The sequence below is a fragment of the Rhodococcus sp. SORGH_AS_0301 genome (assembly GCF_030818285.1).
GTDB lineage: Bacteria > Actinomycetota > Actinomycetes > Mycobacteriales > Mycobacteriaceae > Rhodococcoides.
This window is the reverse complement of sequence record NZ_JAUTAC010000002.1, coordinates 4,177,357-4,234,523: the sequence shown is the minus strand read 5'-3', so window position 1 is coordinate 4,234,523 and position 57,167 is coordinate 4,177,357. Positions and strand designations below refer to the sequence as shown.

Here is a 57,167-nt window from a genome sequence, read left to right as displayed (position 1 = left end):
ATTCCCAGCTGCGTCCGCAGCCAGGACGGAGTAGCCGTTCGACCGTCACGAGCAGCATCGAGAAGAACGATCAATGCCCGCACGTCGGTGCTGTGCATGCGGTGCTTCTCGGCGAATCCCGCACCCAGCAGATCGAGCTCGACGACGAGCGCACGCAGGCCGTGCACCAGGTCCATGACGTCCGTGTCCACCGAAGGGGTTGCATCGACTTCGTCCACGGCATCAGTATGTCACCTATCGTATTACTCGACCATCGAGACAACGGGGTGCCGCATGACAGACGCGATGCAGACGTTCCATCGATCGCCCGAGGGGCGGGAGTTCGCTGCGGCCTACGACCGCGTACTCGGGACGTGGCCGGCGGAAACGACCACGACGATGGTGCCGACACGATTCGGCGACACCCATGTCACCTCGGCCGGTCCCACCGACGGTCGCCCTGTCGTACTGCTCCCCGGATCCGGGGCTACCTCGATGGCCTGGACCGGCCAGGCGACCGAACTGAGTCGTCGCCACCGAGTGGTCGCGGTGGACATTCTCGGTGACGTGGGGCGATCGGTTCCGGCGGGTGAACCCGCGAGGAACGTCGACGACCTCATGCTGTGGTTGGACGATGTGTTCGCCGGGTCGGCACTGCGGCGACCGTCGATTCTCGCTCACTCGTACGGCGCGATGATCGCTCTGGCGTTCGCTCTCCGTCGGCCGGCCGACGTCGACCGCCTCGTCCTGCTCGATCCGAATTCGTGCTTCGCCGGCATGCGCGCCGCCTACCTGGCTCATGCGTTACCGCTCCTGCTGCGACCGTCGGAAGAGCGACAGAGACGATTCACGGCGTGGGAGACGGGCGACGCAGTTCTCGACGCCGACCTGTCCCGACTGTCCGAACTCGGAACAGCCCATCACCCTCGTCGTCGGCCCATCGTTCCGAGGCGGCCGAGTTCTTCGGCGCTGCACTCGCTCCAGGCGACCACGACGGTCGTTCTCGCCGGGTCCAGCCGGATTCACGACAGTGCTGCGGTGCGAGATCGCGTCCAGAAGAACTGGCCGTCGATCAGTACCCGAATCCTCGACGGCGCCACCCATCACACGTTCCCGGACTCACCGAGAGCAGAACTCGGCGTCGCGATTCACGACGCTCTGACGAGGTAGCGACAGCCGTCTGCACACGTCCGTCAGGACAGGAATCGCGCGATCGCGTCGTCCCACTCCCGGTCCCGACGACGGTCGTAGACGCGGGCGAAGACGCTGCGCACGATCACGAGCACGATCGCCACGAGCGCGAGAAGTGCTGCGGCGCCGAAGATGCTGACCACCACGACGTCGACCCCGGTGGGCGGGGGTGCGATGCGACGACCGTCCGCGTCGACGGTGATGGTCACCTCGGTACCCGACGGACTCTGCGCCGCAACAGGAACCGACCCGACGTGCTTCACGCCGTCGGAGGACCAGGTCGCGGGAGCCAACACGGTGGGAGTGACCGCCGCGAATTCGTCCGACGCCACCGGCGCCACGGCGTCCGCGGTGGTCGTGGCGAGCACCGACGAGGACGACGTCACGGCGTCGGCCGCCATGGTCTGCTGATCATGGTAGAGGCTGACGCCCATCACGGCGACGAACGGGACGGCGAGCAGGAACAGCGTCACGAGAAGACGGTGCAGTCGAGCCTCCGCGCGGTCGACGCCTCGAACGAGCGGGTTGCGCGGTGTGCGCGCCACGGGCCGCCGAGTGTCGTCGGTCCCGCGCTCCGCCCTCTTGGAATTGTCCGCCATCGTCTCGTGTCCTGCCTGCGTCACGGACCCCGTGCGCCGTGACGGCGGCGGGTGTCCTGCGTGTCCGACCTTCTGTCCAGCGTCCGCGCAGCGTGTGACCTCGGCAAGGTCGTTCGCGTCACGTCACATGTGTTCTCGCTTACCCGAGGTGCTTTACTGTTACCAGTTGTCATACTAAGATTTGTGTGAACGAAGCCACACCGGAAGGACCCGACATGACCGCCGATGCCGACAATCTCGTGCTGCAGGCGCGCGACGTGCACTTCGACTGGGACGACCTGCCGATGCACTGGATCCCGGGTGAGCCGTTCTCCACACACGCGCTCAACGTGCTGCACCTGCTCCTCCCCGCCGGGGAGGAATGGTTCGTCGAGACGTTCCGCCAGGCGCTCCCGTTCATCGAGGACGAGAAGCTCCGCGAGGACGTCATCGGGTTCATCGGCCAGGAGGCCATGCACTCGTCGGCGCACTCCGGTGTCCTCGAGCACCTGCAGCGCAGCGGACTCGATCCGACGCCGTTCACCGACCAGATGAACTGGGTCTTCGGCAAGGTCATCGGCCCTCGACCCATCACCAGCAGCCGCGAGAAGAACTACCTCGTCGAGCGCCTGGCGATCATCGCGGCCATCGAGCACATCACCGCGTTTCTCGGCGACTGGGTTCTGAACGCCGAGGGGCTCGACCGCGCCAACATCCACCCGACCATGCTCGACCTGCTGCGATGGCACGGGTCCGAGGAGGTCGAGCACCGCTCTGTCGCCTACGAGACGATGCGCTACTTCGATCGCCGCGAGGTCCGACGCCTTCGCACCCAGGCACTCGCGGCACCGCTGCTGGTCTACCTGTGGATCCGCGGAACCCGCTTCCTCATGCAGAACGATCCGCTTCTCGCCGACGGACCGGCGTCCCGGCGCCGTCCCACGCCACTCGCCTGGCGCCGCGCGGCGAAGAAGGGCACCGTGCCGGGGCCTGTCGATCTCGGCCTGCGGCTCTCGCGCTACTTCCGTCGCAGCTACCACCCCAGTCAGGAGGGCTCGACGGCGCAGGCCGTCGCCTATCTGGCCTCCTCGCCCGCGGCGCGGGCAGCGTCGCGATGATCGACGCACCACGCGACCTCCGCGGACGACCTCGGGGCGATCGGGCCCTCGGCCTGATCGGCCTGGTCGTCGGCAACTACCTCGGTGCGATGTCGCGTGTCCCCTACGACCCTCGGGTGGCCCTGCGTCCCCCGGACACCGCGGCCACACTGACGGTCGCGAGTGTCACGCCGGTGACCAGCGACGGCGATGTCGCGCAGATCGATCTCGTCGATGCGGGCGGATCGTCACTGCCGGCCTGGCAGCCGGGCTGCCACATCGACGTGCACCTGGAGGGCGACGCGACGTCGGGACCGCTCCGGCGGCAGTACTCGCTGTGCGGCGACCCCGCCGACACGACGCGGTACCGCATCGCCGTCCGACGCATCGGCACCGTCTCGGAGCGGATGCACGCCCTGCGCCCCGGCGACACGGTGACGGTGCGCGGTCCCCGCAACGCCTTCCTGTTCGCGCAGGAACGCTCGGTGCACTTCGTCGCCGGCGGCATCGGCATCACCCCGATCCTGCCGATGGTCCGCGCCGCTCGCGATCTCGGCCTGGACTGGACCTTCGTCTACTGCGGACGCTCCCGCGAGAGCATGCCCTTTCTCGACGAGATCGAGAGCTGGAATTCGCCGCGTGTCGCCGTCCGCACCGACGTCGAGGACGGACTGCCCACTGTCACGGACCTTCTGGGTCCGGCCGCCCGTGGCGGCGCGGTGTACTGCTGTGGACCGACGCCGATGCTGAACACCGTGCGCACGTCGTTCGCGGGCTGCGGCGCGTCTGCTCTGCACTTCGAACGTTTCGGGGCCCCACCCGTGGTGGGCGGTCGGCCGTTCACGGTCACTTTCGCGAGAAGCGGTCGCACGCTGACAGTTCCCGCCGACAGGTCTGCACTGTCCGTCATCGTGGACGAGGACCCGACAGTCGCGTACTCGTGTCGCCAAGGCTTCTGCGGCACCTGCAAGGTGCGTGTTCTCGCGGGGACGCCCGAGCACCGCGAGACTCGACTGAGTCCCACCGAGCAGCAGGAACACATGCTGCCGTGCGTGTCTCGGGCAGACTCCGACCACCTCACGCTCGACGTCTGATGTCCCCCGCACACCCCACGTCCACCGATTCCGGAGCGTCCATGACCGTCACCCGCCCGTTCGAGTCCGAGCGCTCCACCGTGCGGAACGGTGACGTCGAGCTCGCCGTGTACACCGCCGGCGTGTCCGACGGCCCCACTCTCGTGCTGGTGCACGGCTGGCCGGACAATCACACTCTCTGGAACCACGTCGTCGGACTGCTCGCCGACCGCTACCGCGTCGTCACCTACGACTCACGCGGCGCCGGTGACTCCACGGTCCCCGCACGGACCCGCGGGTACCGACTCGACGCGATGGCCTCCGATCTGCGAGCGGTGATCGACGCGGTCAGTCCCGACGCCCCGGTCCACGTGCTCGGTCACGACTGGGGCGCGGTGGAGGCCTGGGAGCTCGTCGCCGAAGCCGATGCGCCGCTCCGCATCTCGTCCTACACGTCCGTGTCGGGACCCAACCTCGACCACCTCGCACTGTGGGCCCGCTCGCGGCTCCGTAGGCCCACACCGCGCAACCTGGCACAGGTGTTCGCCCAGACGCGAGCGTCCTGGTACACGGTCACCTTCCACGTCCCGCCGTTGGCTCGGGTGCGGATGTACCGCATGAAGCGCAAGGGCTGGACCCAGTTCATCGGCGAGTTCTCCGACGTCCCCGCCGCGATGGTGGAGGAGTCACCGACACTTCTCGACGACGCGTGGAACGGCCTGCGCATCTATCGAGCAAATCTTCTGCCGCGCTTCACCTCTCCGCGGCGTCGCTACGTCACCGTGCCCGTGCATCTGATCGTCAACACCCGTGACGCGGCGGTGCGTCCGTTCCACTACGAGGACACGCCGCGCTGGGTGGCCGACCTGTCGCGAACCGATCTCGATGCAGGACACTGGTCGCCTCTGTCGCATCCGTGGGACATCGCGCGCGTCACGTCCGAGTTCGTCGACGGCATCGAGTCGCGGCGTCAGACCGCGTCGACGTAGACCCAGGCTCCATCGACGCGGGAGAACGTGCTGTTCTCCCGCTGCGAACCCGGTCGCCGGGCACCCGCGTCACGGAAGTGAGCCACGAACTCGACCGTGCCCGTGGTGTTCAGCATGCCGCCTCCGGTGGTGCCCAGGATCTCGAGCCCGGTCCACCGGCGGCGGTCGTCGAGGTCGAGCGCCGACGGTCGAGTATCGGGATGCCATGTGCGCAGCAGATACTCGGCGTCGAGCACCGTGAAGGCGGTGTACCGCGAGCGCATGAGCCGCTCGGCGGTCGGCGCACCGATCCGTCCCTCGAGCAAGGGTCCACAGCACTCGGACATCGGTAGGGGGCGGCCGCAGGGGCAGTCGTCGTGCACCGATGCAGGTTATCCAATGCCGAGACGCTCGCCGGTTCCGCTGGAGCGCCGCCGTGCGTGTATTCGCACCCGACCACGCCGAATTCTGCCGGACGGCAGAATTCACCAAAATAATGTGGCGAGAGCTGCATCGCCTGCCTCGATCTACGGCGGGCCGCCGTTCGACGTCAGATCCTGCAGTGATCTACCGCCATCGCTGGATACGTGTATGTCTACCTGTGCACGCAGCGTCGCCGACTCCGCGCGAGGTCGAGTGGGAGCGGGTGGTCGCGGCGCGAACGCCGTGTGACACGCCGCTACGGGCGGTGCAAGGAGCGCGAATACTTCACGCACGGGTGACCGTTCCGCTCGACGTGTGCGTCCAGCCGCAGCCCGATCTTGTCCATCACGCGGCGCGAGGCAGCATTGTCGAGCCGCGTGTACGCGACGACCCGCTCCGCGGGGACCCGGTGCACCACGGCAGACCGCACGAGGTGGGACGCGACGGCAGTCGCCAGACCGCGACCCCACTGCGTTGGGACCAGGGTGTACGCCAGTTCGATGTCATCACCGTCGCGCTTGATCCCCGCACGCCCGGCGAGTCGGTCTCCATCGAACAGCAGGTACATGCCGACACCGTGGTCGGCCCAGTGCTCGACCGCGATTCGGAGGTAGTCGATGCTCTCGTCGAGGTCTCGCACTCCACCGATCGGCGCCATCGTCGCCGAGTCGGTGTGCATCGAGTGGACGAACGACAGATCGTCGGCGGTGATGCGTCGCGCGGTCAGACCCGCCCGGACCCACCTGTCGGGCATCGCCATGGCTGTCGAACCCTGGCGTCAGTTCGGCAGCATCCCGAGTCTCGTGACAGCCTCGCGCTCGGCCTGCAGTTCCGCGACGGAGGCGTCGATACGGCGCCGGGAGAACTCGCCGATCTCGAGGCCCTCCACGATCTGCCAGGCGCCGCCGGAGGACCGCACGGGGAACGAGGACACCAGTCCCTCGGGCACGCCGTACGCGCCCGTCGACGGGAGTGCGACGGACGTCCAGTCGGCGGCGGGAGTGCCCAGGACCCAGTCGCGCACATGATCGATGGTGGCGTTCGCCGCGGAGGCAGCGGACGACGCACCGCGCGCCTCGATGATCGCGGTACCGCGGCGCGCCACCGTCGGCACGAAGACGTCCTCGAGCCAGGTGGTGTCCGCGGCGAACTCGGCGCCCGACCGGTCACCGACTCGCGCGTGGAAGATGTCCGGGTACTGCGTGGCGGAATGGTTGCCCCAGATGCTGACCCGCGAGATCTCACCCACCGGGACGTCCGCACGAGCGGACAGTTGCGCGACGGCGCGGTTGTGATCGAGCCGGGTCAGCGCGGTGAACCGATCGGCGGGGATGCTGGGTGCGTGCGCCGCGGCGATGGCCGCGTTGGTGTTGGCGGGATTGCCCACGACGACCACCCGGATGTCGGACGCGGCGCCCGCCTCGAGAGCGGCGCCCTGCGGCCCGAAGATCGACCCGTTGGCCTCGAGCAGGTCGGCGCGCTCCATCCCCGCGGTACGAGGGCGAGCGCCGATCAGCAGCGCGACGTTCGCGCCGTCGAAGGCGTCGACCGGATCGTCGTGGATCTCCACCGACCGCAGCAGGGGGAACGCACTGTCGTGCAGTTCCATGGCCGTGCCCTCGGCTGCGCGCAGTGCCGGCGGGATCTCGAGAAGCCGCAATGTGACGGACGTGTCCGGACCGAGCATCGCACCCGATGCGATGCGGAACAGTGCCGCGTAGCCGATGCTGCCGGCCGCGCCTGTGACGGTGACGATGCTGTGCGCCATGTGAACTCCTTCGTTCCCCTCGACCGTAGATCCGGCAGTCGACCGAGTGCACGGATGTGTGTCGGACTGCACCCGATCACCGTTCCATCGGGCTCTCTCTCGCTCTCTAGCGCTGAGACTAGAACCGCGAATATCGTCCTGTGCACGTCCGATTTGCCTGACCACCATTCCTCGTTCACAGTGACGCCATGACCCTGTCGGACAGTTGGGCCAGCAAACAGGCCACAGTGACGCGCGTGGGGGCGGCCGAGGCCGTCCTGCGCGAGCTGCGTTCGGCGATCGAGAGCGGCGAACTCGAGGTCGGCACCAAGCTCCCGTCCGAGGCCGCTCTCGCGACGCGCTTCGGCGTGAGCCGGTCGGTGGTTCGCGAGGCACTGCGTTCGACCACGGCTCTCGGACTGACGGAGACGCACACCGGCAAGGGAACGTTCGTCCTGGCGAAGACCGTCGAGACCGACAGAGTCTTCGGCAACCATTCCGTCGAGTCCCTGCGCGAGGCCCGCCCGCACATCGAGATTCCCGCCGCCGCACTCGCTGCCGAACGGCGGACGCCGGAGCAGATGGACGCGATCCGCAGCCTGTTGAATCGGATGATCGCCGAGAACGATCCCAAGGAGTGGGTCCGTCTCGACGCGGAGTTCCATCTGCTCATCGCGACCGCGAGCGGCAACGACGTCTTCGCCGCCGTCATCACCGAGATCCGCGAGGCCCTGTCGCAGCAGTCCGAGATGGTGAACCTGCTGCCCGACCGTCGGCACCGGTCCAACGTCGAGCACGAGAGCATCGTCGACGCCATCGACTCGGGGTCCGGCGAGGCCGCGTCCGAGGCGATGAGCCGACACCTGACGCACGTGCAGGACGCACTCGGCCAGCTTCGCGGCCGATGACTCCCGTGGTCCGGACCCACCCTCGGCATCACTTAGAATGAGCAGGTCACAGCGCCGTACAGGCTCGCCCACCAGCACGTCGGGAAGGTCCACCATCACACAGCCGCCAGCCCTGCAGAACGTCGAGACGCCCGATGTCTACCTCGTCCCGCCCGACAGCGGCGAGATCGAACGGGCGCGCGTCGCGTCCGCGGCGTCCCGACATCGGTTGACCGAGCGCTCCGACATCGTGTGGGTCAAGGACAAGTTCGCACTGTCCATCACCACCACGACGCCCCACGAGGCGATGGTGGAGGACCTCCTGTTCGTCCGCGATGTGCTGGACGCGACCGCGATCGAGTACCTGCTCGTCCGCGGCAACGACGAGCGGCCCGTCATCGCCATCGACAGGCACGACAGGCCGACGTTGCGCGACGCCCTGGTCGCGGCCTGCGCGGACGAGCCGTTCTACTCCAAGCCGATGGACGTCAAGGGATCCCCGGCCCTGCTCATCGCGGACGGACTCCTGGCGTCGGCCACGCAGGCGCGGATCTTCCGGTTGTTCCGCCCTCGTGCGCACCGCCCGAGCGGGCTCTTCTACGGATCCGGCAAGGGCATCCAGATCGAACTGTGGGAGTTCTCGGACGACACGATCGTTCTCCCCGTCGAGAACTCGCTGACCCGACGCACCATCCGTCAGGACGAGGCGGTGCGTGGCACGGTCGAGCGCTTCGGCCGACACTGGCCGACCATCGAGAACATGTTCGCCGACCACGCGTCGGACATCGACTTCGACATCGACCTGATCTTCTCCTGGGTCGACGGCACCGACGTGGAGTGGCAGGCGGAACGCGCGGCGATGCTGCGTGAGGTCGTCGTGGGCGAGGGCGACGATCACGAGGCCCGCTTCCGCCAGATCGACGAACTCAAGTACGCCCTGCGCTCGGTACACCTGTACGCGCCGTGGATCCGGCGCATCTTCGTCGTCACCGACTCACCGAAGCCGGGGTGGCTCGACGATCATCCCGACGTCACGTTCGTGCGCAGCGAGGAGTTCTTCACCGACACCTCCGTGCTGCCCACCTACAACTCGCAGGCCGTGGAATGCCAGCTCCACCACATCGACGGTCTCGCCGAGCACTTCCTGTACTCGAACGACGACATGTTCTTCGGCCGCCCGGTCGGTCCTCAGATGTTCTTCTCACCCGGCGGCATCAGCATGTTCGTCGAGGCGGGAACCCGGATCGGACTGGGCGCCAACGACGAGCAGCGCAGCGGATTCGAGAACGCCGCGCGGGTCAACCGTCGCCTGCTCCACGACCGATTCGGTCGCATCACCACGCGCCACCTCGAGCACGCTCCCGTGCCGCTCCGGCGCAGTGTGATGTTCGAGCTCGAGAAGGAGTTCCCCGACGAGTTCGCGGCCACGGCCGCCAGTCGGTTCCGCGCGAGCTCCAACATCTCGGTGACCAACTCGCTGTACCACTACTACGCCCTGCTCACCGGCCGCGCCGTGGTGCAGACGCAGGCCTCGGTCAAGTACGTCGACACGACGATGCGCAGTGGACTGCGGGACATGGACCGCCTGCTCGCGAAGCGGTCGATGGACTTCTTCTGCCTCAACGACGGCAGCTTCCCCGAGATCGACGCCGACGAGCGCGCAGCGGCGGTGACGACGTTCCTGAGCACCTACTTCCCGGTGCCGGCGCCCTGGGAACACGCCGTCACACCGGTCGGCTGATCGCCACAGCTACGACTGCCGGCTGATCGCCACAGCTACGACTGCCGGCTGATCGCCTTCTGGGGAGCGTCGGCGATGACGACGCCGGCATCGTGCAGGCGCTGGGCGGCCTCGTCGGCCGACACGTAGGTGCCGACGGTGTCGCCCGTCCCGATGGGCACCACCGAGTGGACCACCGTGTCCTGGTACAGATGCACCAGGTTGTAGGCCTGCGCCCCGTCGCGCCCGCGTTGCGCACCCACCGGAACGTTGAGGTCCTGCGTGTAGCAGGTGGCCGACGCCACCGACACCGGGATTCCGGCGAAGGTCGCGGACGTGGAGTAGTGCAGGTGGCCCGCGAGGATCGCCCGCACGTCGCTGCCCGCGAGCACCTCCGCGAGCGAGTCCTGGTCGCGGAGTTCCACCAACACCGCGAGATCTTGCACGCAGGGAACCGGCGGATGGTGCAGCGCGAGCACTGTGCCGTCCGGCGCCGGCATCGCCAGTTCTGCTGCGAGCCACCGCAACTGTTCCGCGGAGATCTGGCCGTAGTGGTGGCCGGGGACGGTCGAGTCCAACGTGATGACTCGCAGCCCACCGATGTCGTAGACCCTGTCCACGGGCTCGGTCGATCCGCGCTCGTCGAGCAGGCCGCGACGGAACGCCGCTCGGTCGTCGTGGTTGCCCATCGCCCAGATCACCTCGGACCCCAGTGCTGCGGCGACCGGATCGACCAGCGCGCGCAACGAGTCGTACGCGTCGGGCTCGCCCTTGTCCGCCAGATCACCCGTGAACACCAGAGCCTCCGGCCGGGCACCCGTCGCCTCGAGCTCCGCGAAGATCTGGCGAAGCCGCGCCTCGCTGTCGACCGCGTCGTACAACTCGCCGGCGCCGACCAGGTGCGTGTCACTGATGTGCAGGAGGAAATGGTCCGGCCGTGGATGCTCGGCGGTGCGCCAGGTCTGCTCGACTGGCTCCATGAGTTCTCACTTCCCAGTGCTCCCGGATCGGAGCTCGGTCACCCTGTGTGTACCGGGCTCGTCCACCCTAACCACAGGAGGTGTCGAGCCGCCGAACGCCGGGCGACACGGGGTTGACGGCATACCGTAGGGGGGTATGGTAGTTCTCATGACCACGAAGACTGTCACCGTCGTCGGAATGACCTGCCAGCACTGCGTCGCAGCGGTGACGGAGGAGGTGAGCGCCCTGAAGGGAGTCACCTCGGTCCACGTCGACCTCGAGTCCGGACGCGTCGATGTCGAGTCCGACACACCCGTCGACGACGCTGCCCTCGCAGCCGCGGTGGACGAGGCCGGGTACGAGCTGGCTCAGCCGTGACCACCGGGGAGAAGGCCGCGAACATCCAGCTCGACATCGGCGGCATGACCTGCGCGTCGTGCGCCAACCGCATCGAGAAGAAGCTCAACCGCCTCGACGGTGTGACCGCGACGGTCAACTACGCCACCGAGAAGGCGAGCATCGCCACGGACGCGACCGTCGAGACCGGGGACCTCATCGGCACCGTCGAGAAGGCCGGCTACACCGCGACCGTGCACGAACCCCACCGACCGGCCGGCCCTCCCGCAGCCGAGTCCGATGTCGCCGCAGCCGAGTCCGATCCCCTGCGCACGCGTCTGCTCGTGTCGACGCTGCTGTCCGTTCCCGTCATCGCGATGGCGATGATTCCGCCGCTGCAGTTCGACAACTGGCAGTGGCTCTCGCTCACCCTCGCCGCGCCCGTCGTCGTGTGGGGCGGACTGCCGTTCCACCGCGCCGCCTTCACCACTGCGCGGCACGGCGCGACCACCATGGACACGCTCGTGTCGGTGGGCACGCTGGCCGCCTTCGGCTGGTCGCTGTACGCACTCTTCTTCGGCCACGCGGGCATGCCCGGCATGCGCCACGCCTTCGAGTTCACCGTCTCGCGTGGCGACGGCAGCGCGAACATCTATCTCGAGGCGGCGGCCGGCGTCACGACGTTCCTGCTCGCCGGTCGGTATCTGGAAGCGCGGTCCAAGCGCAGCGCCGGCGCCGCTCTGCGTGCGTTGCTCGAGGTCGGCTCCAGGAACGCGACCGTGCTGCGCAACGGCAGTGAGGTCAGCGTGCCCGCCGACGAGCTCGTGGTCGGAGACCGCATCGTCGTCCGACCGGGCGAGAAGATCGCCGCCGACGGCACCGTCGAGAGCGGCACGTCCGCCGTCGACGCCTCGATGATCTCCGGTGAGTCCATCCCCGTGGAGGTCGGTCCGGGCGCCACGGTCACGGGCGGGACCGTCAACGTGGGTGGCGCGCTCACCGTCGTCGCCGACCGCGTGGGCGCGGACACGCAGCTCGCGCGCATGGCCCGCATCGTGGAGGACGCGCAGAACGGCAAGGCCGAGGCGCAGCGCCTGGCCGACCGCATCTCGGGCGTCTTCGTCCCCGTCGTGATCGGTCTCGCCCTGGCCACCCTGCTGGGCTGGGTCCTCGTCAGCGGCAGCTGGTCCGCCGCGTTCACCGCATCCGTCGCGGTCCTCATCATCGCGTGCCCGTGCGCGCTGGGCCTGGCCACTCCGACAGCCCTGATGGTGGGCACCGGACGCGGCGCCCAACTCGGCGTCCTCATCAAGGGACCCGAGGTGCTCGAGCGCACCCGCCGCGTGAACACCATCGTGCTGGACAAGACGGGCACCATCACCAGCGGTGTCATGAGCGTGCAGTCCGTCGTGGGAGACGCTCGCGACGACGCGCTGCGGTTCGCCGCGGCGGCGGAGTCCGGTTCCGAGCACCCGGTCGCCCGCGCGATCGTCGACGCGTACCGGACCGCGCACGGAGAGCCCGTCGCGGCCACCGACTTCACCACCACGGCGGGACGCGGTGTCACCGCGACGGTCGACGGCCACCGCGTGGTCGTCGGACGCCCCGGCCTGGTGGGCGGCGCACTGCCCAGCGCCCTGCAGACGGCCTTCGAGGACGCCGAGGCCACCGGGGCCACCGCGGTGGTCGTCGGGTGGGACGACGAGGCCCGCGCCGTCATCGCGGTCTCCGACACCGTGAAGGAGACGTCCGCGCAGGCGGTCTCGGAGCTCCGCGCACTGGGTCTCGACCCGATCATGCTCACCGGTGACAACGAGTCCGCAGCCCGCACGGTGGCCGCCTCGGTCGGTATCGACACCGTCATCGCCGGTGTGCTGCCGGAGCAGAAGGTGGACGCGATCCGCGAGCTGCAGGCGTCGGGCAAGGTCGTCGCCATGGTCGGTGACGGCGTCAACGATGCTGCGGCACTGGCTACGTCGGACCTCGGACTCTCGATGGGCACGGGCACCGACGTCGCGATCGAGGCCGCGCGACCTCACGCTGGTGCGGGGAGATCTGCGCGTCGCGGTCGACGCGGTGCGCCTCTCGCGCGCAACCCTCCGCACCATCAAGGTCAATCTCTTCTGGGCCTTCGCCTACAACGTCGCGGCGATCCCGCTCGCGGCCGCCGGACTGCTCAACCCCATGCTGGCCGGTGCCGCGATGGCGCTGTCGTCGGTCTTCGTCGTCACCAACAGCCTGCGGCTCCGATCCTTCCGGTCCTCGGTGGTGTGACTCAGCCTGCGAGCAAGGCTCGGACCCGGCCGTCACGCAGCCAGAGTCCGAGCCACGCGGCGATGCCGACGTAGATCGCGAAGAACACCGTGCTGACGAGTGGCTGGTCGGTGCGCCAGTTCGTGATCACCGCTCCACCGAGGTAGCCGGTCAACAGGACGGCACCCAGCGGCGCGGTCCGCGGAATCACGTACAGGGTCACGATCACGAGGCAGACGACGCCGATCTTCGGGGCCATGTCGACGGGGAGTCCGAGTTCGGCGGACGCGTCCTTCACGACGTCCAGGTTCAGCAGATGGATCACGGCGTCGAACAGCATGAAGACGACCACCAGCGCGCTGACGATCCATCCTGCTCGAACGGCTCCGCGGGACGGTGCGGTGGTGGTGGCGCGGGTGAGGTGTGTGGTCATGTGACTGTCGACCGCGTACGCCACGGAAACTCATCACGAAGCCCCGAAATTTTCCTCGGCGAGTCGTCCATGCGAGGACTATCCTCCTCGCATGACTGCGACGCAGGAGCTCGGCAACGACTTCATGACTCTCGCGGAACCGTACCGCCGCGAGCTCCTCGCGCACTGTTACCGCATGACCGGATCCATCCACGACGCGGAGGATCTGGTGCAGGACACCCTGGTCCGAGGGTGGAAGGGGTACGCGAACTTCAAGGGCGACTCGTCGCTGCGCACGTGGCTCTACCGCATCGCCACGAACACCTGCCTCACCTCGCTCGAGGGCCGCAAGCGCCGACCGATGCCGTCGGGGCTGGGTACGCCGTCGTCCGATCCGTCGGACGAGCTGGTCGAGCGCCACGAGATCGCGTGGCTCGAGCCGGCGCCGCCGTTCGGCGATCCGGTGGACGACGACCCGGCATCGCTGATCGGCTCGCGTGAATCGGTGCGGCTCGCGTTCGTGGCCGCGTTGCAGCATCTGTCCGCGCGGCAGCGAGCCGTCCTCGTACTCCGAGAGGTGTTGCAGTGGAGAGCATCCGAGGTGGCCGAACTGCTCGGCACCTCCACTGCTGCAGTCAACAGCCTGCTGCAACGTGCGCGCGGCCAGATCGAGGCGATCATGCCCGACGAGAACTCCGTGTCCGAGCCGGAGTCGCCGGAGACGCGAGAGTTGCTGCGACGCTACGTCGAGGGATTCGAGACGTACGACATCGACGGCATCGTGAAACTTTTCGCCGCAGAGGCTGTCTGGGAGATGCCGCCGTTCACCGGGTGGTACCGCGGCCCGGCCGACATCGGCGCCCTCATCTCGACGAAGTGTCCCGCGACCGGCCCCGAGTCGATGCGGATGATGGCGACCACCGCCAACGGGCAGCCGGCCTTCGGCCTCTACATGCTCGGAGAGGACGGGGTGCACCGCCCGTTCCAGCTGCACGTCCTCGAGATCATCGACGCCCGCGTCGCGCATGTGGCGTGCTTCTTCGATCTCACGCTGTTCGATCGGTTCGGACTGCCACCGGTGTACCCGGGCTGAGCCCGGGTCACCTGCCGCGGCTCACATGCCGGGAGGCGTGGCCTCGCCCGAGGCGACGGCCGGGTCCATCCAGGTCACTTCCCACACGTGACCGTCGAGGTCGCGGAACGACCGCCCGTACATGAAGCCGTGGTCCTGCGGATCCATCCAGTCACTGCCGCCCGCGGCGAGCGCCGCGTCGGCCATGGCGTCGACGGCCTCCTTGCTGTCGGCCGACACGGCCAACAGCATCTCGCGCGAGGTGGAGAGGTCCGCGACGTCGTCGCGGATGAAATCCTTGAAGCGCGGGACGTTCAGCAGCATCACGACGGCCTGCTCGTTGACGATCAGGCACGCGGTGTTCTCGTCGCTGAAGGTGTCGTTGAAAGAGAATCCCAGCGACGTGAAGAACGCGCGGCTCGCGGCGACGTCCTGGACGAAGGTGTTGACGAAGATCATGCCGGACATGGTGTCTCCTGGTGTGGTGTCGTCGGCCCCGGCGTCAGGGCCACTCACCACTACCGACACCGCCCGGGCGGAAAAGTCATCGCGCGGGCGGCGTCGGTCGTGCGGCGTCAGGCCGCGGTGGCGTGCAGGTGCTGCTCGGCGAGCAGGCGGTAGGAGAGCAGTCGCTCGTCGGTGTCGTCGATACCGCTGGCGACGATGACCTCGTCGGCCCGGGCGTGCGCGGCGAAACGATCGATGTAGTCCGACGCCTCCGCCGGCGTTCCGACGGCCGAGTACTTCACCATTCCCTGAATCTGTCGGCCAGCGGGCGAGTCCATGATCATGTCGACCTCCTCCTCGGAGAAGGAACGGCCGCGTCCCACCATCTGCACCACCCGGCGCCGCAGACCGGCCGTGAACAGCTCGTGCGCGCGAGCGGACGTCGGTGCGACCGTCGCGTTGACGGCGGCGATGACGTAGGGCTCGGCGAGCTGTGCGGACGGCTGGAACGTGTCCCGATAGACGGCCACGGCCTCCTCGAGCGAGTCGGGAGAGAAGTGCGACGCGTTGGCATACGGAAGGCCGAGATGTGCTGCGAGCTGAGCACCGAAGAGCGAGGATCCCAGAATGTAGAGCGGCACATCGGTTCCCGCGCCCGGCACTGCCTGCACTCCCGGAACCCGACTCGAACCCGACAGGTAGCCCTGGAGTTCGAGAACGTCCTGCGGGAAGGAATCGGCCGACGACGGGTCACGGCGCAGAGCACGCATGGTGGTCTGATCGGAACCCGGCGCTCTGCCGAGACCGAGATCGATACGGTCCGGATGGAGTGTGGCCAGCGTTCCGAATTGCTCGGCAATGGTCAGCGGAGAATGGTTAGGCAACATCACTCCACCCGATCCGAGGCGAATGGACGAGGTGTGCGCGGCCACGTGTGCGATGAGGACCGACGTCGCCGAGGACGCGATGGAGGGCATGTTGTGGTGCTCCGCGTACCAGACTCGCCGATATCCGCTCTCCTCCGCGAGGCGGGCCAACGCGACACTGGCATCGAAACTGCTTCGAGGAGTTTCACCCTCGCCGACCTGTGCGAGATCGAGTACGGACAGTGGTACGGCCACGTGCGTTCACCCTTTCGAGAAAAAGAAGACTTCTCAGGTGCGAACGCCCGCCCGGCGGAGAATATTTCCCGAGCCGCGTGACCTCGAACGACCGAACCGTGCGGTATCGAAGGACCGGCACGAGTACACGACATCGAACCGGAATTGGCGGTGACTCGCTAATCGGGCTTCGAGATGGATAAACTCTGGCGGAAGAACCGCGATGGTGGTCGGACCCACGAGTCGACGACGGCTCGATGAATCCATGTCCGGTTCGGTCGGGGAACTCATCATCGAAAGGAACCACAGCGTCATGGCGAAACAGGTCTTCGTGGAATTGGTCGACGATATCGACGGCGCACCCATCAAATCGGGTAAAGGGGAGACCATCGGTTTCTCGGTCGACGGTGTGGAGTACGAGATCGACCTCGGTGTGAAGAATGCCAAGGAGTTCCGCAAGCAACTCGATTACTGGGCCGAGCACGCCACGAAGGTGTCGTCACGTGGCAAGAAGGCCACGGCGAAGAAGGCGACCGGAACGGCGACGCAGGTCGGCTCGTCTCCGCGAGATCCTCTGCAGACCAAAGCCATTCGCGAGTGGGCGAATCAGAACGGGTACACGGTCTCGAGCCGCGGACGTATTCCGGCCGAGGTCGAAGAGGCGTACAACTCTGCCCAGTGACGTCAGGGCAGTAGTGATGTCATGACCGCAGTGCGCGCCGGCGCTGCAGCATCCACCGTCCGGCCGACCCTGCCGACAGAACCCCGATTCCGACCACCACCGCCGCCGCGGGCAGTGTGACCGCCAGCAGGACGCAGCCGCAGAGCCCGAGCATCTGCAGTGCCCGCGGCCACCGGCGATCGGAACCGGTCTGCGTGAATGCCGCGGCATTGGCCACGGCGTAATAGACGAGAACTCCGAACGACGAGAATCCGATCGCGTTCCGCACGTCGAGCGTGAGAACCACGACCACCACCACGGCGGCCACGGTGATCTCCGCGGCGCGCGGAACCGAACGGCGCTCGTCGACGTGCGCGAGGTATCGCGGCATGTCCCCTTCCCGCGCCATCGCCATCGTGGTGCGGCCGATTCCCGCGATCAGTCCCAGCAGGGCTCCGAGAGCCGCGGCCGATGCCCCGACGCGCACCACCGGGCCCGCCCAGTGTGCCCCGACCGCGTCCATTGCCGCGGCCACCGGAGCCGTCGAGCGCGCGAGTGCGTCCGCCCCGAGAACGTGCAGCAGCATCACTGCGACGGCCGCGTAGATCACGATCGCGCACGCGAGGGCGCCGACCACGGCGCGCGGGATGGTGCGCGCCGGGTCCCGCACCTCCGCTCCGAGCGTCGCGATGCGCGCGTACCCGGCGAAGGCGAAGAACAGGATGCCCGCGGACTGCAGAACGCCCACCGGACCCGAGGTCGCCGAGAACCCGGCGCCCGTCACGGTGGACGAGCCGGTCGCACCGACGATCAGTGCCGCGACGAGCACGACGAGCACCACCGCCACGAGCACGCGCGTGACCGACGCGGTGCGGGTGATGCCCAGGCAGTTGACCGCCGCCAGCGCCACCACCGCGATCACGGCGAGCGCCCGTGCGTGCTCGGGCCACGCGTACGCGCCGAACGTCAGGGCCATGGCGGCACAACTCGCGGTCTTGCCGACCACGAAGCTCCAGCCCGCCAGGAAGCCCCACCGGTCACCGAGTCGCGCTCGCCCGTAGGCGTAGGCGCCGCCGGACGTGGGGTGCACCGCGGCGAGCTGGGCAGTCGACGTCGCGTTGCAGAACGCCACGACGGCGGCGACGGCGAGCCCGACCAGCAGCCCGCCACCCGCGGCCGCCGCGGCCGGGCCGAAGGCGGAGAACACCCCGGCGCCGACCATCGACCCCACGCCGATGACGACGGCGTCGCGCGTGCTCAGTCGTCGTTGCAGCGGCATCGACGAAGCATAGGGACCCCCGGTGAACGCCGAACGAAACCACCGCCACTTCGATGAATCATGATTAACCGAAATCGGGGAAACCGCAGACGGGCGGCCGTCCCATGGATTAGCGTCGCGGAAGTACCCGAGCCTCGAGGAGCGACTTTGTCACCGCAGACTTCCTACTCGTCCGGCCCGACCGACACGCCGCTGCTCGACGAGACGATCGGACGGAACTTCGATCGCACCGCCGCGCGGGTGGGCTCGTCGGACGCTCTCGTGGACGTCGCGTCCGGTCGCCGGTGGACGTACGACGAGTTGCGATCCGACGTCGACGATCTCGCCCGCGGCCTGCTCGCGCGCGGAATCCGTCGCGGGGATCGCGTGGGGATCTGGGCACCGAACTGCCCGGAGTGGACCATCGTCCAGTACGCCACCGCGAAGATCGGCGCGGTGCTGGTGACCATCAACCCTGCCTACCGTGCGCACGAGCTGCAGTACGTGCTCGACCAGTCCGGCGCCACCATGCTGGTGGCGGTCCGGGCGCACGGCACCTCGGACTACGCCTCGATGATCGACGCCGTGCGCGGCGAGTGCACCGATCTGGCCCACGTCGTGTACATCGGCACCGACGACTGGAGCGACCTCGTCACCGACGGTGAGTCCGTCGATGTGGACGAACTCGACCGGCGCACTGCCGAACTCGGTCCCGACGACGCCATCAACATCCAGTACACCTCCGGCACCACGGGATTCCCCAAGGGCGCGACGCTGAGCCACCGCAACATCCTGAACAACGGCTACTTCGTCGGCGAGCTCTGCCATTACACCGAGGCGGACAGTGTCTGCATTCCCGTGCCGTTCTATCACTGCTTCGGGATGGTGATGGGAAACCTCGCCTGCACCTCGCACGGTTCGACCATGGTGATCCCGGGACCGTCGTTCGATCCGGCAGCGACACTGGCCGCGGTCTCCGCCGAGCGGTGCACCTCGCTCTACGGAGTTCCCACCATGTTCATCGCGGAACTGGCCGTTCCCGACCTGGCGGAGCACGATCTTCGGTCGCTGCGCACGGGCATCATGGCCGGATCACCCTGTCCCACCGAGGTGATGAAGCAGGTCATCGACGTCATGGGAATGGCGGAGGTCTCCATCTGTTACGGGATGACCGAGACGTCCCCGGTGTCACTGCAGACCCGCTCCGACGACACGATCGAGCAGCGCGTGTCCACGGTCGGACGAGTCGGACCGCATCTCGAGGTGAAGATCGTCGACCCCGTCACCGGGGAGACGGTTCCCCGCGGAGAGCCCGGTGAACTGTGCACACGGGGGTACTCCGTGATGCTCGGTTACTGGGACGACCCCGAGAAGACCGCCGAGGCACTCGATTCCGAGCACTGGATGCACACGGGCGACATCGGCACCATGGACGACGACGGCTACGTCGCCATCACCGGGCGCATCAAGGACATGGTGATCCGCGGCGGCGAGAACATCTACCCCCGTGAGATCGAGGAGTTCCTGTACTCCCACCCCGACATCCTGGACGCCCAGGTCATCGGTGTGCCCGACGACAAGTACGGCGAGGAACTGATGGCCTGCGTCCGTCTGCGTGAGGGCGCGGCGGCCATGACCGTCGACGATCTCCGGGCCTACTGCGACGGCCGCATCGCGCGATACAAGATCCCGCGCTACCTGCGCGTGATGGATGCCTTCCCCATGACCGTGACCGGCAAGATCCGCAAGATCGAACTACGCGAGGAAGCCACGCGCCTGCTGGATTGACGGAACGGCTGGGTCGATCGAACGGCTGGGGTGATCAGGCTGCGTGGAACAGCATGGTCTCGGCGGTGAGTCCGGGGCCGAACGCCATCGCGCATCCCGACCCGGTGTCACCCCGCTCGAGCATGTCCGCGAGCACGAACAGCACGGTGGCCGACGACATGTTGCCGTAGTTCTCGAGCACGCGGCGCGACGACGTCAGAGCGTCTGCGTCGAGGTGCAGCGCGCCCTCCACCGCGTCGAGGATCGAGCGACCACCGGGATGCACGGCCCACAGGTCGATCGACGACGTCTCCGCCCCCGAGAGCACCGTCTTCATCGTGGTCTCGTCCAACGCGCGTGACAACGAGCCCGGCACCTTGCCGGAGAGCACCATGTCGAACCCCATGCCGCCGATGCGCCAGGTGATGAGGTCGTGGGAGTCCTCGATCATGAGGGCCTGGAAGGAGTCCATGGCCAGACCGGTGGACTCGGCAGTGACCAGCACGGCCGCGGCGCCGTCGCCGAACACCAGGAACGACAGCATCGTCTCGAGATCGTCGGTCTGCTGCATGTGCAGCGAGCACAGTTCGACGCTGACCACGAGCACCTTCGCGGCGGGCTCGGAGCGCACGATGTGGTGGGCGAGCTTGAGACCGTTGATGCCGGCGAAGCAGCCCATGAAACCGACCTGGGTGCGCTCTGCCGTGGTGGGCACGCCGCACTGCTTCATGATCTCGAAATCGATTCCCGGAGTGTAGAACCCGGTACATGTCAGGACGATGAGATGGGTGATGTCCCCTGCCGCGTCGCCGAGGCCGAGCCCGTCGACGGCACGAACGGCGAGTCCGGGAGCGGTGCGCTCGAACTCCTGCATCCGCGCCTGCGTGTCGACGGCGTTGGGATCGTCGCCGTAGAAACTGGCGATGGACGGGAACGCGGACCACCGGTGCGAGATCTGCGCGCGATCCGCCATGCGGCGGAACAGCAATTGCTTACGTCGCAGCGTGAACGTGCTGTCGGCGTAGGCGACGAAGTCGTCGTGGACGTCGTGCTCGGGAACGGCGGTCGAGATGGCATTGATGTATGCGGTCGTCACAGGTGCCTCTCGTGAAGGTGGGGGCTAGACAGGTCGAGTTCCCCCTGACCACCGCAGTCAACCACCGAGCGGGGCCGCGCGTCGGACAGAATGACCGTCATGAGAATCGAGGACCGTTCCTGGGTGGAGAACGCGCTGCGCATCGTCGAGGCCGACGCGAACCGCAGCGCGGACACTCATCTGCATCCCTTCCCACTGCCGGCCGAGTGGGGCATTGATCTCTACCTCAAGGACGAGTCGGTCCACCCCACCGGATCGCTCAAGCATCGGCTCGCGCGGTCGCTCTTCCTCTTCGGCCTGGCCAACGGGGACATCGGGCCCCGCACCACGCTCGTCGAGGCGTCGTCCGGGTCGACCGCCGTGTCGGAGGCGTACTTCGCCCGGCTCATCGGCCTCGAGTTCGTCGCGGTCATGCCGGCCACCACCAGCCCGACGAAGATCGCGCTGATCGAGCGCTACGGCGGCATCTGTCGCCTCGTCGAGCACTCGGGTGCCGTGTACGACGTCGCGGAGGAACTGGGTGCGCAGAAGGACTGGCTGTATCTCGACCAGTTCACCAATGCGTCGGTGGTCACCGACTGGCGCGGCAACAACAGCATCGCCGCCTCCATCTTCGATCAGATGGCCCTCGAACGGTTCCCCGTCCCCACCTGGGTGGTGGTCGGCGCCGGCACCGGTGGCACCAGCGCGACCATCGGCCGGTACTGCCGCTACCGGCGCGTGCCCACCCGGGTGTGCGTCGTCGACCCCGAGGGATCCGCGTTCTTCGAGGCGTGGCGCGACGACACCCGCGACGCCGTCGGCACCGGATCGCGCATCGAGGGAATCGGTCGGCCCCGCGTCGAGCCGTCGTTCGTCCCCGCCGTCATCGAGCACATGGTGCAGATCCCCGACGCCGCCTCGGTGGCGGCCGTCCGCATGCTCGACCAGGTGACGGGCCTGCACGCCGGTGGATCGACCGGGACCAACCTCGTCGGCGCGTTCCGGTTGGCAGCGGACATGAAGGCTCGCGGAGAGCAGGGGAGCATCGTCACGCTGCTGTGCGACGGGGGAGAGCGCTACGAGGGCACCTACTACGACGACGCCTGGGTGTCGAGCCACGGCATGAACCTCGACGCACACCGCGCCTGCATCGACCACTTCCTCGCGACAGGCGTCTGGTCGGAATCCGTGTGATGACCCTCTACTCGGAGCTGCCCGCCCGCCGGACCCGCCAGGTGGTCGCCGACGTGGTGGTCGCGGTGTGGACCGTGGTCTGGATCCGGGTGGGCCTGGCGCTGCACGACGCGGTGATGGCGTTGGCGGCGCCCGGACGCGAGATCGCCGACGCCGGAAGCGGACTGGAGAACAACCTCCGGTCCGCGGGCGAACGGGTGTCCTCCGTCCCACTCATCGGTGACGACGTCCGCACACCGTTCGACCGGGCCGGGGACGCCGGCGCCGCACTGCGCGGCGCAGGTGAGGCGCAGGTCGCGGCGGTCGAGGCGCTGGCGTCGTTCCTCGGTGTCACCGTCGCCCTGCTCCCCATCGTCGCGCTGCTGCTCCTGTGGCTCCCGCGGCGGATCCGCTTCGCCCGGCAGGCCACCGCCGCGGCGGCGCTTCTCCGGTCCGGCGCCGACCTCGACCTCTTCGCGCTGCGTGCTCTCGCACGGCGACCGCTGACGGAACTGACGCACATCCATCCCGATCCTGCCGGCGCCTGGCGCGCGGGCGACCCCGACGTGGTCCGCTCGCTCGCGGCGCTCGAACTGGCGGCGGTGGGGATGCGCGCACCCGGTCCCGACCTTTCGAGGTCCGACGGCGCCACGGCCGTTTACGCTGAGTCCATGGTCGAGAAGACGACGACGAACGACTCCACCGACGAGCCCAAGGGCGGCCGACCCGGGCCCGCCGATCAGGGCGGCGCCGGCGGTATGGCGACGCGGGAGAACGCACCCGACGTCGCGGAGTCGGAAGCATCGAACGACGCCGACTAGGACTGCGCGCATGTCGACACGCCGACTCGTCGTCGCAGTGGCGGCTGCCGCCGCCGCGATCACTCTGTCCGCCGCTCCCGCGGCCGCCGCGCCGGCACCCGGTGCGTATGTCGCACTGGGTGATTCGTTCTCCGCCGGCAGCGGAATCGCACCGCAGACACCGTCCGGGATCTGCGGCCGGTCCGCGGTGAACTACCCCACGCTCGTCGCTCGCGAACTCGGCATCGACACGGTGCGCGACGTGACGTGCGGCGCCGCGGAGAGCGAGAACCTCGCGGGACCGCAGACCGGGCTCGGCGGCGGAGTCGCCGCACCGCAGTTCGACGCGCTCGGTCCGGACACCACGCTCGTCACCCTGGGAATCGGCGGCAACGACATCCAGTTGGTTCAGCTCGCGGCGGGCTGTATCAGCGTGCTCCCGGCTCCTCTGACGCCATCGTGCTCCGATCGTCCGGACACCTACAGCGACCGTATCGACGCGTTCGCCGCGACGTACGACACGATCCTCGACGAGATCGCCCGCCGGGCGCCGGCCGCGCAGGTGGTGATGGTCGGGTATCCCACCGGCATCCGGCCCGGCGGCTGCCTCGACTCGCAGCCCGTGCGGCCCGCGGACGCGACCTACCTACAGGCCCGCATCGATCAGCTCAACTCGGTGATGAGTCGCGCCGCCGTCGCGCACGACGCCACGTTCGTCGACCTCGCGCCGACCACCCGTGACCACGACGTGTGCGCCGCCGACAGCTGGATGGTCGGCGCGGTGCCGACGTCTCCGGACGCGGTGGTGCCGCTGCACCCCACGGCGGCGAGTCACCAGAACACCGCGCGCGAGATCGTGGCCGCACTGCGCTGACGCACGGTGCACGACCGACTGCCTCGCTCGACCGCCGCCGTTGGTCATCGTGCTCACTCGGTCGACCGTCTCTTGCGCACTGTGCGGCGTGGTGATTGTGTGATCTGACACACAGCGTTCACGAGTGCACTCACGAGGAGCATCCGCCATGTCCACGGTCAAGACATTCCTGCTGCCGGACCTCGGCGAGGGGCTCGCCGACGCCGAGTTGCTCACCTGGTCGGTCGACGTCGGCGACACCATCACGCTCAACCAGACCATCGCCGAGGTCGAGACCGCGAAGGCGTCCGTCGAACTGCCGTCTCCCTATGCCGGCGTGGTCGTGGCGCGGCACGCCGAGGAGGGCACCACCATCGACGTGGGCGCACCGTTCCTCGACATCGAGGTGGCGGGTCCGGCGACGACCGGTCCGGCCTCGCCCGACACCGCCGACGAGGCGGCAGCCGACGCGCGTCCCGAGCCGTCGGTCGAGAAGGCGGAGTCCGAGACGGTCGGGGCCGCGCCGACGCGGACGCCAGTCCTCGTCGGCTACGGCGTCGCGGAGGAGACATCGAGTCGTCGGCCCCTGGCCGCGCCGCCGGTACGCAAGGAAGCGCGTGAGCGCGGTATCGACCTCGCGACCGTGGCCCCGACGGGACCGCACGGCAACGTGACCCGCGACGACCTGGCCGTCTCCTCCGCGCCGCACGCGGACGAGGAGCGCACGCCGATCAAGGGCGTCCGCAAGCACACCGCCGAGGCCATGGTGCGCAGCGCGTTCACCGCGCCGCACGTCACCGAGTTCGTCACCGTCGACGTCACACCGATGATGGAGTTGCTCGACGAGCTGAAGGCGAGCCCACTGCTGGCCGGCGTCCGCGTGACGCCGCTCGCTCTCGTCGCGAAGGCCCTGCTCATCGCCGTCCGGGAGCACCCGAGCCTCAACTCGTCGTGGGACGAGGCGGCGAACGAGATCGTCACCAAGAAGTACGTGAACCTCGGTATCGCCGCGGCGACACCGCGCGGGCTGATGGTTCCCAACATCAAGAACGCGCAGACCCTCGGATTCCGCGACCTGTGCTCGTCACTGTCCGCGCTCACCGCCGTCGCCAAGGAGGGGAAGACCGGTCCGGCGGAGCTCGCCGACGGGACCATCACGATCACCAACATCGGCGTGTTCGGCATCGATTCGGGCACCCCGATCCTCACGCCCGGCGAGGCCGCCATCCTGTGCTTCGGGGCCGTCCGGCGTCAGCCGTGGGAGTACCGCGGGGAGATCGCGCTGCGACACGTCACGACCCTCAGTCTGTCGTTCGACCACCGGCTCGTCGACGGCGAACAGGGCTCCAAGTTCCTGTCCACCGTCGCGACCCTGCTCTCGGATCCGGTGGGATTCGCGGCCCTGGGATAGTGGTGCGGTGACCAGCATCCATCACGCCACCGTTCGAGACGTCGATCCCGTTGCGCTGTACCGCGTCCTGCAGTTGCGCACCGAGGTGTTCATTCACGAGCAGGGCATCGTCGGCGAGCAGGAGATCGACGGGCGCGATCTCGAACCCACGACCACCTTGTTCTGGTCGGAGGAGCCGAACGGCGACGTGCTCGCGACACTGCGGGTGTTGCAGGACGAGGTGCCGGCCCACATCGGCCGCGTCGCCACGGCGTCGGCGGCACGCGGACGCGGGCTGGCCGCCGACCTGGTGCGGGCGGCGATCGAGTTCGCGGGCACCGACGTCGCGATCTCCGCCCAGGCCTACCTGGAGGAGTGGTACGTGCGCCTCGGCTTCGTGCGCACCGGGCCGAACTATCTGGAGGCAGGAATAGACCACCTGCCGATGCTGCTGACCCGTACCTGACACCAGGAGGACACATGCAGATCGATCTGAGCGGCCGGACAGCCCTCGTCACGGGTTCCACGCAGGGCATCGGCTACGCCATCGCCGTCGGCCTCGCCCGAGCGGGAGCGACCGTGCTGATCAACGGCCGGTCCGACGCGTCCGTCGGTGCGGCACTCGACCGTCTCACCGCGGAGGTACCCGACGCGACGGTCGTCGCGGCCCCGGCGGACGTCAGCACGGAGGACGGCACACGCGCCCTGGTGCAGGCACACCCCGATGTCGACGTCCTGGTGAACAATCTCGGAATCTTCGGCGCCACACCGGCTCTGGAGATCGACGACGACGAGTGGCGCCGCTATTTCGAGGTCAACGTCCTCGCCGCCGTGCGTCTGATCCGCGCCTACCTTCCGGGTATGAAGGACCGGGGCTGGGGACGGGTCCTGTCGATCGCCAGCGACTCGGCCGTCGTGATTCCGGCCGAGATGATCCACTACGGCATGTCCAAGACCGCGCTGCTCGCGGTGTCGCGCGGCTTCGCGAAGGAGGCGGCCGGCTCGGGCGTGACCGTCAACTCCGTCATCGCCGGACCGACACACACGGGAGGTGTCGAGACCTTCGTCCGCGATCTGGTGGGCGACGAGTTGCCGTGGGACGAGGCGCAGCACGAGTTCATGGTGAAGTACCGCCCGCAGAGCCTGATCCAGCGACTCATCGAGCCCGAGGAGATCGCCAACATGGTGGTCTACCTCAGTTCACCTCTCGCGTCGGCCACCACGGGCGGCGCACTGCGCGTCGACGGCGGCTACGTGGACTCGATCCTGCCCTGACCGTCGGGCCACTCCGCGAGGTCCGCGGCGATGCGTGCAGTGCTCTCGAGGAACTCCCGCAGCAGGGCGTCGCCGTCCTCGGCCTCACGCACCGCCGAGTAGGGGAGCACGAACTCGCCGAGATCGCGATCGAAGTACGCCTGCGCCGGCTCGACGACCGCGGTGTCGAAGCCGTCGGGTTGCGGGTAGGCGTACGAGTAGAAGATGCCCTCCGACGCCCCGCCGGGCCAGTACCCGGCGCTGGACACCTCCTCGTTGTAGGCCTCGTGCATCACCCAGTCGGGGCAGTTGGGCACCCCGCCCGGATGCTGCGCCGCGGGGCGACCCGAGAACCGGGTCACCGCCAGGTCGAAGGCCCCCCAGAAGAAGTGGGACGGACTGGACTTCCCGCGGAACCCGCCGCGGAACGCAGAGAACACCCGATGCGCCGACACCAGCGAGCGCCAGTATCGCGTCATCGCTTCGGCGTCGTAGCTGGCATGCACGGTGTCCTCGGCGAACGGAATCGACGGGTCGACCTCGACGGGGGAGCCCATGATCGAGACGTGGACCCCGAGCGCCTCGAGGTGGGCGAAGAACTCGTCGTGGAAGTCCGCGACCGTGCGCGGCCGCAACTCCATCTCGCGTGCGTCGCCCCACGTGGTCTCGATGGTCAGCCGGTGTCGGAGGAAGTCGAAGCGGATCTCGACTCCGCCGCCGCGGTACGGCATGAGCGAGGTGGTGAGTCCGGACGCATCGACGTAGGACGTCACGCCCCACCAGTGGTTGAGCGGTGGCGCCAGAGCCATGCGCACCTTGCCGACGATCTGCGTCCACATGTGCACGGTGTCGCGGGTGTCCTGCCACGAGTCCACGACGAGTTCCGGCCAGGCATCGTTCGTATCGGTCACTGCATCCCTTTCACGGAGATATCGGCGCACACGTAGGACGATGGTCCCATGACGACACTCGCTCCTCTCGGTCTTCACCACGTCACCGCCATCGCGTCGGACCCCGGCCGGAACGTGGAGTTCTACACGCGCGTGCTCGGCCTGCGGTTGGTGAAGCAGACCGTCAACTTCGACGACCCCGGCACCTACCACCTGTATTACGGGGACTTCCGCGGTAGCCCGTCGTCGCTCATCACCTTCTTCCCGTGGAAGGACGTCGAGCGCGGACGACAGGGAACCGGACTCGCGACCTCGACAGCGTTCAGCGTTCCGGGCTCGTCGCTGTCCTTCTGGCACGACCGGCTCCGGGAGCTGAACGTGCGCGTCGAGGCGCCGGTGACCCGCGGCGACGACGAGGTCCTGCGCCTGTACGACCACGACGGCATGGTCCTCGACCTGATCGCCTCCGACGGGGACACCCGCTCCGGCTGGGACGGCGTGGCATCGGTGCCCACCGAACACGCGGTGCGCGGACTGCACTCGGTCACCCTCACCGAGACGACACTCGACGCGACAGCCGAGCTGCTCACCGACCGGATGAGCATGACCGTCGCCGCGGACGGTGCCGCGAGCGCGCGGTTCGCCATGGCCGCGGGCGGCGCGGGCGCGCTGGTCGACGTCGTCACCGACCGCAGCGACCGTGGTCTGCAGGCAGGCGGCACCGTTCACCACGTCGCCTTCCGTGCGCCCGACCACGAGACGCTCACCGCCTGGCGCACCGAGCTGGTCGACAGCGGCGCGCACGTCACCGAGATCCTGGACCGGCAGTACTTCCAGTCGATCTACTTCCGGGAGCCGGGCGGCGTGCTGTTCGAGATCGCGACCGAGGCGCCGGGATTCGACGTCGACGAGCCACTGCTCGAACTCGGGCGCTCGTTGAAGCTGCCGCCGTGGCTCGAGCCGACGCGGGAGCAGATCGAGCAGAATCTCCCGGCACTCCCGGTGGGTGACGCGTCGTGACGTGGACACAGGTGACCGACGGCGAGACGCTGACGGCGATGTTCGGCACGCCGAGCTTCCGCGCCGCCCACAAGGATCGCCCCCGGCTGCATCCGCTCGACCGCGACTTCCTCGCGGCCTCGCCGTTCTGCCTGGTGGCCACCGCCGACGAGACCGGACGGTGCGACGTCTCGCCGAAGGGAGACCCGCCCGGCTCGCTGGTGCACGTCCTCGACGACGCCACCATCGCGCTGGCGGAACGGCCCGGCAACAAGCGGATGGACGGGTACCGCAACGTGCTGAGCAACCCGTTCGTGGGTCTCGACTTCCTGGTTCCCGGACGCGGGGACACGCTGCGCATCAACGGCCGCGCGCGGTTGATCTCCGACGCGCCGTTCTTCGACGACCTCGTGGTCAAGGGACACCGCCCGATCCTCGCGCTCGTCGTCGACATCGAGCAGGTCTTCCATCACTGCGCCAAGGCGTTCCTGCGGTCACGGCTGTGGGAGCCGGGCACCTGGAATCCGTCGGTGCTGCCGACGGTCGCAGAGATCTCCAAGACGCTGATCCCCGACTCGCCGGAATCGCTCGAGGAACTGCGGGCGTACTACGGGCCGGCATACGAGGAGTCGCTGTACCGGTCGTAGATGCGCTCCGCGCCTGTGCGCCTCTTGCGCATCCAGGCATACGCAAAAGGCGCACGGGCGCGAAGCGCACTGGGTAACGTCCCACCCGTGGCGGACGCAACATTGTCGGTGCTGATCTACAGCAGCCACGCGTCCACGCGGGCGCTCGTCCACCAGGCGCTGGGCCGTCGCCCGCACCCCGACCTGCCCGAGATCGAGTATCTCGACGTGGCGACGGCGCCCGTCGTGATCGAGCACCTGGATCGCGGCGGTGTCGATCTGGTGATCCTCGACGGCGAGAGCGCTCCCGTCGGCGGGATGGGCCTCGCGAAGCAACTGCGCGACGAGATCGACCCGTGTCCACCACTTCTCGTGCTCACCGGCCGCCCCGACGACGCGTGGTTGGCCACCTGGTCGCGTGCCGACGCGTCGGTGTCGCACCCGATCGACCCACTCGAACTCGGCCGCGCCGTGGTGGGACTGCTCCGCGACCCTGCCTGAGGCCCCGCCGGATCTCCGATCTCTGACGCCGGGGGATCACCGATTCGCGACGATTGTGAGCCCGAGTCACCAAACCGGACCCATCGCGACGAAAAAGTCCTACTGTGTGGCACAGATCACCTCGAGGCGTAGGGCGGTTCCGGTCGGAACCCACGACACGGGCAGGAGTTCGAGTGGCATGAACGCATATGTGCCGGTCCTCGTTCTCGGCGCGATCGCGGTCGCCTTCGCGCTGTTCTCGGTCCTCGTGGCATCGGAAGTGGGACCGAAGCGATACAACCGCGCCAAGCTCGACGCGTACGAATGTGGCGTCGAGCCCACCCCGCAGCACATCGGCGGCGGTCGCTTTCCGGTCAAGTTCTACCTCACCGCAATGCTTTTCATCATCTTCGACATCGAGATCGTGTTCCTGTACCCGTGGGCTGTGCACTTCGAGGCACTGGGTGTGTTCGGTCTCGCCGCGATGGCCCTGTTCATCGTCAACGTTTCCGTCGCCTACGCATACGAGTGGCGTCGTGGAGGTCTCAGCTGGGACTGATCCACTCGCCGTGGAAGAAGTGATCGCATGGGATTGGAAGAGAAGCTGCCGAGCGGCTTCCTGCTGACCACTGTCGAAGGCCTCGCCGGCTTCGCCCGCAAGGGGTCTCTGTGGCCCGCGACCTTCGGACTGGCGTGCTGTGCGATCGAGATGATGTCGACGACGTCCGGCCGGTTCGATCTCGCCCGATTCGGTATGGAAGCCTTCCGCGCCTCCCCCCGCCAGGCGGATCTCATGATCGTCGCGGGACGGGTGAGCCAGAAGATGGCACCGGTGCTCCGACAGGTGTACGACCAGATGGCCGAGCCGAAATGGGTTCTGGCGATGGGTGTCTGCGCGTCCTCGGGAGGAATGTTCAACAACTACGCCATCGTGCAGGGCGTCGACCACGTGGTACCGGTCGACATCTATCTGCCCGGTTGTCCGCCGCGGCCCGAGATGCTGATCAATGCCATCCTGCAGTTGCACGCGTCGATCCAGGCGATGCCGCTGGGCGTCGACCGCGAGAGGGCCATCGCCGAGACCGAGAAGGCCGCGCTGAGTTCTCCGTCCGTCATCGACGCGAAGACGCTGCTGCGATGAGAGCGCGGGGCATGTTCGGAGTGCGCGGTTCGGGCGACACGTCGGGTTACGGCCGACTGGCGCCGCCGAAACCCCGACACGACAACGCGAGTCGACCGTTCGGTGGGGACCACGACGTCGTGGCGGACGCACTGGAGTCGGCGCTCGCGGCTCGGGGCGAACGTTGGGACGACGCCGTCGAGCGTGCCGTGCTCCACCGCGGTGAGCTGACTCTGCACATCGCGCGTACGCACCTGCCCGCTGTCGCGTCCGCGCTACGCGACGATCAGGCACTCCGCTTCGAACTGTGTCTCGGCGTCAGTGGCGTCCACCAGCCCGGCGAGACCGGACGCGAGCTGCACGCCGTCTACCATCTGCAGTCCATCACGCACGGTCGTCGGTTGCGTCTCGAAGTGTCAGTGCCGGAGTCCGACCCGCACATTCCGTCGCTGTGCGGCATCTACCCCACCACCGACTGGCACGAGCGCGAGACGTACGACTTCTTCGGCATCGAGTTCGACGGGCACCCGTCCCTGACACGCATCGAGATGCCCGACGACTGGGTGGGGCACCCGCAACGCAAGGACTACCCGCTGGGCGGCATCCCGGTGGAGTTCAAGGGCGCGCGGATCGCGCCCCCCGATCAGCGCAGGTCGTACAACTGATGACACTCGAGAAGGATCACACCACGCCGACCGTCTACACCGCGTCGGGCCAGGACTGGGACGAGATCGTCGACCTGGCCGGCACCGCCGGTGAGGAGCGCATCGTCGTCAACATGGGACCGCAGCACCCCTCCACGCACGGGGTCCTCCGCCTCATCCTCGAGATCGAGGGGGAGACCGTCACCGAGGCGCGGTGCGGAATCGGCTACCTGCACACCGGTATCGAGAAGAACCTCGAGTACCGGAACTGGACGCAGGGCGTCACCTACGTGACGCGGATGGACTACCTGTCGCCCTTCTTCAACGAGACGGCGTACTGCCTCGGCGTGGAGAAGCTGCTCGGCATCACCGACGACGTGCCGGAACGCGCGACCGTGATCCGGGTGTTGCTGATGGAACTCAACCGCATCTCCTCGCACCTGGTCGCTCTGGCCACCGGCGGCATGGAGCTCGGCGCGGTCACCGCCATGCTCTTCGGATTCCGGGAACGTGAACTGATCCTCGACATCTTCGAGACGATCACGGGCCTGCGGATGAATCACGCGTTCGTCCGGCCGGGCGGGCTGGCGATGGACCTGCCCGACGACGCCGTGCCGAAGATCCGGGACCTGCTGCACCTGTTGCCGATCCGCCTGCGCGACATGAGCGCGATGCTGGACGACAACCCCATCTGGAAGGGTCGGACCCGCGGCATCGGGTACCTCGATCTCACCGGGTGCATGGCACTCGGGATCACCGGTCCGGTGCTGCGTGCCACGGGCTTGCCCCACGATCTCCGTCGCGCGGAGCCCTACTGCGGCTACGAGACCTACGAGTTCGACGTGATCACCGAACAGGAGAGTGACTGCTACGCGCGGTATCTCATCCGTGTCGACGAGATGAGCGAGTCGCTGAAGATCGTCGAACAGTGCCTCGACCGACTGGCGCCGGGGCCCGTGATGGTGTCGGACAAGAAGATCGCGTGGCCTGCGGACCTGGTCTCGGGCCCCGACGGACTGGGCAACTCCCGCGAGCACGTGCAGAAGATCATGGACGGATCGATGGAATCGCTGATCCACCATTTCAAGCTCGTCACCGAGGGCATCCGCGTGCCCGAGGGACAGGTCTACGTCGCGGTGGAGTCACCCCGCGGCGAGCTGGGTGTGCACATGGTCTCCGACGGTGGATCCCGGCCCTACCGGGTGCACTTCCGGGACCCGTCGTTCACCAATCTGCAGGCCGTCGCGGCGATGTGCGAGGGCGGCATGGTGTCCGACGTGATCGCGTCCGTGGCGAGCATCGATCCCGTGATGGGTGGGGTGGACCGATGAGCGCACGGGAACCGGTGGCGATACCCTTCGGACCCCGTCCGGAGGAACGCGTCCAACTCGTGCGACCAGGCGCCCGGCGGACCTACCCCGAGGACGTGCTGGCTCGCCTCGAGGCGGACGCCGCCACCATCGTGGCCCGCTACCCGCGCGCCCGGTCCGCGATCATCCCGATCCTTCATCTGCTCCAGGCCGAGGACGGGTACCTCACCCCCGCCGCGATCGACTTCTGTTCGCACACACTCGACCTCACGGGTGCCGAGGTCGCGGCGGTGGCGACGTTCTACTCGATGTACCGCCGCGAGCCGACAGGCGACTACCTCGTCGGCGTGTGCACCAACACTCTCTGCGCCGTGATGGGCGGGGACGCCATTCACGAGGCCCTCGTCGACCACCTCGACGGCGTCACGGACGGCACCGTGACGCTCGAACACATCGAGTGCAACGCCGCCTGCGACTACGCACCGGTGGTGATGGTGAACTGGGAGTTCTTCGACAACCAGACTCCCGAGTCGGCGCGCACGCTGGTCGACGAACTCCGCGCCGGGCGCCCGGTCACCCCGACGCGCGGTGCGACCCTGTGCACCTTCCGCGAGACCTCGCGCATCCTGGCGGGCTTCCCTGACACCCGGCCCGGCGCGCTCGACGCACCGACCGCAGGCGAGGCGACGCTGGCAGGCCTGCGTGTCGCGCGGGAGAAGGACATGCGCGCCCCCGATCACGCGGAACCCGACGCGGCGGCGGCAGCCGAGCCACCGACGGACTCCACCCCGGACAAGCCCGCGCCCGCCCCGTCGGCCGATGTGCCCCGCCCGGACGGCACCGCAGCGAAGGAGGCCCGGCCGTGACACTCACCCCGGTTCTGAGCCGCTACTGGGACGAGCCCGAGTCCTGGACTCTGGACACCTACCGCCGCCACGGCGGGTACGACGGTCTCGCCGCAGCCCTGGCGATGACACCCGACGAGGTGATCGGCACGGTCAAGGACTCCGGCCTGCGTGGTCGCGGCGGCGCCGGCTTCCCCACCGGCACGAAGTGGAGCTTCATCCCCCAGGACGGCCCGACACCCGCGGACCAGACCGTGCCGCACTACCTCGTGGTGAACGCCGACGAATCGGAGCCGGGCACGTGCAAGGACATGCCGCTGCTGATGGCCACACCCCACGCGCTGGTCGAGGGCATCGTGATCGCGGCGTACGCCATCCGCTCGTCGCACGCGTTCGTCTACCTCCGCGGTGAGGTGGTGCCGGTGCTGCGGCGGCTGCAGGCCGCGGTCGCCGAGGCCTACGCCGCAGGGTATCTGGGCACGGACATCCAGGGCTCCGGGTTCGATCTGCACCTCGTCGTCCATGCGGGGGCGGGCGCCTACATCTGCGGCGAGGAGACCGCACTGCTCGACTCCCTCGAGGGGCGCCGCGGCCAGCCCCGGCTGCGGCCACCGTTCCCCGCCGTGGCGGGCCTCTACGCGAGCCCCACCGTCGTCAACAACGTCGAGTCCATCGCGAGTGTGCCGACGGTCCTGGCGCGCGGGACGCAGTGGTTCCGCTCGATGGGCAGTGAGAAGTCACCCGGCTTCACGCTGTACTCCCTCTCCGGCCACGTCACCCGCCCCGGACAGTACGAGGCGCCGCTCGGCATCACGTTGCGCGAGTTGCTCGAGCACGCGGGCGGTGTCCGCGCCGGGCACACGCTGAAGTTCTGGACACCCGGCGGATCCTCCACCCCGATCTTCACGGCCGAGCACCTCGACGTCCCGCTCGACTACGAGGGTGTGAGCGCCGCGGGATCGATGCTCGGCACGAAAGCACTCCAGATCTTCGACGAGACGACCTGCGTGGTCCGCGCGGTCCGGCGCTGGAGCGAGTTCTACGCGCACGAATCGTGCGGGAAGTGCACCCCGTGCCGCGAGGGCACCTACTGGCTGGTGCAGATACTCGCGCGCCTCGAGAACGGCACCGGATCGGAGGGTGACCTGCAGAAGCTGCTCGACGTCGCCGACAGCATACTGGGAAAGTCGTTCTGCGCGTTGGGAGACGGGGCGGCCAGCCCCATCGTCTCGTCGATCGCCCACTTCCGGGACGAGTACGTGGCGCACGTGGAGCAGGGTGGATGCCCCTTCGATCCGCACCTCTCCACCCTGATGGCAGGACAACTGACATGACCGCGGTGCAGAACGACGGCGCGCGCGCCGAGACGACGGTGGACATCACCCTCGACGGCGTCCCGATGTCGGTCCCGAAAGGCACCCTGGTCATCCGGGCGGCCGAGATGCTCGGTGTGCAGATCCCGCGGTTCTGCGACCACCCGCTGCTCGACCCGGTCGGCGCGTGCCGGCAGTGCCTGGTCGACGTCGAGGGCCAACGCAAGCCCTTGGCGTCGTGCACCACCACGGTGTCCGACGGCATGGTGATCCGGACGCAGCACAGCTCGGAGATCGCCGAGAAGGCGCAGCGCGGAGTGATGGAACTGCTCCTGATCAACCATCCGCTCGACTGCCCGGTGTGCGACAAGGGTGGCGAGTGCCCGCTGCAGAACCAGGCCATGTCCACCGGCCGCACCGAGTCGCGCTTCACGGAGACCAAACGCACGTATCCCAAGCCGATCCCCCTGTCGACCGAGGTCCTGCTCGACCGGGAGCGGTGCGTCCTCTGCGCCCGGTGCACGCGCTTCTCCGAGCAGATCGCCGGTGACCCGTTCATCGATCTGCTCGAACGCGGTGCGCTGCAACAGGTCGGCATCTACGGCGCCGAGCCGTTCGAGTCGTACTTCTCCGGCAACACCGTGCAGATCTGCCCGGTGGGTGCACTCACCAACACCGCCTACCGATTCCGCGCGCGGCCCTTCGACCTGGTGTCGACTCCCAGCGTCTGCGAGCACTGCTCCAGTGGGTGCGCCCAGCGCACGGACCATCGCCGCGGAACGGTGTTGCGTCGGCTGGCCGGCGACGATCCCGAGGTCAACGAGGAATGGAGCTGCGACAAGGGCCGCTGGGCGTTCGCGTACGGCACGCTGCCCGATCGCCTCGACACCCCGCTGGTCCGACGCGGAACCACCCTCGAGCCCGCGTCGTGGTCGGAGGCCCTGGCGGTGGCCGCTCGGGGCCTGGCGGAGGCTCGCGGACACGCCGGGGTGCTCACCGGTGGCCGTCTCACCGTCGAGGACGCGTATGCCTACAGCAAGTTCGCGCGGATCGCGCTGGGTACCAACGACATCGACTTCCGGGCCCGCCAGACCTCCGAGGAGGAGACCGACTTCCTGTCCGCTCGGGTGGCCGGCCGCGGGATCGACGTCACGTACGCGGCACTCGAGGACGCACCGATCGTCGTCCTCGTGTCCTTCGAACCGGAGGAGGAGAGCCCCATCGTCTTCCTCCGCCTGCGGAAGGCAGTGCGCGGGGGACACACTCGCGTACTGACACTGGCGCCCTTCACGTCGCCCGGCAGCACGAAGCTGAGAGCCGACGTGCGTCCCACGGTGCCGGGGACGGAGGCCGCGGGGCTGGCGGACCCGGACGTGCTCGACCAGCTGCGCGTGCCGGGCGCGGTGATCCTCGTCGGCGAGCGCGCGGCGTCGAGCCCCGGCACCCTCGCCGCGGTCGCGCGCACCGCCGACACCACCGGCGCCCGCGTCGCGTGGATCCCCCGCCGTGCCGGTGACCGCGGCGCCCTCGACTCGGGTGCGTTCCCCACCCTCCTGCACGGAGGTCGCCGGGTGGACGACCCCGCGGCTCGGCACGCGGTGGCCGCGGCGTGGGGTGTCGACGATCTGCCGGCGACACCGGGCCGGGACACGGTCGGCATCCTCGGCGCCGACCTCCGCGCGCTCGTCGTGGCCGGTGTCGAGCTCGACGACCTCCCCGATCCCGACGCGGCCCGCGCCGCGCTCGACCGAGCCCCCTTCGTCGTCGCACTGGATCTGCGCAGCAGCGAGGTGACCGACCGGGCCGACGTCGTGTTCCCGGTCGCCGCCGTCGCGCAGAAAGCCGGATCGTTCACCACCTGGGAAGGCCGCCGGCGCACGTTCGGAGCAGCACTCCCGACGCCGTCCATGATGGCCGACCTGCGGGTCCTCGACGCGATCGCCACCGAGATGGGTCACCGCCTCGGACTGCCGGACGCCGACGCGGCACGCCGCGAACTCGACGCGGCCGGGTCGGCACCCGGATCCCCCGACGTTCCGGACCGCGACAGCGCGGCACCGACCGCCCTCGGCGCAGGAACCGCCGTACTGGCCGGCTGGCGGATGCTGCTCGACGCCGGGCGGATGCAGGACGGGGAGACCGATCTCGCCGGCACGGCGCGGACCCCCGTCGCCCGGCTGTCGCCCGCGACCGCGGCCGACACCGGGGTGTCCGACGGTGAGCCACTGACCGTCTCCACCGACTCGGGGTCGATCACGCTGCCGCTCCGCGTCACCGCCATGCCGGACCACGTGGTGTGGCTGCCGTGGAACTCGGCACCGTCCCGAGTGAGTGCGACCCTCCACGTCGCACCCGGTGCCGCCGTGCGTCTCTCGGCAGGAGCACCGTCATGACCGACCTCTCCGTCTTCGGGATCGACCCACTGTGGCTCGTCGTCGCCAAGGCGCTCGCCGTCTTCGGCTTCCTCGTGCTCACACCGCTCATCGCGATCTACGCCGAGCGCAAGGTCATGGCCTGGATGCAGATGCGCATCGGACCCAACAGGGTCGGGCCGTGGGGCATCCTGCAGAGCCTCGCCGACGGTGTGAAGCTCGCCCTGAAGGAGGGGATCGTCCCGAGGGGCGTGGACCGTCCGATCTACCTGCTGGCACCGATCATCTCGGTCGTCCCCGCCTTCATGGCCTTCGCCGTGATCCCGTTCGGCCCCACCGTGTCGGTGTTCGGGCACATCACCCCGCTCCAGCTGACCGACATGCCCGTCGCGGTGCTCTACATCCTGGCCGTGACCTCGATCGGTGTGTACGGCATCGTCCTGGCCGGGTGGTCGTCCGGTTCCACGTATCCGCTTCTGGGAGCACTGCGCTCGACCGCGCAGGTGATCTCGTACGAGGTGGCCATGGGCCTGAGCTTCGCGGCCGTGTTCCTCTACGCGGGCACCATGTCGACGTCCGGCATCGTCGCCTCGCAGGAGCGCCTGTGGTTCGTCGTGATGCTGCTGCCGTCGTTCCTCGTCTACATCACCTCGATGGTGGGCGAGACCAACCGTGCGCCGTTCGATCTCCCCGAGGCGGAGGGCGAACTGGTCGGCGGATTCCACACCGAGTACTCCTCGCTCCGGTTCGCCATGTTCATGCTCGCGGAGTACGTGAACATGGTCACCGTCTCGGCGCTCGCGACCACGCTCTTTCTCGGTGGCTGGCGCGCCCCCTTCCCGATCAGCCTGTGGGACGGCGCCAATCAGGGCTGGTGGCCCGTTCTCTGGTTCACGATCAAGGTGTGGGGCTTCCTGTTCGTCTTCGTCTGGCTCCGCAGCACCCTGCCACGCCTGCGCTACGACCAGTTCATGAACTTCGGGTGGAAGGTGCTCATTCCCGCTGCGCTGCTGTGGATCATGGTCATCGCGGCCGTGCGCGTCCTCCTCCTCGACTCCCCGCACGTCCGGCCGGTCACCGTGGTGGTGTCACTGCTGTACACCGCCGCCCTGATCGCCGTTCTCGCCCGGACGCTACGGCGTGGGCGCCTGGAACGGACCCACTCCGGTGCGACGGCGGACCAGCAGGGGGTCGATGCCGCGGCGGGCGGGTTCCCCGTGCCTCCGATGCCGGACCGCTCACCCGGTCCGGCACGCCCTCGACCCATCACCAAGGAGACGACCGATGCCTGAATTCCTGGGACCTGTCGCGGGTTTCGGCGTCACCTTCGCCACCATGTTCAAGAAGCCGGAGACCGAGTCGTATCCGGAGGAGAAGGTACCGACGGCGACGCGGTACCACGGCCGTCACCAGCTGAATCGCTACGCGGACGGCCTGGAGAAGTGCATCGGCTGCGAACTGTGCGCGTGGGCGTGCCCCGCCGACGCCATCTACGTCGAGGGCGCCGACAACACGGAGACCGAGCGGTACTCGCCCGGCGAACGGTACGGGCGCGTCTACCAGATCAACTACCTGCGGTGCATCGGGTGCGGTCTGTGCATCGAGGCGTGCCCCACCCGCGCCCTGACCATGACCAACGAGTACGAGATGGCCGACGACAACCGCGCCGATCTGATCTACGAGAAAACCGATCTGTTGGCCTCGCTCGCCGAGGGGATGGACGCGCCCCCGCACGCCATGGCCGACGGCGCCACCGACGAGGACTACTACCGCGGGGCCGTCATCGCCCGGCGGGAGGCGGACCGATGATCGTCTCGACCTCCGAGGCCATCGCCTTCTGGATCCTCGCCCCGCTCGCTCTCATCGGCGCGCTGGGCGTCGTGGCGTCGGCGAAAGCCGTGTACTCGGCTCTGTTCCTGGCATCGACGATGGTGGTGCTCGCGATCTTCTACATCGTCCAGGGTGCCGTCTTCCTCGGTGTCGTCCAGATCGTGGTCTACACCGGCGCCGTGATGATGCTCTTCCTCTTCGTACTCATGCTCGTGGGGGTGGACTCGTCGGACTCGCTCGTCGAATCGCTACGGGGGCACCGCATCGCGGCCATCGTCGTGGGTCTCGGATTCGGTGTCCTGCTGATCGGGGGGCTCGGCAATGCCGCGCTGAGCGACTTCCGCGGCTTCACCGCGCAGTCGCCGGCGAACGTCGAGGGGCTCGCCGAGCTGGTGTTCGTGCGCTACGTGTGGGCCTTCGAGCTCACCGGAGCGCTGCTCATCACTGCCACGATCGGTGCCATGGTGCTGACCCACCGGGACGCCGTCGGCCGGACCAGAACCCAGAAGGAGCTGTCGCAGGACAGGTTCCGCTTCGGAGACCGCGTGACACCGCTGCCGAGCCCGGGTGTCTACGCACGCCACAACGGTGTGGACCGGCCCGCTCGTCTCCCCGACGGCAGCGACGCCGAGTCGTCGGTCAGTCGGCAGTTCCGCGACGGGCCGAGCCGATGAACCCGGAGTACTACCTGTACCTGTCCGCGGCCCTGTTCACCATCGGCGCCGCCGGTGTCCTCCTGCGCCGCAACGCCATCGTCGTCTTCATGTGCATCGAGCTGATGCTCAACGCCGCGAACCTGGCCTTCGTGACGTTCTCGCGGATGCACGGCGGACTGGACGGACAGGTCTTCGCGTTCTTCACGATGGTCGTCGCCGCCGCCGAGGTGGTGGTGGGTCTGGCCGTCATCATGGCGATCTTCCGCTCTCGTCGATCGGTCTCGGTCGACGACGACAGTCTGTTGAAGTACTGACATGGCGACGACTCTGGTTCTGCTGCCGCTCATTCCCCTCGCCGGAGCCGTCGTGCTGCTGCTGGGTGGACGCCGGAGCGATGCGTGGGGCCACCTCCTCGCGTGCGCGGCGATGCTCGCGTCGTTCGCGCTGGCCGTCGTCGCCTTCGTCGACATGGCCGGGCGGGCAGCGGAGGACCGCGCGCTCTCGCAGACGGTCTTCACCTACGTTCCGGTCGAGTCGCTGCAGATCGAGTTCGGTCTCCGCCTCGACCAGCTGTCGGTGTGCTTCGTCCTGCTCATCACCGGCGTCGGAACCCTCATCCACGTGTACTCGATCGGGTACATGCGGGACGATCCCGCGCGCCGCCGATTCTTCGCGTACCTCAATCTGTTCGTGGCCGCGATGCTGCTGCTGGTCATGGCGGACAACTTCCTCGGCCTGTACGTCGGATGGGAGGGCGTGGGCCTCGCGTCGTACCTGTTGATCGGGTTCTGGTCCACCCGGCCGTCGGCGGCCTCGGCCGCACGCAAGGCGTTCGTCGTCAATCGTGTCGGCGACATCGGACTGGCCGTCGCGCTGATGATCATGATCTCGTCCGTCGGATCCGTCTCGTACGACGACGTGTTCGCCGGGGTCGACGGCATGGGCGATGGCACCGCGACCGCACTCGGCCTCGTCCTCCTGCTCGCCGCGTGCGGCAAGTCGGCGCAGGTGCCGCTGCAATCGTGGCTGGGCGACGCGATGGAGGGCCCGACGCCCGTCTCGGCGCTCATCCACGCCGCGACGATGGTCACCGCCGGTGTGTACCTCATCGTCCGGTCCGGGCCCGTCTTCGAGGCGTCCCCGGCCGCCCAGAACGTCGTCGTGCTGGTCGGCGCCGTGACGCTGCTCTTCGGGGCCGTCATCGGCTGCGCGAAGGACGACATCAAGAAGGCTCTGGCCGCGTCGACGATGAGCCAGATCGGGTACATGGTGCTCGCGGCCGGTCTCGGCCCCGCCGGGTACGCGGTCGCGATCCTGCACCTGCTCACGCACGGATTCTTCAAGGCCGGCCTGTTCCTCGGCGCCGGGTCCGTGATGCACGCGACGAACGACGAGACGGACATGCGGCGGTACGGCGGACTGCGCACCGTCCTGCCGATCACCTACGTGACGTTCGGGCTGGCCTATCTCGCGATCATCGGTGTCCCACCGTTCTCGGGGTTCTTCTCGAAGGACGGCATCATCGAGGCCGCGATCGACGCCGGCGGTGCGAAGGGTGCGGCACTCGGCGCGGCCACCCTGGTCGGCGCGGGACTCACCGCCTTCTACATGACGCGGGTCATGATCCTCACGTTCTTCGGCGAGCGGCGGTGGCGGAGCGGAGTCCACCCGCACGAGGCACCCGCGAGCATGACCGGCCCGATGATCGTGCTGGCCGTCGGATCCGTCGGTGCCGGTGCGCTTCTCGCGATCGGCGCCCGATTGGAGGGATGGCTCGCCCCGGTCGTCGGTGAACACGACCCCGCACACCTCGTACCCGCGTGGGCCGTCACCCTCGCGGTGCTGGTGACCGTCGCCTCGGGGGTGGGCGTGGCCGTGCGCATGTACGGCCGATCGGCGATCCCGGTGACCGCACCCACGGGGTCGGTCCTCACAGCGGCCGCCCGCCGAGATCTGTACGGGGACGCGGTGAACGAGGCCGTCTTCATGCGGCCGGGTCAGCGGGCGACCGCCGCGGTGGTCACCGCCGACCGCGTCGGCGTCGAGGGAGTGGTGAGTGCCGTTGCCACCGCGGTCCGGGAGTCCTCCACACGACTGCGCCGGTGGCAGAACGGGTTCGTCCGGTCGTACGCCCTCTCGATGTTCGCCGGGGCCGTCCTGGTGGTCGTCGCCCTGACCGTGGCACTGGGAGTGACGCGATGACCGACCTTCCCGTGCTGAGCGCGCTCTGGCTCCTCCCGCTGATCGGAGCGCTGGCAGTGATCGCCGTGCCGCCCACCCGGTCTCCGGCCGCCCGCGCGGTGGGACTCACGACATCGTGCGTCGTGCTGATCCTCGCCGTGCTGTGTGCGATCGGGTTCGAGGCGGGCGCGCCGGGATACCAGTTCGTGGAGGAGCGCGAGTGGATCCCGAGCTTCGGTGCGGGCTACACACTCGGGATCGACGGCATCGCACTGACTCTCGTACTGCTGACCGCGGTCCTGGTCCCGATCCTCCTGCTGGCCGGGTGGAACGACACCCCGCCCGCGTCGCGCTCACGCCGCACCCACACCTACGTCGCGTTGATCCTCGTCGTCGAGTCGATGGTCATGGTCTCGTTCGTCTCCCTCGACATCCTGCTCTTCTACCTCTTCTTCGAGGCCATGCTCGTGCCGATGTACTTCCTCATCGGCGGCTTCGGCCGTGATGCCGGACGAGCGCGTTCCGCCGCGGTGACCTTCCTGCTCTACAACCTCGCGGGCGGGCTCGTCATGCTGGCGGCCGTCATCGGCCTGTACGTCGTCACCGCCTCGGATGCGAGTCCCTTCTCGGCGGGCACGTTCGACCTGCGCGCCATCGCGGACGCCGCGGCGGCCGGCGAACTCGGCGCCTCGCCCGGCGTGCTGAACGCGCTGTTCCTGGGATTCCTCGTGGCCTTCGCCGTGAAGGCGCCGCTGTGGCCGCTGCACACCTGGTTGCCCGGCGCGGCGACCGAGAGCACCCCGGCGACCGCGGTGCTGATGATGGCCGTCGTCGACAAGGTGGGCACCTTCGGGATGCTGCGGTACTGCCTGCAGCTGTTCCCGGAGTCGTCGGCGACCTTCGCGCCGGCGGTGATCACGCTCGCCGTCGTCGGGATCGTCTACGGCGCGGTGCTGGCGATCGGCGCGACCGACATCATGCGCCTCATCGCGTACACCTCCATCTCGCACTTCGGGTTCATCATCCTCGGCATCTTCGCCATGACGAGCCAGTCGCAGGCGGGGTCCGCGCTGTACATGGTGAACCACGGGATCGCCACGGCCGCACTGTTCCTCGTCGCAGGGTTCCTCGTCACCCGGCGCGGGAGCGCGGTCATCGCCGACCACGGGGGTGTGCAGAAGGTGGCGCCCGTGCTCGCCGGCACGTTCCTCGTCGCCGGACTGGCCACTCTGTCGCTTCCCGGACTCGCCCCGTTCGTCAGCGAATTTCTGGTCCTCGTGGGAACGTTCCCGCGCTACGGCGTCGCGGCGGTGATCGCGGCGTCGGCGCTGGTGCTCTCGGCGATCTACGTGCTGTGGCTGTATCAACGGGTGATGACCGGGCCCGTCGCCGCCGGCTCGGAACGGATCCGCGATCTCGTGCCGCGCGAGATCGCGGTCGTCGCTCCACTTCTCGTGCTCGTCATCGCGCTGGGCGTGTACCCGAGACCCGCGCTGGACATCCTCACGCCGGCCGTCGAACGCACATCGGTCGAGCAACTCGAGACAGGAGTGGCCGCGCCATGACCATCGACACCCCGTCCCTCGAGTACAGCCTGCTGTCGCCCATGATCATCGTGCTGGCGGCCGCGGTGATCGGCGTCCTGGTCGAGGCGTTCGTTCCCGCCGATCGGCGCCGCGTCACCCATCTCGTGCTCGCCCTCGGCGCACTCGCGGCAGCGTTCGCCGCCGTCGTCGCGCTGGCCGGAACCAGCACCGTCGCCGCGGCGGGGTCGGTGGCCGTGGACGGGCCCACACTGTTCCTGCAGGGGGTCGTCGTCGCGGTGTCCGCGGCGTCGGTCGTACTGATGGCGCATCGCTCGTCCGACCATCCCGAAGTGGCTGCGGTCGATGCCTTCACGCCCGCGGCGTCCACGGTGCCGGGCACCGTCGCCGAGGCCCGTGCCGTCACCGCCCGGGTCACCCGTACCGAGATCTACCCGCTCACCCTGTTCGCCGTCGGCGGCATGATGGTGTTGCCGGCCTCGAACGATCTGCTGAGCATGTTCGTCGCGCTGGAGGTGCTCTCGCTCCCGCTGTACCTGCTGTGCGGGCTCGCGCGTCGTCGGCGTCTGCTGTCCCAGGAGGCGTCGCTCAAGTACTTCCTCCTCGGAGCGTTCTCGTCGGCCTTCTTCCTGTTCGGCACGGCGCTGCTCTACGGCTACGCGGGCAGCGTCCGACTCGACGACATCGCCGATGTGGCCGACGGGGACCAGGTTCTCGGCGTGCTGGGGGTCGGTCTCGTGGCCGTCGGCCTGCTGTTCAAAGTCGGTGCGGTGCCGTTTCATTCGTGGATCCCCGACGTGTACCAGGGCGCACCCACGCCCGTGACCGCGTTCATGGCCTCGGCCACGAAGGTGGCGGCCTTCGGCGCGCTGCTGCGCATTCTCGTCGTGGGCGTGCCCGATCTCCAGGACGCGTGGCGGCCGATGCTGTGGGCCGTCGCCGTCGTCACCATGCTCGTGGGAGCCGTGATCGCGGTGACGCAGACCGACGTCACGCGGATGCTGGCGTACTCGTCGATCGCCCACGCGGGCTTCATCCTCACGGGTGTCTCCGCGGGAGCGGCGGGCGTGTCCGCCACGCTGTTCTATCTCGCGGCCTACGCCTTCAGCACACTCGGCGCCTTCGCCGTGGTGTCCCTCGTGCGGGATCAGGGCGGCGAGGTCACCGAACTGTCCCGGTGGGCGGGCCTCGGACGATCGTCGCCCCTGACCGCGGCGGGCTTCGCGCTGTTCCTGCTCGCCTTCGCCGGCATCCCGCTGACGAGCGGCTTCACGAGCAAGTTCGCCGTCTTCCAGGCCGCACTCGAGGACGGCGGTGCCGTGCTGGTGATCGTCGGCGTCGTCAGCAGTGCCATCGCCGCGTCGTTCTACATCCACGTCATCGTGGTGCTGTTCTTCACCGAACCGGAGGGACCCTCGGCGACGATCACCCACGGAACGGGCGCGACCGTGGCCGTCGCCGTCTCGGCCGTCGCCACCGTGGTGCTCGGGGTCTTCCCGCAACCGCTGCTCGACCTGGCCGAGCGGGCTGCAGCCGCGATGGTCTGACCCCCTTCCCCCCGCCCGCTCCCGGCGAGTACGTCCGAAGCGTCGTGAATCGGCGGGGAATCGCGACAGTGTGGACGTACTCGCGGGGGGGTCAGCGGGGATCAGTGAGGGTCAGCGGGGGACCAGGGGGGTCAGCGGGCGCCGGGAGTCAGCCGGGGTGCCGTCAGCTCAGAGCAGCGACGAGCCGATCCGCCAATGCCTTGGTCGATGCCGGATTCTGGCCGGTGTAGACGGTGCGGTCGACGATGACGTGGGGCGACCAGGCATCCGCCGCCGAGAAGCTCGCTCCACCGTCGCGCAGACGGGTCTCGAGCAGCCAGGGCGCCTTGTCGGCCAGTCCGGCCTGCTCCTCCTCCTGGTTGGTGAAGCCCGTGAGCTGGTAGCCGGAGAAGGGCCAGCTGCCGTCGTCGCGCTTCGCCGACAGCAGCGCGGCGGGTGCGTGGCACACGGCCGACACGATCTTGCCCGAGTCGAGGAACTCGGTGACCAGGGCGCCGAAGTCGTCCGACACCGCGAGGTCCTCCATCGGACCGTGGCCACCGGGGACGAAGACCGCGTCGAAGGACGACGCTGTCTGGTCCTCGAGGCGCGCGGGTGACGCGAGCACGTCCTTCACCGACTCCAGGTACGACTTCAGATCGGCGACCTTCGCCTCGTCGCCGCCGTTCGCCTCGACGGCCAGCGATCCCTCGTCGACGGTCGGGGTCACACCACCGGGCGTCGCGACGACGATGTCCCAGCCGGCCTCGGTGAAGGTCCGGTGCGACTCGACCAGCTCCTCCGCCCAGTACCCGGTGGGGTGCGCGGTTCCGTCCTTCAGCGTCCAGTGATCCGATCCGGTGACCACGTACAGAAGCTTCGTCATGCGGTGATGTCCGTTCGTTGAGGGGTACTTGCCGTCATGGTGTACCCGTCCGCGCCGTACTGACACGGGAACGGATGAAGCTCATCGGTCGTTGGGGGAGTAAAGCCCGTCACACCACACTCTGCGAGGTACACCATGAGCGGTAAAGGACAGTTCGGTTTCGATCCCGAGGACTTCGAGCGCGTCGCTCGCGAAGCGGGCGAGGGCCTGCGGGACATGCTGGGCCAGGCCATGAAGATGGCCGATCAGTCGGGCGGAGGCGCTCCGTGGGTCGGCATGTTCACGCCCGCCGCGACCAAGTCCGCCCCGGAGCCGGAGACCACGGGTCAGAAGGGCGACGGGGTGTGGGCCGTCTACTCCGTCGACTCCGACGGGTCGGCGAGCGTCGATCAGGTCTTCGCGACCGAACTCGATGCTCTGCGTGCCCACCGGGACAACGTGGATCCGAATCGCAAGGTCCGCTTCCTTCCCTACGGTGTCTCGGTCGGGATCCTGTCGGCCGGTTCGGAGCTCTCCACCGAGGAGTGATCTCCTCCTGCTCGCACCGCGCACTTCCGGGCCGTGAACTTGTGGGCCGTGAACTTCTGGGGCATCACGCCGAGGAAGAAGTGCACCAGCGGCCCGATCGAAAGCGCGTACAGCACCGTCCCCACACCGGCCGTGCCGCCGAGGAGCCATCCGGTTCCCAGCACCGCGAGTTCGATGGCCGTGCGCACCAGGCGCACGGACAGTCCGGTCCGCGCGACGAGTCCTGTCATCAGGCCGTCGCGCGGACCCGCGCCCAGGCCGGCCGAGATGTAGGCCGCCGTGGCGAGACCGTTGAGGACGATCCCTCCGGTGAGCAGCGCTGCGCGTGACGGGATCGAGGTGACATCGGGCAGCCAGTCAAGCGCGAGGTCGACGCTCACCGCGATGATGACGATGTTCGCGACGGTTCCGATGCCCGGCCGCTGACGCAGCGGGATCCACAGCAGCAGCACCATCACGCCGGTCACCGCCGTGATCGCCCCGAAACTGATCGGGAGCCGTGCGGTCAGCCCCTGGTGGAACACGTCCCACGGGTTGAGCCCGAGACCACCGGTGATCATCATGGCCATCGACGTGCCGTAGAGCGTGAGGCCACCCACGAGCAGGGTGGTCCGGAGTGCGAGGTCGCGGGCGTTCATGTCTCGAGTCTGTCCGCCCGTCCGCTGCTCGAGTCCAGTCCACCGACCGGCAGTGGACTGAATATCGGTCCCCGTACCGGAACCGGAGACGTGGGCGAGCGCGGCGCCTCAGCGCGAGTGAGCAGTCTGTCGCATCGGTCGCCACGTGCGGTTGCGGTAGTAGATAATGCACTCGATAACAACGAAGCCGTTGGGGACGACTGAGATGTCACAGGGGGTTCCCGTCCATGCGAAGGACGACCTTGCCTGCGACAGCCGAGCCGGACATGCGCAGTCCGGCCGCGCGCGCCGCGACCGACGTCGCCCTCCTGACCGCCGCCGTCTTCATCGCGGCGATCGTCGGAATCCATTCGCGGCCACCGGGACTTCTCGCCTCGGTGTGGGTGGCCAACGCGGTGGCGCTGAGCGTCTTCGTACGCTGGCCCCGCACCTTCACCGCGCCGGCGGCCGTCGCAGCGCTGCTCGCCCTCGTCACCGCGGACCTCGTCTCGGGTACCGACGTCTACGCTGCGGTCGCGTTCAATGTCGCGAACATCGTCGGGGTCCTCGGAGGCACGCTGGTGATCCGGCGGCGGCACCCCGAGCCGATGACCCTCGCGGGATCCGCGGACTTCGCCAGAATGTGCCTCGGCATCGTCGTCGCCGCCCTCCTGTCGACGACCGTCGCCACCCTCTCGAGCAGCCGGCTGGGACCGCACGCACCCGCCGTCGAGGCTCTGAGCTGGTTCGGATCCGAGCTCACGAGCTACCTGCTGATCGTCCCCGTCCTACTGTCCTTCCGCGCGTCGACGCCGCGCCGCCGCACCGGCCCCGCCTCGCTCCGGCGCCTGATCACGGGTGAGACTGCACCGATCGCGCTGACCGTCCTGCTGATGCTGGCCGGTCTCATCGTCCAGGGCCCGTTGCTGCTCGCGCTGCCGCTGCCCGCGCTGCTCTGGTGCGCCACCCGCATCCCCATCTTCGGCACCGCGCTGCTCACCGCACTGTGGTCCGCGTGGACGCTGCTCTTCCTCGGACGCGGGGAACTCCAGACCGGTGGGCTGCTGGGCGCGGACGGCCAGGACGGCGCCTCCGCGGTGCTGTCCGTCGCGTTGGTCGCACTCGGACCGCTGCTGGTCGCCGCCGTGTCGCTGGACCGGATGGCCGTGCAGAACAAGCTCCGCGAGGCCCTCGAGTACGACAGTCTCACCGGCGTCCTCTCCCGCGCCGCCTTCCTGCGACGGAGCCAGCAGCGCCTCGACACCCTCATCACCGACTCGCGGCCGGTCGCGCTGCTCATGCTCGACCTCGACCACTTCAAGTCCATCAACGACACGCTCGGCCACGCCGTGGGCGACATCGCGTTGGTCCGCAGCGCCGCCTGCATCCTCGGTGCCCTACCGGACGACGCGATCGCCGGGCGCATGGGCGGTGAGGAGTTCGCGATCCTCCTCCCGCACGCGGATCAGGAGGACGCCGCCTCCATCGCCGACTCGATCCGCCGCGATCACGAACGGCTGCACGTCCTCTCGTCGCGCACGGCGACGGTGAGCATAGGGTTGGCCTGGACGAGCTACGCCCCGCAGTCCGTCTCGCCGCTGCTCGTGTCCGCGGATCATGCGCTGTACGACGCGAAGCGACGCGGCCGGAACACGGTGGTCGCGGTCAGCCTCGACTAGGCCAGATCCTGCACCAGGGACCGAATGATGTTCAGTCCCTCGTGTCGCCGATGGTGCGCATGCATCGGGTGATCGAGCGATGCCATCCTCACGACGGACAGCGGCGAGCCCGATCTCGACTGCGCTCGATGCAGCCTGGCACCGAAGCGGTTCTCGAGATACTCGAGCCCGTCGTCGTTCGGAGAGAACGCGAGCACGACCGGGAACGCCGACGTCGCGAGCTCCTCGAGCCACCGACCGGGGGCGCACAGCGGCGCTCCCGCCTCGAGACGATCCCACTCTCCGGAGACTGCTCCCGCAGCGATCGCGGCGATCTCGTCGGCTCGGCGCTTGCGAGTGTCCGACATCAGGGCTTCCACCGGATCGCCCTCCTGCCAGTACAACTGGGGGTTGAATGCGACGACCCCGTCCACTGCCGACGATCGGGCGGCACGCAGACCGATCCAGGCACCTGCACAGATTCCCGCGAGCACGATGCGCTCGTGGCCTGACTGGCGCAGTGCCGTCACCGCGTCCACCACGTCGTGCACCGTGTGACCGTCGTACGGCCGACCGGGTGCATGGCCCTCGTCCGGACTCTCGCCCCAGCCGAGGAAATCCAGCCGTACGGCTGTCGTACCCTCGGCCGCCAGGGCACGTGAGAATTCGACCCACACCCGGCCGGACCCGACATGGGATTCTGAGCCGGTGTTGAGGAACACCACGGTCACTCCTGTCGACCGGGAGGGGACAGGGGAGGAGATCACCGCGGCGAGTCGATGAGGGCCGAGTGTCGTCACCGCCTCGCTGATTCCGTGCTCGCCGAGAACCACACCACTGCGGTGAGAGTCGTCGGTCTCGACCTCGTCAGCGGTGGCAGCGATCGGGGCCAGATACTCGACGATCCGAGCGACGTGCCCACCGGGCACCGTGGCCTCCTCCGTGGGCACGTCGAGCATCGATCCGGCCCCGCCGCACACTTGGTGCTCGACCTCCACCGCGTTGTCGCGGAGACGCTGCACCAATGCCGACGAGGCAGGACGGTCGTCTCGGTCCAACACGAGCACCTCGCGCGCCGGCTTCCCCAGAGTCCTCGACGACGCGGATGCCACGTCTGCGAGAAAGGTGTCTGTGAGAACCGTTCCCGCGAGCGTCCGCGCCGAAGCGTGTCCGTAGACGTTCTCGTCGTCGGGCACCTGCGTCGACAACATCGACAGCTCCCTCGCGTACCGCTTCCCGTCCGTGACCGCGGCCCACGCGATCACGCGGTCCACGGAGAGCGCGGACGCGGAGGACAACGCCAGCAGTCCGCCGAGTCGTAGCCCGACGAGCGACACCGAATCGGCGCCGGCCCGACGGACCTCGGCCACCGCCTCGGCGATGTCGTCGTGCCACGTCGACATCGTGACGGCGCCACTCCACAGATCACCGCGGGCGTCACCGGTCCCGCGGAGATCCAGCCGAAGCACCAGAAAACCCTGCGCGGCCAATGATTCGGCGAGTACGCGGAGTGCCCGATGCGAGGTCCAGTACTCGTAACCGAAGGGCGGCACGATGACGACGCCACAGCGGCTGGGCGACGAGGAGCGGGTCAGCCATCCGAAGGATGTGTCGCCCGTCGGTCCGAACCATCGGCCCGTCGTCGACGTGGAAACCGCAGCAGGGAAAGGGGCAATCACGACAAACCTCCGGAAGCAGACTGTGCGACACAGTATGCACACAGAATTCGGGGGACAAGCCTGTTCTGTCCGGAAATTCATCCGCTCGACCGACCCCTGAGATGGGCCGGTCCGCGACCTGAGGCAAGGTCGGGCTCAGGCCACGACCTGCCATGGTCGCTCGCGGCGCCCCACCGCCCACACGACCACGAGGATCGCCGCGAACAGCGCGGCCACGAGCACCAGCGTCGCCACCACACCCGAATGCAACACCACCACGGTGCCCAGGATCGCACCGAGGAACATGGCGACGACGGAGGAGAGCCGACGCAGTACAGCCGCACCGTCCCGTTTCCGGAGATCGGACCCGATGCCGGTGAGGGCCATCGTCAGCACGGTGGTGGTCATGTCCGGGACGGCGAGATGCCGCACCGCCGCATTCTGCAGCCCCAGGCCCAGCGCGAGCAGCACGACGATGACGTATCCGCGGCCGGGACCGTCCACCATGAGGATCGCGGCGATCAGCGACGCGAGCGCGAGGACGAGCTCGACCCCGAGTGCGTTGCGCAGCAGATGATCTCGTCGACCACCGGCCCGCGTGATCAGTGTCCCACCGACCATCGCGCCCACCAGGAATCCGACCAGGGCGAGCACCGAGCCCCACAACGAGAAACCGGGCGCCCCGCCCAGTGCGAAACCGATGAACACGACGTTGCCCGTCATGTTGGCCACGAACACTCGACCGAGAGCCAGCAGGCTGAGCGCGTCGATCGCACCGGTGACGACCGTGACGGCCAGCAGGATCATCGGTAGCGGCCCGTGGCGGGGATGCGCGACGTAGTCCGAGAAGCCATGTGCGGTCACGGCCACGCATTCTGCCCCAGCAGCGCGGATACAGTCGGGTGATGACCACCTCGAGCAGGACCCTGACCGCGGCGGACGGCACGCTGAACGTCCACACCGGGGTGACCGGTCGAGCGTCGAAGATGGGGCACCGGCTGACCATCGCGTTCCGCGACTGGAGCGTCACCGTCGACGAGTCGGACGGCGCTCCGACGGCCGTCACGGTTCGGGTCCGCGTCGACTCCATGGAGGTCGTCAGTGGCGAGGGCGGCGTCACACCGATGTTCGGCCCCGAGAAGATGCTCGCGCGGTCCAACGCCCTCGGCACGCTGGACGCGTCGGACCATCCCGAGATCCGCTACGACGCGACCACCGTCGAGTCGACGAAGGACGGCTACCGTCTCGACGGCACGCTGACGATCCACGGCGTGACACGCGAGCACACCGTCGACCTTTCGGTCTCCACCTCCGACGGGACGACGCACGTCGCCTTCGACGCGGTGGTGACGCAGACAGACTTCGGCGTGAAGCCCTACTCCCAGCTGCTCGGATCGATGAAGGTCGTCGACGACGTCGACGTGTCCTTCTCCGCCTCGATCTCCCAGCCGGCCTCGGCGGACTAGCCGCGCGCCATGTCGACGAAACGCGACAGGTGCAACTGGTGCGCCACCGTGATGGTGGCCGTGGGTCCGTTGCGGTGCTTGCCGAGGATCAGGTCGGCCTCGCCGCCGCGGGGATCGTCGCGCTCGGTCGCATCCGGACGGTAGAGCAGGATGACCATGTCGGCGTCCTGCTCGAGCGAGCCGGACTCACGAAGGTCCGAGACCATCGGCTTCTTGTCCGTGCGCTGCTCGGGACCACGGTTGAGCTGACAGATGGCGACAACCGGAACCATGAGCTCCTTGGCCAACAGCTTCAGCGATCGCGAGAAGTCCGAGACCTCCTGCTGACGCGACTCCACCTTCTTGCCGGACGACATCAGCTGCAGGTAGTCGATGACGATGAGCTTGAGATCGTGTCGCTGCTTGAGTCGCCGCGCCTTGGCGCGGATCTCCATCATGGTGAGGTTGGGGGAGTCGTCGACGAAGAGTGGTGCCTCGCTGATCTCGCTCATCCTGCGGGCGAGGCGGGTCCAGTCGTCGTCCGTCATCTTTCCCGAGCGCATGTCGCCGAGCTTGATCTTGGCCTCGGCGGAGAGGAGACGCATGACGATCTCGGTGCGGCTCATCTCGAGCGAGAACATGACGCTGGCCATGCCGTGCTTGATGGAGCACGAGCGCATGAAATCCATTCCGAGAGTGGAGTTGTGTGTCGGCACCATCGAACGACCGGCGAGATAGAGGTGGTCCGTGTTATCGACCTCGACACATCTGACCGGCACCGAGTCGACGCGACGAACGTCGACGATGAAGCGACTCGAAGACCTGGACACATTCGACGAGGCACGACGCTCTTTGTGCAGCAACTGCTTTCGATGCAGACCGAAGACCACATCATCGGTCGAGAAGGTGAGTGTGAACGCCGTCGACGACGCCTCGGTGCGTCCTGCCACCCTCTTCGTCGATCGATGTACTCGGTACCCCAGACTGACGATGAGTTCCTCGACGTCGAGTGCCAGTCGCTCATCGGTGACACTGAACTGCGCGGATCCGCCTGCCGTGACGGTCCCGTCGGTGTCCAGCAGGCCGGCGAGTACAGCTCGCCGCTGCGACTCCGACGACCTGAGGTACTCCATGGGAATGTGCTTGTTGTTCAACACACCGAGTGTTCGGAGGCGAGCTTGCACCGTCCCCGTGGCGTTTCGGCACTTCTGGCACATCCGAAGTCCGGTGCACAGCTCACCGCAGAGCGGGCACAGCGGCTGATCCACCACGTCATCCTGGAAACGAGCCCGGCCACCGCATGAACGGCCGCAGGTACGCACCTGAGAAGAGAACGGCACGAAGCGTTTTCCGCACACCGTACAGAACTTGGCCGGTACAGGTTCGGGTGCGGGAAGCTGAATCGAGTATCGCAACTCAGCTGCTGCGGATCGAACGGCCACCAACCCCTCACCTTCGATCCGAGCAATGATCTCGGGATCGTCGGAGGTGATCTGCGCGCAAGCGCTGGTGCCGTCCCCCAACCACGCGCCCAGCGTGTAGGGAGGGACGGAAAGGACCGCGTCCGGACGCTGGATCGGCTTCGCGTTGGTCACCGAGTGATTCAGTCGAGCGTCCTTGGTCGCGCACCTGATCGAACCGGCGATCTGCTCGGTGGTTCGCACCTCGGCGAACGTTCCTTGGTTCTTGGTCCTGTTGTATCGAGCAGCCGCAGCCTGCGCCGACTTTCGCGATGCGCGGGTATCCGTGAGCCACTGATGCTCCGCGTCGGCCACGATGACCGTGCCGTCGGAGAACTCGACCTCGTAACACGGCCTACCGACCATCACGTCGGTCGCAGCGACGACCCGAGTCGCAGATCCGGACGCATCGATGAGATGGTCCCCGACCTCGACTTCACCCATCGTCGTCCACCCAGTGGGCGTCGCCAACGGCGTGTCGAGGGCGAGCGCCTTGCCCACACCAGGCCTCGCCGCGACGATGATCATCTGGCCCGGATGCAGACCGTTGGTCACCTCGTCGAGCTCGGTGAAGCCGGTGGGGACACCGTTCGACATGCCGCCGCGGCTGGCGATGGAGTCGATCTCGTCCATCGTGGGCTGCAGCAGTTCCTCGAGCTGGACGAAGTCCTCCGCGGTACGACGCTCGGTGACCTCGTACACCTCGGCCTGAGCCCGGTCGACGACTTCGGACACGTCCTGACCGTCCGCGCCCGCGTAGCCGAACTGGACGATGCGCGTACCGGCCTCGACGAGGCGACGCAGGATCGCCTTCTCGACGACGATCTCGGCGTAGAACGACGCGTTGGCCGCCGTGGGGACCGTCTGCGTCAGCGTGACGAGGTAGGGCGGGCCGCCGATGCGCTTGAGCTCACCGCGCCGTTCGAGCTCCGCGGAGACGGTGACCGGGTCGGCGGGGTCGCCGCGGCCGTACAGATCGAGGATGGCGTCGTAGACCATCTGATGAGCCGGGCGGTAGAAGTCGCCGGGACGCAGAACCTCCAGGACGTCCGCGATGGCGTCCTTGCTGAGCAGCATGCCGCCCAGTACCGACTGCTCGGCAGCCATGTCCTGAGGGGGCTGACGACCGAAGTCCTCACCGGGCGCCTCGGACGGCCCCTGGTAATCGTTCGTTCCCCGATCGTCCACGACTGCCACAGAAGTTCGCCGCCCTCTCGCTCGACCGAAGCTCGCCCCCGGAGATCTCGTCCGTCCTCGGCCGTGTCGGCCGAGTCCGTGCTCACCACGTTGTACCCCCGGCCTCCGACACGGTCCGAACAGGTGACTGCACGCGCGTGCGCGAGCGGCTGTCCGGCGGTCGACGAGGCCCGTCGATGGTGTGCCGGAGGGACGTTAGGTGCTCGGTCCGCCAGCACCAAACGGGCCTGTTGAGCAATCTGTGGACGGGGTGTGGACAACGCAGGCGAGTCGTGTTGACCACCTGTGCAGAACCTGTGCAGCAACAAGATCACACAGCCCATCAGTGCACGTCAGGCCGATTTCGCAATTTTTCTCTCTGTGGATGAATCCGCACTCGGCGTGTCCTGCCGACTTGACATGTCGGGCGTGTCAGGTCTCCATGGCTGGAGTTATCAACATGACCTGGGTCACATGTCGGTATCCGCCGGTGAAACCGCCGAGTGATTCTGATCCGGTCCGGATAACGGCCGCCGGACGCGCGACGGGGCGCCGCGATGCAGTGCATCGCGGCGCCCCGTGGAGACCCTGGTCAGTTCTGCGCTTGCTCCTGATCGAGCTCGGTGACCGAGGCCGCGTCGACGAGCACGACCCGCGCCGTGGGAATGTCGAAGAAGAGTCCGACCACCTTGAGCCTCCCCTCGGCGACCGCCTTGCCCACCACGGCGTGACGCGACAGGGTCTGCAGTTGTACTGCCACGTTCACCATGGCGAGCTGGTCGATCTCCGAGAACCCCAGCTCCGCGGCATCCCGCGCGACGGGGTGGCCACTCCGGAACGCACTGAGGCTCGCCCGGCCGTGCGAGAGCCACTCACCCACCACCCCGTCGGCGTCGTGGGCGTCCGCGAGCAGCCCCCGCATGGCTCCACAGCCGGAGTGGCCGCAGACCACGACGGAACTGATGGCGAGCGTGTTCACGCCGTACTCCAGAGCGGCCTCGAGCGACGTGTCCGGATCACCGACCGGGATCAGATTGCCCATGTTGCGGACGGTGAAGAGGTCTCCGGGTCCGGCGCTGGTGATCGTGTTCGGCAGCACGCGCGAGTCGACACAACTCAGAAAGAACGTGTCCGGGTCCTGGAACTCGCTCAGCTTCTCGAGGTGCGGGCGCATGGACGACGCGCTGCGACGGTGGTATTCCTCGACACCGGCCAGGACCGGCCGGAGCGCCGCCGGGGTGACGGCGTCGGCGGTGAACGGCCCGGAGTGGCTGTCGACGGTCTGCCATTGCGACCACGGCATGAACGTGCGCGCGGACAGCATGTGGGGCATGCGTCTCGGTGGCCCGGCCGTGGCCGACGCCATGTCCACGGCGCCGACCTCGTCGACGACGACGGTGCCGCCCGTCGCCTCGTACTGCTTCGTCCACTCGTGCAGCGCGTCGTACACCGCGTGGTCGAGGAAGTCGACGGTCAGCTCGATCGTCACGGATCGGCCGGCAGGAACGGACTGCAGCACCCGCGTGAGGCGAGGAAGCGACAGGAAGCTGAGCGATCCCTCCACCACGACGCGCCAGGAGTCCTCGGTGAGCTGCTCGGCACGCACCCGTGCCCACAGCACGCGGCGCAACACCAGCAGGACGGAGATGGCGAGCCCGATCAGCACACCCTCGAGCAGATTGAGGGTGACGACACCGACGACCGTCGCCGCGTACACCACCACGTCGCCGGTCCTCGTCGCCGAGCGGATGTCCGCGAGCTTGACCAGCTGCACACCGATCATGACGAGCAGACCTGCCAGTGCGGCGTAGGGGACCAGCTCGACCACACCGATGAACAGGACCGAGAAGATGAGAACCCAGACACCGTGCAGCACAGCCGAAGCGGGGGATCGGGCGCCGGATCGGACGTTGGTGGCGCTGCGCACGATGACGCCGGTGACGGGCAGTCCGCCGGCGACACCGGACACCATGTTGGCGGCGCCCTGACCCATGAGTTCGCGATCGAAGTTGGTGCGTCTGCCCGAGTGCATCTTGTCGATGGCGACGGCGGAGAGCAGACTCTCGACGCTCGCGATCAACGCGATGGTCAGCACACCGGTCGCGAACGCTGCCCACTGCCCGTCCGGGAATGCCGGCAACTCCACGGCCTCGATCAGGTTGCCGGGCAGATCGATTCGTTCGACGTTCATCGAGAAGGCCAGTGAGAGACCGGTTCCCGCGACCACGGCCACCAGCGGGCCGGGGACCTTACCGAGTGGGCCGGTGATGCGCGGCCACAGCAGCATCAGCGCAACGACCACGCCGCCGATGGCGACCGGCGCCGCCTCGGCGTTCAGGATCGACGAAGGCAGAGACGTGATGTTGGCGACGGCGGAACTCCGGCTCTCCCCACCGAGCAGCACGTGGATCTGCTGCAGCGCGATGGTGATACCGATACCGGCCAGCATCGCGTGCACCACCACCGGCGAGATGGCGAGCGCCTGGCGGGCGATACGGCTCAGACCCAGCACCACCTGCAGCACACCGGCGAACACCGTGATGAGACACGTGATGCGCCAACCGAACTGGTTCACCAACTCCGCCACCACCACGGTCAGGCCGGCGGCCGGCCCGCTCACCTGCAGCGGGGACCCACCCAGCGCACCGGCGAGGATGCCGCCGATGACGGCCGCGATGAGGCCCGCCATGACGGGAGCGCCGGAGGCGACCGCGATTCCGATGGAGAGCGGTACCGCCACCAGGAACACCACGAGAGACGCGGGCACGTCGTACCGGGCGATGCTCGCCAGCCGGTCGCGCGGTGTGGGGCTCGGGTCGGGTACGGGTGGTTCGGCGGGGGACGAGCGATCGAGTTGTGCAGTCACGGTGAAGCCTCCAGGCGGACACGGATGGTGTGGGTCTGTGCGGTTTCGTCGGTGCAGAAC

54 protein-coding genes and 1 pseudogene (1 of these 55 running past the window's edge) are annotated in these 57,167 nt (G+C 68.3%); 37 read left to right on the top strand and 18 right to left on the bottom strand.

Features of this window, described 5'->3' with window-relative positions; translation table 11 throughout:
• Positions 1-218, bottom strand: partial view of a MarR family winged helix-turn-helix transcriptional regulator gene (locus QE397_RS20660; RefSeq protein WP_307097036.1) — the 5' portion only. 262 nt of this gene lie to the left of the window's left edge; the window shows 218 of its 480 coding nt (coding positions 1-218); it begins with the start codon at positions 216-218; its stop codon lies beyond the left edge, outside the window.
• A gap of 55 nt (positions 219-273) precedes the next feature.
• On the opposite strand from QE397_RS20660, the gene QE397_RS20655 reads away from it, so the two are divergent.
• The gene (locus QE397_RS20655) at positions 274-1,149 is read left to right on the top strand and encodes an alpha/beta fold hydrolase (RefSeq protein WP_307097034.1); all 876 of its coding nucleotides are present in this window, start codon (positions 274-276) and stop codon (positions 1,147-1,149) included.
• Between the two features lie 23 nt (positions 1,150-1,172).
• On the opposite strand, the gene QE397_RS20650 is transcribed toward QE397_RS20655, so the two are convergent.
• Entirely contained in the window at positions 1,173-1,769 is a 597-nt protein-coding gene (locus tag QE397_RS20650) for a hypothetical protein (protein ID WP_027506067.1), read from the bottom strand.
• Positions 1,770-1,984: 215 nt separating this feature from the next.
• Between QE397_RS20650 and QE397_RS20645 the strand changes: the two genes are divergently transcribed.
• From QE397_RS20645 to QE397_RS20635, 3 genes are read left to right on the top strand one after another with little or no spacing between them, the layout of a single operon-like run.
• Positions 1,985-2,866 (top strand): metal-dependent hydrolase, encoded by an 882-nt coding sequence (locus tag QE397_RS20645; RefSeq protein ID WP_027506066.1) that lies wholly within the window; start codon positions 1,985-1,987, stop codon positions 2,864-2,866.
• Positions 2,863-3,939 carry a PDR/VanB family oxidoreductase gene (locus QE397_RS20640; protein WP_307097030.1) on the top strand — a complete coding sequence of 359 codons (1,077 nt, stop codon included), beginning with the start codon at positions 2,863-2,865 and terminating at the stop codon, positions 3,937-3,939. The genes QE397_RS20645 and QE397_RS20640 overlap by 4 nt, the downstream gene beginning before the upstream one ends.
• A 41-nt stretch (positions 3,940-3,980) precedes the next feature.
• The gene (locus QE397_RS20635; protein ID WP_307097028.1) at positions 3,981-4,907 is read left to right on the top strand and encodes an alpha/beta fold hydrolase; all 927 of its coding nucleotides are present in this window, start codon (positions 3,981-3,983) and stop codon (positions 4,905-4,907) included.
• Here the strand turns inward: QE397_RS20635 and QE397_RS20630 are convergent.
• The 3 genes from QE397_RS20630 to QE397_RS20620 form a co-directional block, all read right to left on the bottom strand.
• Positions 4,889-5,233, bottom strand: coding sequence for a YchJ family protein (locus tag QE397_RS20630; protein WP_307097026.1), 345 nt, complete (start codon positions 5,231-5,233; stop codon positions 4,889-4,891). The genes QE397_RS20635 and QE397_RS20630 overlap by 19 nt on opposite strands.
• A 332-nt stretch (positions 5,234-5,565) precedes the next feature.
• The gene (locus QE397_RS20625; RefSeq protein WP_307097024.1) at positions 5,566-6,069 is read right to left on the bottom strand and encodes a GNAT family N-acetyltransferase; all 504 of its coding nucleotides are present in this window, start codon (positions 6,067-6,069) and stop codon (positions 5,566-5,568) included.
• Between the two features lie 18 nt (positions 6,070-6,087).
• A complete protein-coding gene (locus QE397_RS20620) occupies positions 6,088-7,077 on the bottom strand; it encodes a malate dehydrogenase (RefSeq protein WP_222649946.1) in 990 nt (329 codons plus the stop codon).
• A gap of 188 nt (positions 7,078-7,265) precedes the next feature.
• Here QE397_RS20620 and QE397_RS20615 point away from each other — a divergent pair, with 188 nt between their 5' ends.
• Together QE397_RS20615 and QE397_RS20610 are read left to right on the top strand one after the other, a co-directional pair.
• Positions 7,266-7,964 carry a FadR/GntR family transcriptional regulator gene (locus QE397_RS20615; protein WP_027506059.1) on the top strand — a complete coding sequence of 233 codons (699 nt, stop codon included), beginning with the start codon at positions 7,266-7,268 and terminating at the stop codon, positions 7,962-7,964.
• 286 nt (positions 7,965-8,250) lie between these two features.
• Positions 8,251-9,684: a stealth family protein gene (locus QE397_RS20610; protein ID WP_373425307.1), complete on the top strand. Its 1,434-nt coding sequence runs from the start codon at positions 8,251-8,253 to the stop codon at positions 9,682-9,684.
• A gap of 35 nt (positions 9,685-9,719) precedes the next feature.
• On the opposite strand, the gene QE397_RS20605 is transcribed toward QE397_RS20610, so the two are convergent.
• Positions 9,720-10,643, bottom strand: a complete 924-nt coding sequence (locus tag QE397_RS20605; RefSeq protein WP_027506057.1) for a phosphodiesterase — start codon at positions 10,641-10,643, stop codon at positions 9,720-9,722.
• A 148-nt stretch (positions 10,644-10,791) separates the two neighbouring features.
• Here QE397_RS20605 and QE397_RS20600 point away from each other — a divergent pair, with 148 nt between their 5' ends.
• On the top strand, positions 10,792-11,001 hold the full coding sequence (locus QE397_RS20600; protein WP_307097020.1) for a heavy-metal-associated domain-containing protein: 210 nt from the start codon (positions 10,792-10,794) through the stop codon (positions 10,999-11,001).
• 44 nt (positions 11,002-11,045) lie between these two features.
• Positions 11,046-13,233: pseudogene (locus QE397_RS20595) on the top strand (heavy metal translocating P-type ATPase).
• 1 nt (position 13,234) lies between these two features.
• On the opposite strand, the gene QE397_RS20590 reads toward QE397_RS20595, so the two are convergent.
• A complete protein-coding gene (locus tag QE397_RS20590) occupies positions 13,235-13,645 on the bottom strand; it encodes a DoxX family protein (protein WP_027506054.1) in 411 nt (136 codons plus the stop codon).
• A gap of 91 nt (positions 13,646-13,736) precedes the next feature.
• On the opposite strand from QE397_RS20590, the gene QE397_RS20585 reads away from it, so the two are divergent.
• Positions 13,737-14,717 carry a sigma-70 family RNA polymerase sigma factor gene (locus QE397_RS20585; RefSeq protein WP_027506053.1) on the top strand — a complete coding sequence of 327 codons (981 nt, stop codon included), beginning with the start codon at positions 13,737-13,739 and terminating at the stop codon, positions 14,715-14,717.
• A gap of 21 nt (positions 14,718-14,738) precedes the next feature.
• On the opposite strand, the gene QE397_RS20580 is transcribed toward QE397_RS20585, so the two are convergent.
• Together QE397_RS20580 and QE397_RS20575 are read right to left on the bottom strand one after the other, a co-directional pair.
• Positions 14,739-15,164 (bottom strand): VOC family protein, encoded by a 426-nt coding sequence (locus QE397_RS20580; protein WP_307097017.1) that lies wholly within the window; start codon positions 15,162-15,164, stop codon positions 14,739-14,741.
• Positions 15,165-15,271: 107 nt separating this feature from the next.
• A complete protein-coding gene (locus QE397_RS20575; RefSeq protein ID WP_027506051.1) occupies positions 15,272-16,264 on the bottom strand; it encodes an LLM class flavin-dependent oxidoreductase in 993 nt (330 codons plus the stop codon).
• A 292-nt stretch (positions 16,265-16,556) separates the two neighbouring features.
• Here QE397_RS20575 and QE397_RS20570 point away from each other — a divergent pair, with 292 nt between their 5' ends.
• Positions 16,557-16,925: an Lsr2 family protein gene (locus tag QE397_RS20570; protein WP_222632680.1), complete on the top strand. Its 369-nt coding sequence runs from the start codon at positions 16,557-16,559 to the stop codon at positions 16,923-16,925.
• A gap of 19 nt (positions 16,926-16,944) precedes the next feature.
• Here the strand turns inward: QE397_RS20570 and QE397_RS20565 are convergent, their stop codons facing one another.
• On the bottom strand, positions 16,945-18,183 hold the full coding sequence (locus QE397_RS20565) for an APC family permease (RefSeq protein ID WP_307097015.1): 1,239 nt from the start codon (positions 18,181-18,183) through the stop codon (positions 16,945-16,947).
• Between the two features lie 147 nt (positions 18,184-18,330).
• On the opposite strand from QE397_RS20565, the gene QE397_RS20560 reads away from it, so the two are divergent.
• Positions 18,331-19,950, top strand: a complete 1,620-nt coding sequence (locus tag QE397_RS20560; RefSeq protein WP_307097013.1) for an AMP-binding protein — start codon at positions 18,331-18,333, stop codon at positions 19,948-19,950.
• A gap of 34 nt (positions 19,951-19,984) precedes the next feature.
• Here the strand turns inward: QE397_RS20560 and QE397_RS20555 are convergent, their stop codons facing one another.
• Positions 19,985-21,025 (bottom strand): type III polyketide synthase, encoded by a 1,041-nt coding sequence (locus tag QE397_RS20555; protein WP_307097011.1) that lies wholly within the window; start codon positions 21,023-21,025, stop codon positions 19,985-19,987.
• Between the two features lie 90 nt (positions 21,026-21,115).
• Between QE397_RS20555 and QE397_RS20550 the strand changes: the two genes are divergently transcribed.
• From QE397_RS20550 to QE397_RS20525, 6 genes are all read left to right on the top strand, one after another.
• Positions 21,116-22,201, top strand: coding sequence for a PLP-dependent cysteine synthase family protein (locus QE397_RS20550; RefSeq protein WP_027506046.1), 1,086 nt, complete (start codon positions 21,116-21,118; stop codon positions 22,199-22,201).
• Positions 22,201-23,001: a hypothetical protein gene (locus QE397_RS20545; RefSeq protein ID WP_307097692.1), complete on the top strand. Its 801-nt coding sequence runs from the start codon at positions 22,201-22,203 to the stop codon at positions 22,999-23,001. Before QE397_RS20550 ends, QE397_RS20545 begins: the two co-directional genes overlap by 1 nt.
• Positions 23,002-23,011: 10 nt before the next feature.
• On the top strand, positions 23,012-23,854 hold the full coding sequence (locus tag QE397_RS20540; protein WP_307097008.1) for an SGNH/GDSL hydrolase family protein: 843 nt from the start codon (positions 23,012-23,014) through the stop codon (positions 23,852-23,854).
• A gap of 148 nt (positions 23,855-24,002) precedes the next feature.
• A complete protein-coding gene (locus tag QE397_RS20535; RefSeq protein WP_222632348.1) occupies positions 24,003-25,244 on the top strand; it encodes a dihydrolipoamide acetyltransferase family protein in 1,242 nt (413 codons plus the stop codon).
• Positions 25,245-25,251: 7 nt separating this feature from the next.
• Positions 25,252-25,689, top strand: a complete 438-nt coding sequence (locus tag QE397_RS20530; protein WP_027506044.1) for a GNAT family N-acetyltransferase — start codon at positions 25,252-25,254, stop codon at positions 25,687-25,689.
• Positions 25,690-25,703: 14 nt separating this feature from the next.
• Positions 25,704-26,498 (top strand): SDR family NAD(P)-dependent oxidoreductase, encoded by a 795-nt coding sequence (locus QE397_RS20525; RefSeq protein ID WP_027506043.1) that lies wholly within the window; start codon positions 25,704-25,706, stop codon positions 26,496-26,498.
• Here the strand turns inward: QE397_RS20525 and QE397_RS20520 are convergent.
• The gene (locus QE397_RS20520; protein ID WP_027506042.1) at positions 26,474-27,388 is read right to left on the bottom strand and encodes a DUF5996 family protein; all 915 of its coding nucleotides are present in this window, start codon (positions 27,386-27,388) and stop codon (positions 26,474-26,476) included. The two genes, QE397_RS20525 and QE397_RS20520, sit on opposite strands and share 25 nt — an antisense overlap.
• Positions 27,389-27,436: 48 nt before the next feature.
• Between QE397_RS20520 and QE397_RS20515 the strand changes: the two genes are divergently transcribed.
• From QE397_RS20515 to nuoN, 17 genes are all read left to right on the top strand, one after another.
• Positions 27,437-28,387, top strand: a complete 951-nt coding sequence (locus tag QE397_RS20515; RefSeq protein ID WP_056440995.1) for a ring-cleaving dioxygenase — start codon at positions 27,437-27,439, stop codon at positions 28,385-28,387.
• Positions 28,384-29,013, top strand: coding sequence for an MSMEG_1061 family FMN-dependent PPOX-type flavoprotein (locus QE397_RS20510; RefSeq protein WP_307097003.1), 630 nt, complete (start codon positions 28,384-28,386; stop codon positions 29,011-29,013). Before QE397_RS20515 ends, QE397_RS20510 begins: the two co-directional genes overlap by 4 nt.
• Positions 29,014-29,100: 87 nt before the next feature.
• Positions 29,101-29,493 (top strand): response regulator transcription factor, encoded by a 393-nt coding sequence (locus QE397_RS20505; RefSeq protein WP_056440992.1) that lies wholly within the window; start codon positions 29,101-29,103, stop codon positions 29,491-29,493.
• A gap of 178 nt (positions 29,494-29,671) precedes the next feature.
• A complete protein-coding gene (locus QE397_RS20500) occupies positions 29,672-30,031 on the top strand; it encodes an NADH-quinone oxidoreductase subunit A (protein ID WP_027506038.1) in 360 nt (119 codons plus the stop codon).
• 27 nt (positions 30,032-30,058) lie between these two features.
• A complete protein-coding gene (locus tag QE397_RS20495) occupies positions 30,059-30,613 on the top strand; it encodes an NADH-quinone oxidoreductase subunit B family protein (protein WP_027506037.1) in 555 nt (184 codons plus the stop codon).
• Positions 30,610-31,257: an NADH-quinone oxidoreductase subunit C gene (locus QE397_RS20490; protein WP_222649955.1), complete on the top strand. Its 648-nt coding sequence runs from the start codon at positions 30,610-30,612 to the stop codon at positions 31,255-31,257. The genes QE397_RS20495 and QE397_RS20490 overlap by 4 nt, the downstream gene beginning before the upstream one ends.
• Positions 31,257-32,567, top strand: a complete 1,311-nt coding sequence (gene nuoD, locus QE397_RS20485) for an NADH dehydrogenase (quinone) subunit D (protein WP_056440985.1) — start codon at positions 31,257-31,259, stop codon at positions 32,565-32,567. Before QE397_RS20490 ends, nuoD begins: the two co-directional genes overlap by 1 nt.
• Positions 32,564-33,412, top strand: a complete 849-nt coding sequence (nuoE, locus tag QE397_RS20480; protein WP_082544271.1) for an NADH-quinone oxidoreductase subunit NuoE — start codon at positions 32,564-32,566, stop codon at positions 33,410-33,412. Before nuoD ends, nuoE begins: the two co-directional genes overlap by 4 nt.
• Positions 33,409-34,725, top strand: a complete 1,317-nt coding sequence (gene nuoF / locus QE397_RS20475; protein ID WP_222646421.1) for an NADH-quinone oxidoreductase subunit NuoF — start codon at positions 33,409-33,411, stop codon at positions 34,723-34,725. The genes nuoE and nuoF overlap by 4 nt, the downstream gene beginning before the upstream one ends.
• On the top strand, positions 34,722-37,097 hold the full coding sequence (locus tag QE397_RS20470) for an NADH-quinone oxidoreductase subunit G (protein ID WP_307096997.1): 2,376 nt from the start codon (positions 34,722-34,724) through the stop codon (positions 37,095-37,097). Before nuoF ends, QE397_RS20470 begins: the two co-directional genes overlap by 4 nt.
• A complete protein-coding gene (nuoH, locus tag QE397_RS20465; RefSeq protein ID WP_307096995.1) occupies positions 37,094-38,368 on the top strand; it encodes an NADH-quinone oxidoreductase subunit NuoH in 1,275 nt (424 codons plus the stop codon). Before QE397_RS20470 ends, nuoH begins: the two co-directional genes overlap by 4 nt.
• The gene (gene nuoI / locus QE397_RS20460) at positions 38,361-38,885 is read left to right on the top strand and encodes an NADH-quinone oxidoreductase subunit NuoI (protein WP_027506032.1); all 525 of its coding nucleotides are present in this window, start codon (positions 38,361-38,363) and stop codon (positions 38,883-38,885) included. The genes nuoH and nuoI overlap by 8 nt, the downstream gene beginning before the upstream one ends.
• The gene (locus QE397_RS20455) at positions 38,882-39,580 is read left to right on the top strand and encodes an NADH-quinone oxidoreductase subunit J (protein WP_051613412.1); all 699 of its coding nucleotides are present in this window, start codon (positions 38,882-38,884) and stop codon (positions 39,578-39,580) included. The genes nuoI and QE397_RS20455 overlap by 4 nt, the downstream gene beginning before the upstream one ends.
• Positions 39,577-39,876 (top strand): NADH-quinone oxidoreductase subunit NuoK, encoded by a 300-nt coding sequence (gene nuoK, locus QE397_RS20450; RefSeq protein WP_056440973.1) that lies wholly within the window; start codon positions 39,577-39,579, stop codon positions 39,874-39,876. Before QE397_RS20455 ends, nuoK begins: the two co-directional genes overlap by 4 nt.
• A 1-nt stretch (position 39,877) precedes the next feature.
• Positions 39,878-41,764: an NADH-quinone oxidoreductase subunit L gene (nuoL, locus tag QE397_RS20445; RefSeq protein WP_307096993.1), complete on the top strand. Its 1,887-nt coding sequence runs from the start codon at positions 39,878-39,880 to the stop codon at positions 41,762-41,764.
• Positions 41,761-43,308 (top strand): NADH-quinone oxidoreductase subunit M, encoded by a 1,548-nt coding sequence (locus QE397_RS20440; RefSeq protein WP_307096991.1) that lies wholly within the window; start codon positions 41,761-41,763, stop codon positions 43,306-43,308. The genes nuoL and QE397_RS20440 overlap by 4 nt, the downstream gene beginning before the upstream one ends.
• On the top strand, positions 43,305-44,834 hold the full coding sequence (gene nuoN / locus QE397_RS20435) for an NADH-quinone oxidoreductase subunit NuoN (RefSeq protein ID WP_307096989.1): 1,530 nt from the start codon (positions 43,305-43,307) through the stop codon (positions 44,832-44,834). The genes QE397_RS20440 and nuoN overlap by 4 nt, the downstream gene beginning before the upstream one ends.
• Before the next feature lie 163 nt (positions 44,835-44,997).
• On the opposite strand, the gene QE397_RS20430 is transcribed toward nuoN, so the two are convergent.
• Positions 44,998-45,699 carry a type 1 glutamine amidotransferase domain-containing protein gene (locus tag QE397_RS20430; RefSeq protein WP_204869380.1) on the bottom strand — a complete coding sequence of 234 codons (702 nt, stop codon included), beginning with the start codon at positions 45,697-45,699 and terminating at the stop codon, positions 44,998-45,000.
• 135 nt (positions 45,700-45,834) lie between these two features.
• Here QE397_RS20430 and QE397_RS20425 point away from each other — a divergent pair, with 135 nt between their 5' ends.
• Positions 45,835-46,227 carry a hypothetical protein gene (locus tag QE397_RS20425; protein WP_307096987.1) on the top strand — a complete coding sequence of 131 codons (393 nt, stop codon included), beginning with the start codon at positions 45,835-45,837 and terminating at the stop codon, positions 46,225-46,227.
• Here the strand turns inward: QE397_RS20425 and QE397_RS20420 are convergent.
• Complete coding sequence (locus tag QE397_RS20420) at positions 46,170-46,865, bottom strand: YitT family protein (RefSeq protein WP_307096985.1); 696 nt, start codon at positions 46,863-46,865, stop codon at positions 46,170-46,172. The two genes, QE397_RS20425 and QE397_RS20420, sit on opposite strands and share 58 nt — an antisense overlap.
• A gap of 242 nt (positions 46,866-47,107) precedes the next feature.
• Here QE397_RS20420 and QE397_RS20415 point away from each other — a divergent pair, with 242 nt between their 5' ends.
• On the top strand, positions 47,108-48,523 hold the full coding sequence (locus QE397_RS20415; RefSeq protein WP_307096983.1) for a diguanylate cyclase: 1,416 nt from the start codon (positions 47,108-47,110) through the stop codon (positions 48,521-48,523).
• Here the strand turns inward: QE397_RS20415 and QE397_RS20410 are convergent.
• Both QE397_RS20410 and QE397_RS20405 read right to left on the bottom strand, forming a co-directional pair.
• Entirely contained in the window at positions 48,520-50,055 is a 1,536-nt protein-coding gene (locus tag QE397_RS20410; RefSeq protein ID WP_307096981.1) for an alpha/beta hydrolase family protein, read from the bottom strand. The two genes, QE397_RS20415 and QE397_RS20410, sit on opposite strands and share 4 nt — an antisense overlap.
• 261 nt (positions 50,056-50,316) lie before the next feature.
• Positions 50,317-51,024: a YoaK family protein gene (locus QE397_RS20405; RefSeq protein WP_307096979.1), complete on the bottom strand. Its 708-nt coding sequence runs from the start codon at positions 51,022-51,024 to the stop codon at positions 50,317-50,319.
• Positions 51,025-51,065: 41 nt separating this feature from the next.
• Between QE397_RS20405 and QE397_RS20400 the strand changes: the two genes are divergently transcribed.
• Positions 51,066-51,626: a YceI family protein gene (locus QE397_RS20400; RefSeq protein WP_307096977.1), complete on the top strand. Its 561-nt coding sequence runs from the start codon at positions 51,066-51,068 to the stop codon at positions 51,624-51,626.
• Here the strand turns inward: QE397_RS20400 and dnaB are convergent.
• Positions 51,623-54,262, bottom strand: a complete 2,640-nt coding sequence (gene dnaB / locus QE397_RS20395; protein ID WP_307096975.1) for a replicative DNA helicase — start codon at positions 54,260-54,262, stop codon at positions 51,623-51,625. The two genes, QE397_RS20400 and dnaB, sit on opposite strands and share 4 nt — an antisense overlap.
• A 571-nt stretch (positions 54,263-54,833) precedes the next feature.
• A complete protein-coding gene (locus tag QE397_RS20390) occupies positions 54,834-57,107 on the bottom strand; it encodes a SulP family inorganic anion transporter (protein WP_373425265.1) in 2,274 nt (757 codons plus the stop codon).
• Positions 57,108-57,167: the final 60 nt, after the last annotated feature.

Excerpts from the sequence above, each read along its gene's own strand:
- QE397_RS20515 (WP_056440995.1), top strand. The coding sequence starts at position 27,437 with ATGACGACACTCGCTCCTCTCGGTCTTCACCACGTCACCGCCATCGCG.
- QE397_RS20430 (WP_204869380.1), bottom strand. The coding sequence starts at position 45,699 with ATGACGAAGCTTCTGTACGTGGTCACCGGATCGGATCACTGGACGCTG.
- QE397_RS20470 (WP_307096997.1), top strand. The coding sequence starts at position 34,722 with ATGACCGCGGTGCAGAACGACGGCGCGCGCGCCGAGACGACGGTGGAC.
- QE397_RS20615 (WP_027506059.1), top strand. The coding sequence starts at position 7,266 with ATGACCCTGTCGGACAGTTGGGCCAGCAAACAGGCCACAGTGACGCGC.
- QE397_RS20500 (WP_027506038.1), top strand. The coding sequence starts at position 29,672 with ATGAACGCATATGTGCCGGTCCTCGTTCTCGGCGCGATCGCGGTCGCC.
- QE397_RS20545 (WP_307097692.1), top strand. The coding sequence starts at position 22,201 with ATGACCCTCTACTCGGAGCTGCCCGCCCGCCGGACCCGCCAGGTGGTC.
- nuoL (WP_307096993.1), top strand. The coding sequence starts at position 39,878 with ATGGCGACGACTCTGGTTCTGCTGCCGCTCATTCCCCTCGCCGGAGCC.
- QE397_RS20540 (WP_307097008.1), top strand. The coding sequence starts at position 23,012 with ATGTCGACACGCCGACTCGTCGTCGCAGTGGCGGCTGCCGCCGCCGCG.
- nuoI (WP_027506032.1), top strand. The coding sequence starts at position 38,361 with ATGCCTGAATTCCTGGGACCTGTCGCGGGTTTCGGCGTCACCTTCGCC.
- QE397_RS20490 (WP_222649955.1), top strand. The coding sequence starts at position 30,610 with ATGAGAGCGCGGGGCATGTTCGGAGTGCGCGGTTCGGGCGACACGTCG.
- QE397_RS20570 (WP_222632680.1), top strand. The coding sequence starts at position 16,557 with ATGGCGAAACAGGTCTTCGTGGAATTGGTCGACGATATCGACGGCGCA.
- QE397_RS20650 (WP_027506067.1), bottom strand. The coding sequence starts at position 1,769 with ATGGCGGACAATTCCAAGAGGGCGGAGCGCGGGACCGACGACACTCGG.
- QE397_RS20535 (WP_222632348.1), top strand. The coding sequence starts at position 24,003 with ATGTCCACGGTCAAGACATTCCTGCTGCCGGACCTCGGCGAGGGGCTC.
- QE397_RS20400 (WP_307096977.1), top strand. The coding sequence starts at position 51,066 with ATGACCACCTCGAGCAGGACCCTGACCGCGGCGGACGGCACGCTGAAC.
- QE397_RS20580 (WP_307097017.1), bottom strand. The coding sequence starts at position 15,164 with ATGTCCGGCATGATCTTCGTCAACACCTTCGTCCAGGACGTCGCCGCG.
- QE397_RS20440 (WP_307096991.1), top strand. The coding sequence starts at position 41,761 with ATGACCGACCTTCCCGTGCTGAGCGCGCTCTGGCTCCTCCCGCTGATC.
- nuoK (WP_056440973.1), top strand. The coding sequence starts at position 39,577 with ATGAACCCGGAGTACTACCTGTACCTGTCCGCGGCCCTGTTCACCATC.
- QE397_RS20600 (WP_307097020.1), top strand. The coding sequence starts at position 10,792 with ATGACCACGAAGACTGTCACCGTCGTCGGAATGACCTGCCAGCACTGC.
- QE397_RS20565 (WP_307097015.1), bottom strand. The coding sequence starts at position 18,183 with ATGCCGCTGCAACGACGACTGAGCACGCGCGACGCCGTCGTCATCGGC.
- QE397_RS20640 (WP_307097030.1), top strand. The coding sequence starts at position 2,863 with ATGATCGACGCACCACGCGACCTCCGCGGACGACCTCGGGGCGATCGG.
- QE397_RS20655 (WP_307097034.1), top strand. The coding sequence starts at position 274 with ATGACAGACGCGATGCAGACGTTCCATCGATCGCCCGAGGGGCGGGAG.
- QE397_RS20525 (WP_027506043.1), top strand. The coding sequence starts at position 25,704 with ATGCAGATCGATCTGAGCGGCCGGACAGCCCTCGTCACGGGTTCCACG.
- QE397_RS20620 (WP_222649946.1), bottom strand. The coding sequence starts at position 7,077 with ATGGCGCACAGCATCGTCACCGTCACAGGCGCGGCCGGCAGCATCGGC.
- QE397_RS20610 (WP_373425307.1), top strand. The coding sequence starts at position 8,251 with ATGGTGGAGGACCTCCTGTTCGTCCGCGATGTGCTGGACGCGACCGCG.
- nuoN (WP_307096989.1), top strand. The coding sequence starts at position 43,305 with ATGACCATCGACACCCCGTCCCTCGAGTACAGCCTGCTGTCGCCCATG.
- QE397_RS20420 (WP_307096985.1), bottom strand. The coding sequence starts at position 46,865 with ATGAACGCCCGCGACCTCGCACTCCGGACCACCCTGCTCGTGGGTGGC.
- QE397_RS20495 (WP_027506037.1), top strand. The coding sequence starts at position 30,059 with ATGGGATTGGAAGAGAAGCTGCCGAGCGGCTTCCTGCTGACCACTGTC.
- QE397_RS20605 (WP_027506057.1), bottom strand. The coding sequence starts at position 10,643 with ATGGAGCCAGTCGAGCAGACCTGGCGCACCGCCGAGCATCCACGGCCG.
- QE397_RS20590 (WP_027506054.1), bottom strand. The coding sequence starts at position 13,645 with ATGACCACACACCTCACCCGCGCCACCACCACCGCACCGTCCCGCGGA.
- QE397_RS20625 (WP_307097024.1), bottom strand. The coding sequence starts at position 6,069 with ATGGCGATGCCCGACAGGTGGGTCCGGGCGGGTCTGACCGCGCGACGC.
- QE397_RS20645 (WP_027506066.1), top strand. The coding sequence starts at position 1,985 with ATGACCGCCGATGCCGACAATCTCGTGCTGCAGGCGCGCGACGTGCAC.
- QE397_RS20425 (WP_307096987.1), top strand. The coding sequence starts at position 45,835 with ATGAGCGGTAAAGGACAGTTCGGTTTCGATCCCGAGGACTTCGAGCGC.
- nuoH (WP_307096995.1), top strand. The coding sequence starts at position 37,094 with ATGACCGACCTCTCCGTCTTCGGGATCGACCCACTGTGGCTCGTCGTC.
- QE397_RS20585 (WP_027506053.1), top strand. The coding sequence starts at position 13,737 with ATGACTGCGACGCAGGAGCTCGGCAACGACTTCATGACTCTCGCGGAA.
- nuoE (WP_082544271.1), top strand. The coding sequence starts at position 32,564 with ATGAGCGCACGGGAACCGGTGGCGATACCCTTCGGACCCCGTCCGGAG.
- nuoD (WP_056440985.1), top strand. The coding sequence starts at position 31,257 with ATGACACTCGAGAAGGATCACACCACGCCGACCGTCTACACCGCGTCG.
- QE397_RS20630 (WP_307097026.1), bottom strand. The coding sequence starts at position 5,233 with ATGTCCGAGTGCTGTGGACCCTTGCTCGAGGGACGGATCGGTGCGCCG.
- QE397_RS20550 (WP_027506046.1), top strand. The coding sequence starts at position 21,116 with ATGACCGTCATGAGAATCGAGGACCGTTCCTGGGTGGAGAACGCGCTG.
- QE397_RS20635 (WP_307097028.1), top strand. The coding sequence starts at position 3,981 with ATGACCGTCACCCGCCCGTTCGAGTCCGAGCGCTCCACCGTGCGGAAC.
- QE397_RS20455 (WP_051613412.1), top strand. The coding sequence starts at position 38,882 with ATGATCGTCTCGACCTCCGAGGCCATCGCCTTCTGGATCCTCGCCCCG.